The organism is Marinobacter sp. CH_CUG1437-1 (assembly GCF_037029655.1).
In the GTDB taxonomy this organism is placed as follows: Bacteria; Pseudomonadota; Gammaproteobacteria; order Pseudomonadales; family Oleiphilaceae; genus Marinobacter; species Marinobacter salsuginis.
The window spans coordinates 57,672-113,242 of sequence record NZ_JAYMEW010000008.1 but is presented as its reverse complement, the minus strand read 5'-3'; the positions used below and the strand labels follow the sequence as shown (position 1 = coordinate 113,242).

Below are 55,571 nucleotides of genomic sequence, written 5' to 3'. Positions count from 1 at the left end.
AATGAAGCATTCAAATGCAGACCGATTGATCGCTTGAGTTCGATTGAGGGCTTTCGGGAGGTTCTACGCTACCTCGAGTTCTTTTCTCAATAACCAAAGGGAAGGGATTGATTGAATTTCGTAGCCTTCAGCGGCCTGGACGATGGCATCCTGCACTTTTTGCTGCGGCACAGGAGCAACAGCATCGTGACGAGCCTTACGACCGCCTTCAGGCGCCTAATCATAGGGGCAGTCTGGGCTCCCCCATTCCAGACCAACTGGCCCACCTACAGCGCCTTGGAGCTTTCGGTACTTTATCCATTTGATCGCGATTTCATCCAGCGCTTCGGATGGGATCTCCACAGTTAGGCGTTCGATGATTTGTTCCTTGAACGTCTCCTTTGAAACCTCATAAGAGGCAGGCTTCTCGAGCGCCAGGAACACTGAACGAGGTACCGCCGACAGAAGCTCTTCGTTGTAAAGATGAAAATTATCGCCTGAAGCGATCGACGCCTTGGTACTCATTTGCCCTCTCCCAGTGTCGACTTATTGATTGTCGGTTTGAACACTCCCAAAACATCGAGTAGATTCCAGCTGTCGTTTAGCACCTACTCGGCATTCACCCGATCGCTCCTCAGGAAAGGCGTCGAATAATAGCCTCGGGATTGGCACGCCAAATCAGAACACCTGTCGCGCTCAATGTTCGACGTTTTTTCTGCCGGCTGAAGCCGAGTTCAATCAGGTCTGGGTGATCTACTTCCCCATTCCAAATAGCATCTGGATCGTCGCAGGCCAAGAATCTTAACCCGCTTTCAAACGCCATCCTGGCCAAGAAAATGAAGACACCAGTAAGCCGCCCTTGCTGTGCAACCATCCGACCGATTACCAAAGAATCTTCCAACCAGGAACAGTCGCCTCTGCTTGCCTTCTCTTCGCGAAGTTCAAGATGTGATAGAAATCCCTCCCCCGTGTATTTCAGGAGGTTCTCCCAGACGGCAATTTCGCCCGCGCAGCCCAAATTTTCCAAAAAGAATTTTAGTCGTTCAGCCGTTCGTTGGATTGAGGTTTCTCGTAGGTCGATAGCCTCGCAGATCGATATTGAAATAATTGCCTCCAATCCACACTGTGGCGCTGAACTGGCTGAAACAGGCTCAGTGTTCGTTATGAACCACTTTAATTTAGAGGATTATATCTGTCGAGCAATCTAAGCATGGTCTACTTCGTCAATTCTGATAAATGATATTTGAAGAGCTTGACCTCGACTTAAATATATTATCTTTCAACCAAAGACCACTTTTAAAATTTTAATCGTTTAAATTACCGAAGCAGGTTAAAATACGTTAAAGATCTCCGACCACATAACTTGAGGAATGAAATGAATTACATAAATGAGACAATCATGGAGTGTTACAGAGATAGGTTTCCTGAAAGCTCAACGTACCTGCAGGAGAAGAGAGAAAAGCTGTCGCAAGCGAAATCGATCTGGGACAGCATCGGCCATCTTGAGAGCCTTGATGCCAGTAGCCGACGACACTTCAGCCACCTGACAGATATCCGACTCGAAGACATTGAGGCGTTAATCAGAGTTTACCAAACGCTCTACCTTAAAGTTTGAAAGCTCTACTGATCTTATTTGGGAGCATCGGAAATTACACTATGAAACCCGATGACTTGGAGGACATTAAAAGAACATACTTCGAGAACGATGACTCGATTTTTGAGGAGTGGTTAGACCGCCCAGTGAAAGCCCTGGAACATAAAACGCCAAGAGAACTCCTTGCTACGGTTGACGGATGCAAGAAAGTTAAATTATATCTTTCGCAAGTCAAGTACGGTGACTATTCTTAACGAGCAAATTTGTTTTTCGTTAGATTTCGAAGCATCTTCCCCGTTGTTCAAACCCGCTGGCGCAAGATTGACCTGGAATTTTTGGGTAGTTCCGACATCGTTTCCGGATGGGTCCTTTAACTCCCCACTCGCTATCCCTCAGCAACGACCCATTCCAAAGTCTTGAGGTCTCGGTTTTTGGTCCAAAAACAGTAAGCCGAGAGCGTGCGGCTTGAATCACGGCCCTTGGTAATTTGAGGCTCCACCATTAAGCACCACTGACGTTCTTATAGAGATGTGGTGATTTTCTATGTCTATATATGAGCAGATCAAAAAAAATCAAATTGTTCAAGCAGTTAGTGAGTTTTCGAGACTATTTATGAGCTAAGCAGGGTGGCTTTTTGAGATACATGGTGAAAAGCTAAGTCTATATGTGAGCAGATGTAACTTAGCTCCCCGACCGGATAAAGGGTGGAAACCAGGTCGTGAATTTTTGCGTCTGTATATGAGCAGGTTAAAAACTTTATTTTACAGTCGCTTACAAAACCTCACTATGGATTTTGCTTGCTGCTGCGCCCTAAAAATGCACGAGTTGGTTACCAGGAAGGAAGTGTGCTCATCCTTCTGCTTACACCACAGAACCCCCTGAAAACAGAGGCTTCTGGGATATGTTGGCGGGTAAATCGGTCTGCTTACACCATTCTGAGCAGGGCTCGACGATGCTTGCACCACGCTCAGGTAGGTAATCTACGCTGATTACTCTGTGAATGCTTTGGTCGTCTCGGAGCTGTAAGCGCCAAATGCAAGCCATTGAGCTATCGTGATCAGCTTACAAGTCGTTAATTTGATTGCCTTCCGAAGGTCAAGGTGGTCAAACAGGACAAGAGACCGCTTACGTCATTTCCGAGCTAATTTTCTGCAGCTATTGGTGACCAATACTGGCCATTTAACGCAACCACTACTCGTGTCGACCTCCACGCAGAAGGAGTCCAGTATGTGCTCGATCAAATGTCAATTACCTTAACGCATTCGGGCGCAAGAACTGAATGCGAACGACAACATGCGTAAAGTAAAGTCACTGTACGAACGATTGAATTCATTTGCGGGTGTCGCATGCGATTGACTGGCATTGATCCAACACCGTTCCACTCCCTTCCTTACTGGACAAGTGCCCCCAGCAGAATGCCATGTAAGAGAGAGCTGCCATTTTTCCATGCCAAAGCTGAATGGCTTCCAAACGACATTGGATGTTTGGTTTTGATGTCGGACCTTCAGGGCCGGGAATATCTATCCGATCGGTTAGAAGGCAACGAAAGGCTGCTCGGCGAAGCAGTTGCGGAAGAGCTTTCTCTGCTCGTGGGCCTCGGCGAAATCCCACCAATCAGTACGGTAATGATATGCGGAGATCTATACGAATATCCTGACTGCCGAAAACCCGGGGGTACAGGCCCAGTTGAAGCGGTATTTCTATCGCTCTCGCGGGTCTCTGAAGAAGTCATTGCCGTTCTTGGAAATCACGACTCTTTGGCTTCCACAACTAAACTCCCCGTGAAAATCGTAGTTTTGAACGGAAACGTGGTCAAAACTAACTTTGGACTCCGGGTCGGGGGGCTCGGTGGAATCATTGGTGATCCGAAACGCCACAACCGTTGGGACGAGGATGCATTTGTCCGCCACATGGAGCTGTGTATCCAAAAGCACCCCCATACTCTTATGCTACATGAGGGTCCCGAAGACACAGACGGAAGCCGGGAGGGCAATCCTGTTATTACCCAATCTCTGGAAAAGGGATTTTCAGGCCTCACATTATTCGGTCACAAGCACTGGCCTGACTCTCCATTGATCGATATCGGGAATGGCCAAGCACTTAATCTCGACGCTAGAGTGGTGGTCGTTGCTCCAAACGTTGATGCAAACAGTGCGACCATCAAATGTCCGCTATAAGAACCGAGCGGCCACTTTATGCTTTCAACACCAACAAATTTTTCATCAGATCCCTGTCGTTGGTGAGTGACTTTCATCGCCTGTCACTGATGGGCATTCTAGTGTCGGTTGCAGATCCAAAAAAGCGTTGTTGATTGGTGGGAATTCCCAAACAGAATCCCTAAGAAAATTGTTGCAGAAAAAATGTTTCCCACTGAGATTTCTAAACTTCTGTTTCTCATGTGCTGCTTCCTCATTTAGCAACGTAAATCGCATATTTCTTATTGGTATAAACCGGCTACGCCACCATGGAGCAATACCCGCTTAGCTGGATTTTCTACCTCACCTTCATTTTCCTCACAGCGTTTGTGTTCCTGAACATGATGATCGGGGCGATCCTGGAAGTTATGGGCGAGGAGCAGAACGCCAAGCAGGCCCAGAAGGCTCACGATGAGCGGGACGAGATTGCCCGCCAGCTCCAGGCAGTGCAGGTTCAGCTGGCGGAACTGACAAAGCAGGTCAGCGAAAAACGCTGACTCAGAATGGCTTGGTCATCGCCAGATGCAGAATGGCGCTCACCTGTCCCAGGGCAAGTACGGCGGCTGAAATTCGAACGGGCTTGCCTAGGGTGGTCTTCAGAGCGAATACGCCGGCAATGATGTAGCCGAACAGCAACACGATCTTGGCAATCAGCCACCCGGGCATGGCCGAGGCGTAGCCGGCGACAAAAACCAGGGAAATGGCCGCCACCAACAGAATCGTGTCGTTGATGTGGGGAATAAACCGCAGCGGGGTCTGGCGCCAGCCAGGCCGACCGACCGCGTCCAGCAGCAGCCGCAGGGCAAACAGCGTGATAGTCAGGTACGCAGTGGTCATGTGCAGGTGCTTCAGGATCATGTACGACGTCATGGAAGTTCCCTTGTAATTGAATGGGTTGCGCCTATTGTACGCAATCTACCTCCAAGCAGGTATGGTTAACAAAGTCGGCAGGGTTTAACATATACACAAAATACATGTATATGGGAGACATCTATGCGGGCCATTCCGACTTCCCCTGATCGGGCGTCTGCCAGCGTCGGTCAGTTATTTTCCTATCCATTCCGGATCTTCTTTCTGTCCATGACCGTTCTGGCTCTCGCCGCCATCCCCCTCTGGGTAATGCAGGTAAACGGAGTTATCAGCCTGCCTCTGGCGATGCCAGGATTATTTTGGCACCAACACGAAATGCTGTTCGGGTTCCTCTCGGCAGCTATCGCGGGGTTCCTGCTGACCGCCGTCTGCGTGTGGACCCAGACCGAGCGTACCCACGGATTCAGACTGGTGCTGCTCTGGGGCGTCTGGCTCGCCGGCCGCCTGTTGTTGGCAACCGGAGCAGACCTTCCATACTGGCTGGTACAGGGCGTGAACCTCGCTTTCCTGCCTCTGGTAATGGTGGATGCCGGCTGGCGAATCTGGCATGCCCGGCAAAAAAGACAATTGATGATCATGGTAGTGCTGGGCCTGCTCTGGCTGATGCAGATCGGGTTCGTTACACGTCTGGACATGACCTTCAGTTACGGCGCCCTGATCATGGCCATGGCACTGATCAGCATCATCGGAGGGCGCATCACGCCGGCATTTTCCAGCGGTTGGTTGCGCCAGCGCGGCTTCGACGGCAACGTGGTGAAAACAATTCCCGCCCTCGATATGGCAACGATTTTCAGCCTGATTCTGCTGATGGCTTCCCTTGTCACCGGCTGGGAGACCGTTACCGGTGCTCTGGCCCTGCTGTCCGGTACGCTGATGCTGGTGCGGCTGGCTGGCTGGAAAGGCTGGCTTGTGCGTCGGGAACCCCTGCTCTGGATTCTGCACCTGTCCATATTGTGGGTGCCGGTCGCCCTGTTTCTGCTGGCAGGCACATTGTTCGCCGGCTGGCCGTCCAACGCGTGGAGTCACGCTGCCGGAACCGGGGCGGTCGCATGCCTGATTCTGGGGGTTATTGCACGGGTGGCACTCGGCCACAGCGGCAGACCGCTGGTGTTACCAAGGGGGATGGTGCTTGCGTTCGTCGCGATTCATCTGGCCGCGCTGGTACGGGTGCTCACGGCCTTCGAAATTATCCCATGGCACCCCGGCATTGGCAGCAGCACCCTGCTCTGGCTGTTTGCTTTCGGTATGTTCCTTTACCGCTACACCGGCATCCTGGCCAGCCCCAGACCGGATGGCCGCGAAGGCTGAAACCGCTGGCTGGTCAGGCGGCTAACTCCTGCCTGACCAGCAACTCGAACCTTGCCCTCGCCTGGCGAAACCGGCTCGCCGGGAAGTGAATACTTATTCCTTCCAGGGCCGCCAATAGCATTTCAAGGTGCGCATCCCAGCCCGCGCACGCAATGGGCACCAGTTCATCATCGGGCAGCAGCAATATCAGTGACAGACGGGTTCCCTCGTCGATGGGCTCAAGCTCCCATACCAACGGCCGCTCGGCGGAATCGCCGGAACTCCAGGAATAGGCCAGGCGACGATTGGGCTGGCAATCCGTCACGCGGCAATCGATCGGCATACCGCTGTTACCGAAATCAAGCTGAACCCGACCGCCCGGCCGGGCGTCGAGTGTGCCCGGAGCCAACCACTCTGCCAGACACACCGAGTCGGTGAGCATTTCCCAGACGCGTTCCGGCAAATGCCCGGTCTCTCTTTCCAGACATACCATGACCCGGTCACCCTTGCGCCAGATCTTGCCTTCGATGGTTTCCTCATACCCGGACATACGATGTCCTCCTTGCCGGTTTCGACTCTCCGGATTTCGCAAAACGGACTCTGGATGATTGTATTCGCGGGCACGTGCATCCACCTTGATGACCATCAAACGGGTGGGAACAGAAGGAAGGCGGGAACTTCAAACGGGCAATCATCCACTAAAGGTCAATAGCTCCTCGTGAAATTCGAGCTAAAGTATGAGGAAATCATTTTGTAACAGAGACACTGGCACTATGAACCCGGATCATTTTGATAAAGAAGACCTGATCAAATGCGGCCATGGCGAGCTCTTCCCTGGCTCCATGCGTCTGCCCATCAACGAGATGCTGATGTTCGACCGCGTCACGCATATCGCAGACGACGACGGCCTCTACGGCAAAGGCAGCCTGGTAGCGGAGCTCGACATCAATCCGGACCTGTGGTTTTTCAAGGTACACTTCGTTGATGATCCTGTGATGCCCGGTTGTCTTGGCCTGGATGCCATGTGGCAGCTGGTTGGCTTCTTCCTGGCCTGGGGTGGCGGTGAAGGCAAGGGTCGCGCACTGGGCGCCGGCGAAGTGAAGTTTACCGGCCAGGTGCTGCCCACAGCCAAGAAGGTCACTTACCACCTGGATCTGAAGCGTGTGATCAGGCGCAAGCTGACCATGGCAATCGCTGACGGCCGGATGGAAGTAGACGGCCGGGAAATCTACACAGCCAAAGACCTGCGGGTTGGCATGTTCACTTCGACCGATGATTTTTAGGAGTTAACAGGATGCGTCGTGTTGTAATCACCGGTATGGGCATCGTTTCCAGCCTTGGTACCAACCAGAAGGAAGTCGCCCAGTCCCTCAAGGAATCCCGTTCCGGCATAGGCTTCAGCGAAGAAGCCCGGGATAACGGTCTGCGCAGCCACATCTGCGGCCAGATCAACCTGAACCTACCGGAATTGATTGACCGTAAACTGTGGCGCTTCATGTGCCCGGCTTCCGGCTATACCTACCTGGCCATGCGCGAGGCTATCGAACAGGCCGGGCTGACCGACGAACACATCAAGGCCGATACCACCGGCATTATCTTCGGTCAGGGTGGCGCGTCGACGGTTGAGTTGCTGGATTCCATAGACACACATCGCGACCGCGGCATCCGCCGTGTTGGCCCTTATCGCGTGCCGCGCACCATGGGCAGCGCGATCAACGCGTCACTGGCAACCGGGTTTGGTATTCGCGGCATTAACTACGGCATTACCTCCGCCTGCGCCACCAGCGCGCATTCCATCGGCCATGCCGCCGACCTGATTGCGCTCGGGCGCCAGGATGTGATGTTTGCCGGCGGCGGTGAAGATATCCATTGGACCCTGAGCCTGCTTTTCGATGCCATGGGTGCCCTGTCGACGAAATACAACGACACGCCGGAACTGGCTTCACGCACCTATGACGCAAACCGGGATGGCTTTGTCATCTCTGGAGGCGGCGGCGTGCTGGCACTTGAGGCCCTGGAACACGCCGAGGCCCGTGGCGCAAATATCCTGGCGGAACTGGTTGGCTTTGGCGCCACCTCAGACGGCGCGGATATGGTCGCCCCGAGTGGCGAAGGCGCAGTGCGGTGCATGAAGCAGGCCATGAAAAACCTGGATGGCGAGATCAGCTACATCAATACCCACGGCACCAGCACACCGGCCGGTGATGTAACCGAGCTGAAAGCGCTGAAGGAGACATTTGGCGACAAGATTCCGCCGCTGAGCTCCACCAAGCCCCTGTGTGGTCACGCCCTGGGTGCCGCCGGCGTGCACGAAGCCATTTACAGCCTGATCATGCAACGTGAAGGTTTCATTGCGCCGTCTGCCAACATCGAGACACTCGACGAAGGCGCAGAAGGTTATCCGATTGTCCGTGAGCGCATGGACAACCAGAACCTCGACCTGGTGATGAGCAACAGCTTCGGCTTTGGCGGTACCAACGCCACGCTGGTGTTCAAGAAAGTCTGAGCCTGATCAGGAAAGCCTGACAGAGCGGTATTCAGCCGGGGATGTCCCCATCCAGCGCTTGAAAGCCCGGCTGAATGCGCTCAACTCCGAAAACCCGAGCTGCTCGGCAATTTCCACCAGCGGCTTGGTCCTATCCTGCATATAAGTCAGCGCCTGCCGACGCCGAACATCTTCAAGCAGACGGGCGAATGTCAGCCCTTCACGCTTCAGTTTCTTGTGCAGCGTGTAACGGCTCATATGCAGCTGCGACGCCACGACTTCCACACCAACCTTGCCACGGGCAAGCTGAACACTGATCAGGGAACTGACCCTGACACTCAGCGAAGCCCGCGCCACCTCTGGCGTCAGAGGCTTTGATGCCATCTGGAACTCCTCCTTTGCAACGCATCGGCTCGAAATACCGGAACCGTGAGCGTACACATGTTAGCCGAAAACAATCAATACGACCTTTGAGCAGGATCAAGGGAACATCCGCCCGCATACGGCAAAATGCCCCGCTTTCAGAATCCCCCGGAGCCACTATGAACACCCCGGAACTGCTCGCCCCCGCTGGGACCCCCGAACACCTGGAAACGGCCTTTGCCTACGGCGCCGACGCTGTCTACGCCGGCCAGCCCCGCTACTCGCTGAGAGTAAGAAACAACAGTTTCAAAGACGTTGCAGCCCTCGGCGCCGGCATTGAACGGGCCCACCAGCTGGGCAAACAGTTCTACCTTGTTTCCAACATAGCACCTCACAACGACAAGGTACGCTCCTACCTCAGGGATCTGGAACCGGTACTGGAGCAAAAACCCGATGCCCTGATCATGTCGGATCCCGGCCTGATCATGCTGGTGCGGGCAAAATGGCCAGACCAGCCTATCCATCTCTCGGTACAGGCCAACGCGGTGAACTGGGCTACCGTAGAATTCTGGCGCCGACAGGGCATCAGCCGGGTCATCCTCTCCCGGGAACTGGCACTGAATGAGATTCGCGAGATCCGGGACCGGGTGCCGGACATGGAGCTGGAAGTCTTCGTACACGGCGCCCTGTGTATGGCCTACTCCGGTCGCTGCCTGCTCTCGGGCTACATGAACCACCGGGATGCCAACCAGGGCGCCTGCACCAACGCCTGCCGCTGGAACTACAAGCAGGTCCAGCACGGCCACGACCAGACCGGCGACCTGATCGCCACCTGCGGCGGCAGCGACGTACAGGAAATGACACCAAAAGAAATCCTGCTGGAAGAACCCAACCGGCCGGGCGGCTACATACCCGCCTACGAGGACGAGCACGGCACCTACATCATGAACTCAAAGGATTTGAGAGCCGTTCAGCACGTCGCCGAACTGGCAAAGATGGGCGTCCACTCCCTGAAAATCGAGGGCCGTACAAAAAGCACCTACTACGTGGCCCGCACCACCCAGGTCTACCGCCGCGCCATCGACGAGGCGATGCAGGACAAGCCCTTCGACATGAACCTGATGGACGAACTGGAAGCCCTCTCCAACCGCGGCTACACCGAAGGCTTCCTCCGCCGCCACATGCCCCGCGAGTACCAGACCTACGAACAGGGCTCCTCATTCCTCGGCACCCAGCAGGTGGTCGGAACCATCACCGATACCGACGACCAATGGCTGACCATCGATGTGAAAAACAAATTCGCCCCCGGCGACCAACTGGAACTGATCAGCCCGGCCGGCAACATTCGCTTCTCCGCCAGCACCATGGAAAACCGAAACGGCCAGTCCATGGACTATGCGCCAGGCAGCGGGCATATCGTTCGCATTCCGAAACCGGCTGATCTTCCAAAGACTCTGGAGCACAGCTACCTCACCAGAATCCTGGCTACCGGCGACTAGCAATTAGTCTGAGGCGGGGTGAGTGGGAAGCCTCCCCAGACTGTGTGTTGCCAGGGATGGCAACACCAAGCCCCCATGGATGGGTTCACGGCGTGTCTGGGGAGGCTTCCCGCTCACCCCGCCCTGCACTCACCTCAAAAACTTCAGTCCTACAAGAACCAGGCTATCAGCCTCATTACCACCCCCTTAGTGCCCCAAAGGCCGATTAAGGTATAATCACCCCACGCACAAATTAATACCTGACTATTTTACTCTGGTATTGTATAATCGCTCGCCAGAAGCGATGGATCCAGGCTGCTTTTTTTGCTCAGTTACCAGTGACAGCCTGGGCAATCCGTCATCCAAAAAGCGATTGCAGGGCGTACTCACAGGACGAGCGACCACTGCAACACACAAACTGATGATATCCGATCGGCAACCCATCCTTGAGGCTGCCGGCGACACCAAGGGCGAAAGCCCGCGATGAGAGAATACGGAGCGACGATCATGGCGACCACCGACCAAGAGGTGAACGAGCTGATCAAACGGGAATACGAGCACGGATTCGTAACAGACATCGAATCCGACACGTTCGAGCCCGGCCTGAATGAAGACGTTATCGCCCGCCTGTCCGGCATCAAGAAAGAGCCGGAGTGGATGCTGGAGTGGCGTCTGAAAGCCTACCGTCGCTGGCTCGAGATGGAAGAGCCGGACTGGGCCCACGTGGGCTACCCGAAAATCGACTACAACTCGATTTCCTACTATTCCGCGCCCAAGCGCAAGGAAGACATGCCCCAGAGTCTGGATGAAGTGGATCCGGAACTGCTGAAAACCTACGAGAAGCTGGGCATTCCCCTGCACGAGCGCGAAAAGCTCGCGGGCGTGGCGGTAGACGCGGTGTTCGATTCCGTCTCCGTGGCAACCACCTTCAAGGAACCGCTGGCCAAGGCCGGTGTGATTTTCTGCTCCATTTCCGAGGCGATTCGTGATTACCCGGAACTGGTGCAGAAATACCTCGGTTCGGTTGTCCCCCATGGCGACAACTTCTTCGCCGGGCTCAACTCAGCGGTCTTCTCTGACGGCACCTTCGTTTACGTGCCCAAAGGCGTTCGCTGCCCTATGGAACTGTCCACCTACTTCCGCATCAACGCGGCCAACACCGGTCAGTTCGAGCGCACCCTGATCATCGCCGACGAAGGCAGCTACGTCAGCTATCTTGAAGGCTGCACCGCGCCCATGCGGGATGAAAACCAGCTGCACGCAGCAGTTGTCGAGCTGGTGGCCCTGGACGACGCCCAGATCAAGTACTCAACCGTACAGAACTGGTACCCGGGCGACGAAGAAGGCAAAGGCGGCATCTTCAACTTCGTTACCAAGCGCGGCGCTGCCATCGGCAAGAATTCCAAGATTTCCTGGACTCAGGTCGAAACTGGCTCAGCGGTTACCTGGAAGTACCCCAGCTGCGTCCTGCGTGGCGAGAACAGTGTTGGCGAGTTCTACTCCGTGGCCCTGACCAACAACTTCCAGCAGGCCGACACCGGCACCAAGATGATTCACCTGGGCAAGAACACCTCCAGCACGATCATCTCCAAGGGGATTTCCGCCGGGAAGAGCTCCAACGCCTACCGTGGCCTGGTTAAATTCGGTCCCGGCGCGGAAGGCGCGCGTAACTTCACCCAGTGCGATTCGCTGCTGATCGGCGACCGCTGCGGCGCGCACACCTTCCCGTACATCGAGAGCAAGAACAAGTCGGCCATCGTCGAGCACGAGGCGACCACTTCGAAGGTGAGCGACGAGCAGATGTTCCTTTGCCGCCAGCGCGGCATCGACCCGGAGCAGGCGGTGTCCATGATCGTGAACGGCTTCTGCAAAGAAGTCTTCAAGGAGCTGCCCATGGAGTTCGCGGTCGAAGCCGGCAAGCTGCTTGAGGTCAGCCTCGAAGGGTCCGTCGGTTAAGGGCTCCGCTGGTTAACAGGACGGCAAACGCAAAAGCATAGCGGAAGCCGTCGGGCAGGCCCTTCCGGGATCGTCGAAATCAGGGATGATTTCAACGAGCGTACAGGGACGTATTTACAGCGTATCCCGGAAGGGCCTGCCCGATGGCTGACTCACCCGATTCAGCGGTCAGCAAGACCAGGGTGAACATCAGAATTCAACGGTTAAACGAGAGAGAAGCCACAAATGCTGAGCATCAAGAACCTGCACGCATCCGTTGAGGGCAAAGAAATCCTCAAGGGCATCAACCTGGAAATCAAGGCCGGGGAAGTTCACGCCATCATGGGCCCGAACGGTTCTGGCAAGAGTACCCTGTCGCAGGTGCTTGCAGGCAACGAGGCATTTGAAGTCACCGAGGGTGAGATCAGCCTGAACGGTGAAAACCTGCTTGAACTTGAAACCGAAGAGCGCGCCCGTGAAGGCATCTTTCTGGCATTCCAGTACCCGGTGGAAATCCCCGGGGTAAGCAACCTGCAGTTCCTGCGTACCGCCGTGAACGCCATGCGTCAGCACAAGGGCCAGGACGAGATGAACGCGGCCGAGTTCATGAAGCTCGCCAAAGAGATTTCCAAACAGGTGGATCTGGATCCCTCATTCCTCAAGCGGGGTGTCAACGAAGGCTTCTCTGGTGGCGAGAAGAAGCGTAACGAGATCCTTCAGGCTCTGCTGCTGCAGCCGAAGCTGGCAATTCTCGACGAGACCGATTCTGGCCTTGATATCGACGCCCTGAAGGTTGTTTCTGACGGCGTAAACGCTCTGCGCGCTGAAGACCGCGCCATCCTGATGGTGACCCACTACCAGCGTCTGCTGAACCACATCGTGCCGGATTACGTGCACGTGCTGGCCGGCGGCAAGATCATCAAATCCGGTGGCCGCGAGCTGGCCCTGGAGCTGGAAGAACGCGGCTACGGCTGGCTGGGCATCAAGGATGAAGAAACTGCCGACAGTTCAGCCAATTAAGGAGGTCGCGGAATGAAACCAGCACCCACGCTTTCCACCGCGTTCCTGCATCCGGCCGGTCAGTCACTGCCGGAGCCGCTGCTCGCCCTGCGCAAGCAACGGGGTACCGCGTTGGTCGACATGCCGTTGCCAACCCGGAAAACCGAAAACTGGAAGTACTCCAGCAAGTACCTGAAGCTGACCGACGAGATGGCTATTTCGCTGCCGGCGGAAGGCAAGACCGGCAGCAGTCTGGCAGTGCCCGGTTACAAGGTCGCGTTTCTCAATGGCGTGATGATGCCTGAGGCCTGTGAATACCCGGACTTGGACGGCATCAGCATCCAGAGTTTCGGTGATCTGAGCGACGAGGAGGCCAGTGATCTGGCGGACCGTCTGGACAGCACCCTGGACAACAAAGCCGTCCAGATGGCGCGGCTGAACTCCGCCCGTTTTGAAGACGGTCTGCTGATTCGCCTGAAGCCGGACGCTGTGCTCGACCAGCCGCTGTTCATCGTTCACGAAGTCACAGCTGAGGCCAGCGGTTCGGCCTTCCCGCGTATTTTCGTAGACGCCGGCCGTCACAGCCAGATTACGCTCGTAGAGGAATATATCTCCAGCGGCTCGGCCCCGGTCATGGTTAACACCGTTACCGAGTTCAACGTCGCAGAGGGCGCCAACATCACCAGCATTCGCCTCAACATGGAAGGCGAGAATGTCCAGCACATTGGCTCTACCGGTGTCCTGCAGCAACGCAGCTCCCGGTTCGAAAGCCACACTGTCGGGTTTGGCGGCCCGCTCCGCCGGCACGATCTGCAGGTTCGGCTGGAAGGCGAAGGCGCCGAGTGCAAGCTTAACGGCGTGGTTGTTACCCAGGGAAAACAGCATTACGACAACCACACCACCATTGAGCACGTGGCTGCCCACTGCAACAGCGAGGAAACCTATCGCAATATTGCAGCAGATCAGTCCCATGCCGTGTTCAATGGCCGGATTCATATCCATCAGGACGCCCAGAAGTCCAATGCGGATATGAACAACAAGAACCTGCTGCTGTCCAACGGGGCAGAAATCGATACCAAGCCGGAACTCGAAATCTACGCCGACGACGTAAAGTGTGCCCATGGCGCAACCATCGGCCAGCTGGATGAGACCTCTCTGTTCTACCTGGTTTCACGAGGCATCGGACGGCGTGAGGCGAACGTTCTGCTCACCATGGCCTTTATCAACGAGCTGGTGGAACAGATTCCGGTTGAAGCAGTGCGGGAAACGGTCCAGGGCCGGCTGAACCACTTCTTCGAACAGACATTCCAGGAGGCGTAAGCGGTTATGACCGATCTGTCCGTGGCAAGCACAGCCAAGCGCACCACCTTTGATGTGGACGCCGTTCGCCGGGATTTCCCGATCCTGTCTCAGCAGGTGAACGGCAAGCCCCTGGTGTATCTGGATAATGGTGCCTCGGCCCAGAAGCCTGAGGCCGTGCTGAACGCCATGGATCGGTATTACCGTGAGATGCACTCCAACGTCCATCGTGGCGCCCACACGCTCGGAGACCGGGCGACCGCTGCGTTCGAAGGGGCCCGTGAGACTGTCCGAAACTTCCTGAATGCGGAAAGTACCCGGGAGATCATCTGGACCCGTGGTACTACCGAGGCCATCAACCTCGTTGCCAACGGCCTGGCTCCTCGCCTGAAGGCCGGAGACGAGATTCTGGTGAGCCACATGGAGCACCACGCCAACATTGTGCCCTGGCAGATGATTGCCGAGCGCACGGGTGCAAAAGTGGTTCCTGTTCAGGTAACCCCGGACGGCGAGCTGGATCTCGAATTCTTCACCAGCCTGCTCAATGAAAAAACCCGGGTACTGGCAATCACCCATGTTTCCAACGTGCTTGGCACCGTAAACCCCGTGGCAGCCCTGATTGAACAGGCAAAGGCGCACTGCATCATTACCCTGGTGGACGGCGCCCAGGCAGTACCCCATTACCAGCCGGATGTGCAGGCACTGGGCTGCGACTTTTACGTGTTCTCATCGCACAAGCTGTTTGGCCCCACCGGTATTGGCGTGCTTTACGGCAAGGCCCAGTTGCTGGAGGAAATACCTCCCTACCAGGGCGGCGGCGAGATGATCGAGCGGGTGTCCTTCGAGCGGACCACCTGGAACACCCTGCCCTACAAATTCGAGGCCGGCACGCCGGCCATTGCCGAGGCGGTGGGCTTGGGCGCAGCCATCGACTACCTGAACGGTCTGGACCGTGCTGGCATGGAAGCGGCCGAGGCCTCCCTCCTTGAGCGGGCCAACCAGCTGGTGGAAACCGTACCCGGCATGGAGATCATCGGCACCGCCAAACAAAAAGTGCCGGTCATGTCCTTTAAAATTGCCGGTTTGCACCCCAGTGATATAGGCACGCTGCTGGATCAGCAGGGCATTGCGATCCGCACCGGCCACCATTGCGCCATGCCGCTGATGGATTTCTATGGAGTTCCCGGTACAGCCCGGGCCTCATTCGCGTTCTACAATACACTGGACGAGGTGGATACATTGTTTACCGCCCTGCAGAAAGTCCAGCGTCTGTTTGCCTGATGGAGGTGGAATCATGACAGCCGAAGTCTTCACCCCGACCGTTGCCGTCACCATGACGCCCAGTGCGGTCAAGCACGTGCGCAAGCAGCTGGAGAAGAAGCCGGAGGCCAAAGGCATCCGGCTGGCCATCAAAAAGAGTGGCTGCTCCGGCTTCAAATACGAAACCCAATGGGTGGATGACGCCGCCGCCGACGACAAGGTGTTTCACATTGATGGCGTTGATGTTTTCGTGAAAGAAGAACATCTGCCACTGGTGAACGGCATCGAGATCGATTTCGTGACGGAAGGCGTGAACTCCATGTTTCAGTTCCGCAATCCGAACGCCACCGCAGAGTGCGGTTGCGGCGAGAGCTTTACCGTCGCGTAATACGACACCCAAGATTGAATCAAGCGAGGCCAGAACAGGCATGCAAGAAAGGGAAGTGGTCCTGACCAAACGCGAGGTGGAAGCCCGCCTTGTTCCTTCCGGAACCGAAATCATGATTCCGTCGGACACCTTTGTGACCATCACACAGTCACTGGGCGGTACCTTTACCGTTGCCGTGAATGGCAATCTCGCCCGCATTGAAGGCCACAATGCCGATGCCCTCGGCAAAAAGCCCCTGGAAAGCAGCTTCGAAACTCCCGAAGACGGCACCGTCAACGAAAACCAGGTCTGGGAAGCCATGCGAAACTGCTACGATCCGGAAATTCCGGTAAACGTGGTGGATCTTGGCTTGATTTACGAGTGCAAGATTGAAAATGGCACCGAAGACGGCAACCACGTCTACGTCCTGATGACTCTGACGGCCGCCGGTTGCGGCATGGGCCCGGTGATTACCGAGGATGTGAAAACCAAGCTCGAGCACGTGCCCAACGTGGACAAAGTCACCGTTGAGCTGACTTTCGATCCGCCCTGGAGCAACGACATGCTCACCGACGAAGCCAAACTCGAACTGGGAATGCTGTAAATGACTGCCAGTGAACAGGACTTTCTGAACAACCCCCTTGGCAAAGACACCACCCTGGAAGACGTTCTGGATGGCTTCGAGCTGCTGGACGACTGGGAAGAGCGCTACGCTTTCATCATCGATCTGGGCAAACAGCTTCCTGCCTTCCCGGAGGAATCCCGGGTTGAGGAAAACTATGTTCACGGCTGCCAGAGCCAGGTCTGGCTGATCCACCACTTCGACGAAGACAGCGGCCGGCTTTACCTCTTGATTGATTCAGACGCCATGATTGTACGCGGGCTGGCCGCCATCATTCTGGTTGCCCTGAACGGCAAAACCCCGAGGGACCTGCTGGCAACCGACATCGATGAGTTGTTCGAGCAACTGGACCTGTTCCGCCATATTTCGCCGACCCGGGGCAACGGCCTTCGGGCCATGGTCGGGAAAATCCGGGATATTGCGGCTGCAGAGGCGGCCGGCGCCAGCAACTGATACCTACCCGCCTTACCAGATAATCGCGATATCATCTCTCTGGATGTTCAAGATGCCGCCGAGCTGCGGCATCGTGCCCCGACTGAAATGGGGCTGAACGCTATCAAGAGTGACGGTGACCTCGGTGTCATGTAGCTCCGGAGAATCTTCAGGAGCATCCAGATAGCGCTTGCTCCGGTAAAGCTTCAACTCGTCGCCCGGCCTGAGCCCGGCGGTAGCCCCCGATTCCAGCGTCACCCCGTGGCCGTCCACCCGCGCAATCCGGGTAATAAAGGGCTGACACGCCAACGCCTCGGTCACGGCGGCCGCCATTTCCCCGATTAAACCGTTCACTGCCTGTCCATAGGCGGTCTTCTGGAAGCCCGCTGAACCAAATCCGGCAGAACTTCCCGGACCAGCATCCCACTGGGCTGCTGTCGCAAACCTCTGCCGGTAGACAGGCGCACCGCTGAATCCGTCAAATATAATCAGATCAGCCGCGAACCGACGGCGTTGATCCACCATGCCAATGCCCCGTTGCATCCTGTCAAGCACAGAAGTACCCCAGGCCGACGGGTCTGCCACACCCAGATCCCGAATAACCCCGGTCACCACGAACTGCACACCCATTTCACGGGCCAGCTCGAGTACGTTGCTTAATCGATTGTCGTTCTGCTGAACCGTCGGTGCGTTCAGCAGGTCGGTAAACATTCTTGAAGTGGTCGCGCCGAAAACCTGCAGACCGCCCTGGGCCACCAAACGCTGTTGCAGCTGTTGCGGCAAGATCTCGCCGGCATCGTCAATTCGCCCTACCCTGGCCTGGTCCGGATACAGCATCGGGAAGCCGGTCACCGCGACCCGCTTTTTCAGCCGGCCGGCATCGCCCGCGCCGCACTGGCTGCGACTCTCGCTGATATCTCCACGAACAATTACCCGTAACAGGTTACCACTCTGGTACTCATCAATTATCCGCACGTTCCGGGCTCTGGCGCTTGAGGCCAGATCCATACGGGATTCGGTGATAACGCCGTTTTTCATGGTGTCGTGCGTGCTTACCCTGGCCTCGTACTGGAGCGAGAGGTCCCGGATCGCCGCCTTGCGGGCTTCGGCCCGGGCGGCTTCCAGATTTCCGTTGTGGATATTGGCGTGGCCAACACCTTCAAGGACAACAGCCTGGGCACCCGAAACCTGAACAAGGGCGAGCATCCCGAATGCAGCCAGTAACAGCAAGCGTTTCATAGCTTTCAGTACTCTCGATCAATCAAGGTAATACAGGGAATCCACGCCCTTGCTCTGCACATCGCCCACGCTGTCATTCTCCTGAGGCATGGGGATCGGGCAGAGATCCTGCACCTGATCATCAGCCACCTCGGCGACACAGGCCCGGAAACGGGGCTCAAGTTTCAGTTCCATCACGGTCTCGAACACGCCGTCGCTGTGCTCGTTCACGGCGACCAGCTTCGCGCCCCGTATGTAACTGTCGACGTAGGTTCTGAACATATCATTGCGCAAGACAAAATCGTTCACGGTGGAACTGCCGTATACGACGGTACCGTATACGCGTTCCACGAGATTGCGGTAAGCATCCAGCTGGGACGCTCGCCGGGCCATCAGACGTTTGCGGGTATCCGAACGGTCGGCCGCAACATCCTCATAGGTCCCCAGACCGCTCACCCGCACCGTTATCGGCTCAAGCATCGTATCCTGGCGGGGCTGGCTGCCGTTATCCCCCTGGTGGCTGCCAATCGGCGCACAGGCTGCAACCGTTGTCGCCAACAGAAGCATGAGTATCCAGCGAAGATTCATTGCGTGTCTCCAGAAAACATCATTTCCGCTTGCCCATGAAAAAATTACGCCAGTTTTTCTAAACCACTGATATTTCGATTAACAACGTCCATTCCTCTCATTCTGCAATCCCCAAGCGGCAAAAAACTGCCTCCGTTTACACATCAAAAACAAACCGTTACCCCATGCGTCATGCGCTGGAAAACGTTCTGCATTAACCTTTCTAGTACGTCATATCTATTTTGCTTTTTTACACTACAGGATTCTTCATGACCGGACATCGTCTGACCAAACTCTCTGTGGCCATCGGCCTATCCATTGCCACCTCATCAACACTGGCCAGCCCCCAGTCTTTTATGTCTGCACGCTCATTCGCCATGGGCGGCACAGGGGTGGCGGTTGCAACACCTTCTACAGCGCCCTCGGACAACCCGGCAATGATGGCTGCGGATCACCATAGCTGGCACGATGATTTCGGGCTGATGCTGCCCTCGGTGAACGCCCGGGCAGCCGATGAAGAAGAAACAGTTGATCAGGTAGACGATATTCAGGATGTAATCACGGATCTGGAATCGCTCGTTTCCGGCTTTGATCCGAATACAGACGACGAACAGGTAATTAAGGATGGTGCGGCAGATCTGAGCAATCGCCTGACCGAATTCGACAGGGACACCATGAGAGTGAACGCAGGTCTTGGATTGGCTCTGGCTGTGCCCGGACAATCCCTTTCTGTTGGCATATTCACCAATGGTAATCTGACGGCGACGGTTCGTGGTGATGTCTCTGACCAGGATATTAGCGCCCTCGACAACATTGCCAATGCCGCATCGGCCCAGGACGTGCAAATTGCCGTCGACCAGATCAGCACGAATGGCAACCTGGATCTGACATCGCAGGGACAGATACTTGCATCCGCCGTCGGGGAAGTGGGCATCAGCTTTGCCCGCTCCTTTGAGCTGCAGAATGGCAACAGCTTCCAGCTGGGCCTTTCACCGAAATACGTTGAACTGCGCACGTTCCAGTACACCGAGTCGGTTTCCGGTTTCGAAGATGACGAATTCGATGACGACCAGTATCAGACCGAAAAGAGTGGGTTCAACGTGGACGTTGGTGCAGCCTACAGCTTCGGTGACTCCAATCAGTGGAACACAGGTATTGTTGTTAAAAACCTGATCCCCATGGAACTGGACTCCGCCGCCAGCCGGCCGCTGCTGGGAGAGGAAGTTCGTACACTGAAGCTCGACCCGATGGTTACAGCTGGCATTGCTCACAAGAGCGAATACCATGTAGTTACTGCAGAAATTGACCTGACCAAGAAGGAAGCCTTTGGCTTCGAGGACGACACCCAGTGGGCAGCCCTCGGCGCCGAATTCGATGCCTTCCGTTACGCGCAGCTTCGGTTTGGCGTTCGCCACAACATGGCCAGCAACGATGACAACGACGGCATTGAAGAGAAAACCCAGTTCACCGCCGGTCTTGGCCTGAACATTGTTGGCGTCCGCCTTGATCTCGGCGCCCTCTACAGCGATGCGGATGTGGGCGCAGCCCTGGAGCTTGGCACCGCGTTCTGATCAAAAACTGAAAGAGGAAGCAGATGAAGGTTTGATCTGCCTCCAACTTCCGATTAAAGCCCGCCCATGGCTATCACGGGCGGGCTTTTTTATGGCCTGTCGTGTTACAGGTTTGCCTGCCCTGCCCTGGAACCGGATAATCCACCGACACACTCCCCCGAAAGGAATCAGACATTCCATGCAGGCCTATCTGGTTGGCGGTGCCGTTCGTGACGAATTACTCGGCCTTGAGGTCAAGGACCGGGACTGGGTGGTGGTCGGCGCGACACCAAAGGAAATGCTTGCCAAGGGGTTCAAACAGGTGGGCGCGGACTTTCCGGTCTTTCTGCACCCCCGCACCCGGGAAGAATATGCCCTGGCTCGCACCGAGCGCAAAGAGGGGCGCGGCTACCACGGTTTTACTGTTTATAGCGCACCGGATGTCACCCTCGAGCAGGACTTGCGGCGACGGGATCTGACCATCAATGCGATAGCCAAAACCGAAGACGGCGCCTTGGTGGACCCCTTCAAGGGCCGAAGCGATATAAAAGATCGCAAGCTCCGCCATGTCTCGGAAGCCTTCGCCGAAGACCCCCTGAGAATTCTTCGCACCGCCCGGTTCGCAGCCCGCTTTCAGCCACTTGGATTCAGCGTGTGCGATCAGACCATGGGCCTGATGAAGCAAATGGTGGCTAGCGGAGAAGTGGATCACCTGGTTCCGGAACGGGTCTGGCAGGAATTTCAGCGGGCACTGCATGAAAAGGCGCCCCGGGCCTTTTTCGACGTTCTCCGGGACTGCGGGGCCCTGGAGGTACTCATTCCGGAACTGGCACCCGAAAAGGTGTTTCAACTTGCGATCGCGGCGCTTGGCTGTGTCCAGAACCAATCTGACGCCCAGACGGAAGAACGCTTTGCCGCCCTGCTTTCCCCCCTGGATGACTCTGCAGCCGTGGCACGAGCCAAGGCACTGAAAGCCCCCAATGATTGCCAGAACCTGGCGCGACTGGTTACAGCCTTCAAGCCACAAATCAGGAACATCGATGCTCAGCACCCTGAAGCCGAAGCCTTGCTGGACCTGCTGGACCAGGCGGACTTCTGGCGCCGCCCGGAACGTTTTTCGCAACTGATGAACGTGCTCGAATGCGCTCTTTCCGACAGGCCGGGCCCACTGAACCTGCTTCGAACCGCCTCTGGGGCCGCTACCGGTGTTGACCCAAAAACTCTCCTCGCCCGGGGCTACAAAGGCAAGGAGCTGGGCAGCGCAATCCGGACTGAGCGCCTGAAACGTATCGGCGATGCCATCGCCCCGACCAACCACTGAGGAGTCACCATGCCGTCCACAACACCCGTTGCCCTGGTCACCGGCGCAGCCCACCGTCTTGGCGCACAGACGGCCCGGACACTTCACGAAAGAGGCTGGAACCTGGTGATTCACTATCGGAGCCGTGAAGAGCAGGCGAACTCACTGATTGCGCAGATGAACCGCCAGAGGCCAGACTCCGCCTGTGCTCTTCAGGCGGATCTGAGCCAGACAGCCGAGATAGCCCGGTTGGCCCGTGATGCCGTCGAACACTGGGGCCGACTGGACGCGTTGGTGAACAATGCATCGGTGTTCTACCCCACCCCGACCGGGGACGCCACCGAAGACGACTGGGACACCATCCTGAATACCAATCTCAGAGCCCCTTTCTTTCTGGTGCAGGCGTGTCTTGCTGAACTGCGTCAAAATCGAGGCTGTGTGGTGAACATGATCGATATCTACAGCGAAAGACCTATCGACGACCACCCGTTGTACTGCGCCAGCAAAGCCGGCCTAGCCGCCCTGACACGTTCCTGGGCAAAGGACCTTGCACCCGATGTGCGCGTCAACGGGGTTTCCCCCGGGGCAATCCTCTGGCCCGAGGGCGAGGCCGAAATGGACGAGACCGCGCAGCAGGCGATTCTCGAGAAGACCCCACTGGCCCGCACCGGGAATCCTGATGATATTGCCCATACCATCGCATTCCTGGTCTGCGATGCGCCTTTCATCACCGGTCAGGTGATCGCCGTGGATGGTGGCCGAAGCCTGAACATGTAATCCAGACAGTGGCCTCCAAGGCTGCCTACTTTGGCCGGGCGCCGCTTTCCGGATACAATGCCGTCAATTTTCAATCCTGCACGCGCCGGGCCTGCTTCCCCGCGTGCCTCTGATCCGGAGAATTCCCATGCGTGATGTCGTAATCGTTGCCGCCCGCCGAACTGCTATCGGAACCTTTGGCGGAGGTCTCTCCAGCCTGAGCGCAGACCAGCTGGGAACCGCTGTGATCAAGGCAATCCTTGAAGAAACCGGCGTCGCCGGCGACCAGATCAACGAAGTGGTGCTCGGCCAGGTGCTTACCGCCGGTTGCGGCCAGAACCCGGCTCGCCAGTCTGCCATCAACGCGGGCATTCCTGCCTCTGTACCCGCAATGACCATCAACAAGGTCTGCGGTTCCGGCCTGAAGGCCGTGCACATGGCTGTACAGGCGATTCGTTGCGGCGACGCCGAACTGATGATTGCCGGCGGCCAGGAAAGCATGAGCCAGGCGCCGCATGTACTACCCAACAGCCGCAACGGTCAGCGCATGGGCAACTGGTCCATGGTGGATACCATGATCAAGGACGGCCTTTGGGATGCCTTCAACGATTACCACATGGGCATTACCGCCGAGAACATCGTCGAGAAATACGGTATCAGCCGTGACGAACAGGACGAGTTTGCTGCGGCGTCCCAGCAGAAAGCCGCCGCCGCCCGCAGTGCCGGCTACTTCGATGGCCAGATTGTTCCGGTCTCCATCCCCCAGCGCAAAGGTGACCCGATCGTGGTAGACCGCGATGAAGGGCCGCGCGATGGCGTGACCGCCGAGAGCCTGGGTAACCTGCGTGCAGCGTTCAAGAAGGACGGCACCGTGACCGCCGGCAACGCCTCCTCCCTGAACGATGGCGCCGCCGCCGTGATGGTCTGCAGTGCCGAGAAGGCAAAAGAGCTGGGACTGACTCCGATTGCCACCATCAAGGCCCATGCCAACGCCGGCGTGGACCCGACCATCATGGGCACCGGCCCGATTCCCGCCAGCCAGCGCTGCCTGAAACTCGCAGGCTGGAGCGTGGATGACCTGGACCTGGTGGAAGCCAACGAAGCCTTTGCCGCCCAGGCCATTTCCGTCAATCGCGACATGGGCTGGGACACCAGCAAGGTAAACGTGAACGGCGGTGCCATTGCCCTGGGCCATCCCATCGGCGCCTCCGGCTGTCGTATCCTGGTCTCCCTGCTGCATGAAATGGTTCGCCGCGACGCTCACAAAGGTCTGGCCACACTGTGCATCGGTGGCGGCATGGGCGTTGCCCTGGCTGTCGAGCGCTAAGCTTCATGCTCCACGTGGTGCTGTACGAGCCGGAGATACCGCCGAATACCGGCAATATTATCCGGCTGTGCGCCAACACCGGTTGTCAGCTGCATCTGATTGAACCGCTGGGTTTTAACCTGGAAGACAAGCAGATGCGGCGGGCCGGGCTGGATTACAGCGAGTACGCGTCGGTCAGGATTCACCGGAATTACCGGGACTTTCTCGCCAGCGAGCAACCGCAACGCCTGTTCGGCCTGACCACCAAAGGCAGCACTCACTACCATCAGGTGCAGTATCAGGATGGCGACTACCTGATGTTCGGCCCGGAGACCCGTGGCCTCCCTGCGGAAGTTCGCGAAGGCCTGCAGCCCGAGCATCGCCTGCGGGTTCCCATGCAGCCGGAGAGCCGCAGCCTGAACCTTTCCAACACCGCGGCCCTGGTGGTTTACGAGGCCTGGCGGCAACTGGGATTCCAGGGCGCGGTGTAGGTGCCCGAGAGCCCGCTGCGCCGTGGCACCACCATCGGGTAGCCCTCCTCAAGCTCCACAACCCGTGCGGCAAAGCCGTAAACCGTTTCAAGCAGGTCAGGCGTGAGCACTTCCCGCGCAGCCCCTTCCTGAACAAGATGGCCCGCCTTCATCAACAAAAGGCGATCTGCAAACTGGGCCGCCAGATTCAGATCGTGGACAACCGCCAGAACCGCCACACCCTCTTCTTTGGCCAGACGTCGGACCAGATCCAGCACCAATTGCTGATGGGCCGGGTCCAGGGCGGAGGTGCATTCGTCCAGCAACAACAACCGGTCGCCCGGGCTGTCGATGATCTGGGCCAGCACCCGTGCCAGCTGCAACCGCTGCTGCTCACCTCCGGACAGGCCCGGGACGAGCCGATGCTTCAGGTGAGCAATATCCAGTTCGTTCAGCAACCTCTCCACCGCCGGATCACTGCCACGCCGGGCCGCTCCGGGGCGACCCAGATGCACCACCTCCTCGACCGTTAGCGGGAAATTCACCTCCACCCGCTGGGGCATGACGGCGCGTTGACGGGCCAACCGCTCCGGGCGCCAATACCCGAGTTCCCGCCCGGAAAGCATCACGTTGCCGATGTAGGGCAGATCGCCGCTGATGGCCTTGAGCAAGGTCGACTTGCCGGCGCCGTTCGGGCCCAGGAGCATCAACAGCTCCCCTGCAGCCAACTGGCAATCCATGCCGTGGACAATCCTTGATCGCTCAACGGATATTTGGACATTGTTTACGCAGAGAACCATCAGATAACCTTTGTCCTCAACAGAAGCGCCAGGAAGAAGGGGCCGCCGATCAGCGCCATCATCAGGCCAATGGGAAGTTCCGCCGGCGCTACAACCACCCTTGCCAGGGAATCCGCCGCCACCAGAAGTGTGCCGCCCACAAGGGCACTGAGGGGTAACACCACCCGATGACTGGCACCAAGTAACTGGCGAACCAGGTGGGGCACCACCAGCCCGACAAACCCGATAAGCCCACTGAACGCAACGGCCGCTCCAACACCCAGACCGACCACCAGAATGGCGACTTTCTTGACGGTATCGGTGCGATAGCCCAGGTGCCCGACCACTGATTCGCCAAGCAAAAACGCATCCAATGGACGGGCCAGCAACGGAGCAGCCAATAACGCCAACAGCATGAACGGAGCCCCAACCAGCAAGTCATCCCAGCCGGCATGGCCGAGACTGCCCATGGTCCAGAACGTCAGCGAACGCAGCTCCTCGTCATTGGCATAGAAAGTCAGCAATCCGGTGGCGGCGCCCGCTACGGCGTTGATTGCAATCCCCGCCAGCAGCAGAGTTGCCACGGCGGTCTGGCCCGAGCGGTTGGCAATGCGCCAGGCCAGCAACACCGTACCGCTGCCCCCAAGAAACGCGGCGATGGGTAAGGCCCATTCACCGGTCATGGCCAGCCAACCGCCAAGCCAGGTATTACCCAGCACGATCACCGCAATGGCCGCCAGGGAGGCGCCGGCGGAGACCCCGATCAGACCCGGGTCGGCCAGAGGGTTGCGAAACAGTCCCTGCAGCAGGGCGCCAGAGACTGCCAGCACCGCTCCAACCAGAAAGCCGAGCAGGAATCTCGGCATCCGTACTTCCAGCAGCACCATCGAAGCCACCGGATCGCTCGCTTCCCGACCGGTGATCACACTCAGGATATCGGTGAATGCCAGCGGATAGGCGCCACTGGTAACGGACACCAGGGCAACGAGCACGGCGGCCAGTAACCCGACCACCAGTGACGGCGTAAAACCGAACCGGCCCGCGGCGTCACGAATCATTGGCTGACACGTTCGAGGATGCCGGCAATACTTCGTTTACCGCAGCCATGGCATCGGGCAGCCTCGGGCCAAACCCCAGCAACAGCATCCCGTCTGCTACCAGCCGGTGCCCGCTCTGCCAGGCGTCGAGACGCTCTACCTCCGGCCAGGAACCGATGGCAAACTGGCCGGGCGTAGACTCGGCAATCACGATGGCATCCGGTTGGGAAGCCAGGATGGCCTCCCTATTGACCGGCTTGTAGCCCTTCAGGCCGGACACCGCATTGTCCGCGCCAACGGTATTCAGCAGTGCTGAAGCAGCGGTTTCTTCGCCCGCCAGCATCACCGAGTGATTGCCAGCTGCAAGAATGAACAGCACCTTCGGCCGGCTTCCCCGGGATTGCGATGCCTGCTGGATACGGTTGATCTGCAACCGGAGCTCGGAGGCCAGGGTCTGTGCCCGCTCCTGTTGGCCCAGCAATTCACCCACGGTAACAATGCGCTCCAACGCAGCATCCGGTGTTCTTGCCGACGACAGTTTCTCGACCTGAACACCCGCCCTGGCCAGTCGCTCCAGGTTTTCTTCCGGAGCGGCCTGCTCGGAGGTAATCAGCAGATCGGGCTTGAGTGCGAGCACCCCTTCAAAAGGTAACGCCCGCAGGTAGCCAATTTTGGGCAGCGAGTCGGTCTGTTCCGGATAACCGCTGGTGGTGTCCACGCCTACCAGCAATGACTCCAGGCCCAGTCGGTACACAATCTCGGTAATTGCTCCGTCAGCCGTCACAACCCGCGGCGAATCCCCCGCCTGGGCGGAAGACGCGATTGCAGTAGCCAATAGGAGCCACCCAAGAACCCTCGATATCATGACAAAGCCTCCAGGGTCGCCGCCTGCTCCCGCCAGAGCTCGGATTCCGGAATGCCGGGTTTGCGCTCACCAAACACGGTCAACACCAGCTCACCGTCGGCGTTAAAGGCCTCTACTGAGGTGATAATCCCGTCTGCAGAGGGGCGGCGGACCAGCCACCAGCGCCGGATTGCTTCGGTGTTGGCATGGAGGTTGAAGCCGCTGTCCAGAACGTTCATCCAGGGCCCAGTACGGCGCAGATTGGCCACCTTGCCCGTGAATATCTGCACGATGCCGGGATTGCCGACGAAGAACATCGCCGAGCACTGATTATCCCGAAGCAGCTCCAGTAGCCGGTCCAGCACGTCGCCATCGGTACGCTCAAGCTCGGTCGCCCATTCGCCTCTCAGGAGTTCCAGCGCCGTCAAACGATCGGTACCCGCCCGTTTCAAAAGCGCACCAAAATGATGGACATCCTTGAGTTCCCGCCAGCCCTCTCGGAGAACCTCTGTGTTGACGGCTTCTGGTGCTACCCGTTGAGGAACCGGGCGCGTGCCCCGAGACTTGAACGGCCTCAGCTCTTGATCGGCGAAAGAATGGACCAGACGCTCCCATGCCTCGCCATCCGTATCGGCAACCCGGTAGATCTTGTGGACCGCAGCGCCGTAATGATCAAAGAACTGCAGACTCTCCCTTGACCCGGAACGAACCTGTTCCTGCACCTGGTAGCCATAGGCCCAGTGTTTAAAAAAGACCCGGATATCGATCTCGCCGACGGCCAGCCCCATGGCCCCGGACCTGCCACTGGTGAAATCCTTGAAGGTGCCGGTAACCTCATGAACCACCTCGTTGTTACGGCTCAGAATCATGACCGGCCCGACGCTCTCAAGGGCCTTTAGAAGTTCCCCGAAGTTGTCCTTGAGAGGAATCAGTGCATCGCCGCCACGCAGCCGAACCAGCTCCATCTCGCTGACGCCCAGCTTGTCCGCCATCTGGCGGATCCTCATGTTTGGCTCTGCTTCTTGCAGTGTCCGCCAGCGCGCTGCGAGCGACCCGGTTGCCGTGCCTGTTGCCATCGCTGTCTGTTGCATGGGGTTACTCCTGCGCCTGCTGAAGTTCAACCGGCAGCCAGCGCACGGTCGGCTGGCCGCTGGTTCCGTTCTGGTCGTAGTAACCGACAATCTGCAGCGCCCAGACCATGGACTCCGAATCATCGATATCCGCCTTGATCAGGAAGGTCCGGAAGTTTGGCCAGATCTTGTGCTGATCGGTCAGGTTGTAGGCGTACCAGGTGTTATCAGCGAATACCCCGCCGGTTGAGTCCGTGTTGTAAAGCTGGGGAACCCCTGGATCGCTGTCATTGGCTGCAAGCTCGGTCCAGGTCATCGGATCAGAGGCGCCGCCACTGCCGTTGCCGGACACGCCGCTGTTGGATTTCAGGTACCAGTCGCGTCCGGAGAAACCGATCTGGACATCCCAGAGGTCGCTGGTCGCGCAATCAACAACAGTTGCCGAATCAAAATCGAAGCACGCATCGCCGCCGTCGTAGCCTGTGGGCGGCGTGAATGTGACAGGTGTGGCACTGAATTGCGACGCGCCGGAGGCCTGCACATCAAACTCCAATGTGAAATCCTCAATGCCCTGCCCCTCGCGGGTCGGGAAGTTGAAGTCGACAACCCGCATCCGGGCGAAGCTGTCGCCCTCGGCGGATCGCACCAGATAGCCAACGTCCGACTGTTCGGAGATGACCCCGGTGGCGAAATCGTACTGGGACCAGGCGTCGGACGCCCCGAACGCGCTGGCGAAGGCATCCTGTTGCCAGTTTGCCGGTTCCTCGAGAATGCCCAGCAAATGCTCCTGCTCGGAGTTGGCGGTGGCGTTGGTAAATACGTTCGCGTCGGGATCCCCGTTACCGTCGTAGAAATCGTCCTGGGCGATGGCCAGGGCACCACCAACACGGCCGGTTCCCGACGCACCGCTGTTTACTTTGAAGCTCAACCGGCTGGCAGCGATGTGCCAGTTATCGCCTTCTTCCACCATCGCTCCGGTTTCCAGATTCAGATAGACCGTCTCCGTAGCTGCGGGCATCAACTGCTCGGAAAAACTGCTGACATCATCCGCGTCGTCCTGTGCAATGGAGTTGTCACTGCCTCCGCCACAGGCCGTCAAAGCCAGGGCGGCCAGCACAATGGCCGGGGGTCTGGTATCGAAAAGATCCATGGATATCTCCTTCCTATCGTTTTTTGGTGGTCAGGCATTATTCGCCAAAGGAAACCGTCAGCCCGGCGTAGAGGAACCGCCCGGCAACCGGTCTGAAATCTTCACTGGCATTGGAAAAGTCGCGCTGCTCGTCGGTGATGTTGTCGGCACCGGCAAACAGCCGAAACTGGTTGGAAATCTGGTAATTCAGTTTCAGGTCGGCTGTGGTATAGCCCGGGGATTCGGTTCCCGCAGCAGCATCCACAAACTCCTCGCTCTGGTACTTAAGCCGCGCACTCCAGGACAGGCCGGTTACCCCGAGCGGACCATCCAGTCCGAGACGCGCCTGATGCCTTGGCCGGCGATTAAGCTCATTGCCTGTCGCCAAATCCTCGGTTCGGGTCAGGGTGTAGCCAGCGGTGAGCCGCCAGTGCTCGGAAGGCTCCCAGCCGGCAGTGGTCTCGAACCCCCAGGTCCTTGCCTCGGCAAGGTTTTCATAGGAGAAAACCTGAACGCCGTCGTTCCGCGCCTGGGTGGCCTCAGTATCCGGTGAGGTCTGGATCAGTTGCTCGATGTCGTTCAAGAAGGCGTTCGCTTCCAGCCATGCAGACCGGTTCCAGGACAGCCCTCCCCCAAACTGATAGCTGATGGATTCCTCCGGTTGCAGCCCTGGAGTCCCCTGCACGACGTAGCCAAGCTGGCTGTGATCAAAGGTGAAGTACCTTTCCTTCAGATTCGGCACACGGTATCCGGCGCCAACACCACCACGCAGGAAGCCCGTCAGTGAATCGGTTCGGACCAAGTCGTAGCGTGCATTAATCTTGGGTGCTGTGTGAGTTCCGAAGTCGGAGTCATTCTGGAACCGGACGCCAGGCACTAGCTCAAGATGTTCATTGGGCATCCAGGTGTCCTGCACCCAGGCTTCCTGGCTTTCACGCTGTCGGCGAGGTTCTGCACCGAGCTCGGAAGCACCGTCCTTGGTCTGATCGAGCGTTTCACGGTTGAAATCGACGCCACCCTGCAGGTGATGACTGAGCCCCACTGGCTTGCCCAGATGGGCCGAAAAACGGGATAACGTAGATTCGGCACGACGGTCATCAAAGACTCCGCTGCCGGTGTACTTCAAGGTATCGTCGTTGAGGATCTCCTGGACGGCGGACCAGCCCGCTCTCAGATCAGAGTTGCGGCCATGATCTCCGGAGAGGGTATAGCGCGTACGGGTAACCGTTTCATCCTTACCCTGATTGATAACAAAAGGCGGGTTCTGTTCGGTGAAACGGGATCCGGACTCCTCCTCGAATCGTGCCACTGCGGCGCTGAGGCGATGATCTTCGTTCGGAGACCAGTCGGTGCGGAAACTGAGATCGGTACGATCGTATTCATCGCCGGGCCTTGCCCAGGTATCCGGCTCCGGGTCGATGCCATCGGAATGTTGGTGTGACGCGGACAACCGCAGGGCGAATTCTTCGCTCCCCCCCTGGACCGTGGCTCGGGCCGAATATCGGGCGGGGTCGGCTTCATCGCCCGAGGGATTCTGGTCACCATAGGTGCCTGCATCGGTGGTGAACTGACCGGAGAGCCCCGGCGCTGGCGGCCGAGTGATAACATTCACCACGCCACCGATACCAGAACTGCCATACTGGGCAGAGACGGCGCCCTTGACCACTTCCACCCGCTCGATATCGAGCACGGACAACTGGCTGACATCGACAGTCGACCCGGTTGTGGCCGTCATCGGCAAACCGTCAATCAGAACCAGCACCCGATCGGATTCAACGCCCTGGAGCCAGACCTCATAACCGGGCTTGCCGTGGATTTCCCGAAGCTGCAAACCCGGAACGTTCTCCAGAGCCTCTTTCAGATTGCGAGCGTGGGTTTTCTCAATCTCTTCTGCAGTAACCACCTCGGTTCGAACCGGAGTATCCAGCAACTGACGCTCCGTGCGGGTTCCGGTAACAACAAGCTCATTCAGGTAACCGGCCGACCGGTTGTCGGCAAGCGTTGCCGTAGAGACCATGGCAACCAGGGAAAGGCAGGACAGAGAGAGATATGATTTTCGAAAATGCATAGATCAACCAAACGACTCACAATTTAATGCGAACGATTATCGTTTGATTTTAGATTTATATCAATGCCTGGGCTGGAATTTTTGTATGGGCACAAAAAAACCGGCCGGAGCCGGTTTTTCTATTTCTGCTTCATCTGCCGCAGATCAGTGAGTCTGCTGCTCTTCGTTTGCCTCGCCCGCAGCTTCTTCCTGCTTGCGCTTGAGCGCCTGGGCATAGATGGCATCGAAATTCACCGGCGCCAACATCAGGGCCGGGAAGCTGCCCTTGTTCACAATGCCGTCGATCGCTTCGCGAGCGTAGGGGAACAGGATAGTCGGGCAGTAGGCGCCCAGCATCTGGCCCAGCTGCTGGCCTTCGATGCCCTGAACCAGGAACACACCGCCCTGCTGGATCTCGACGATGTAAGCCACCTTCTCACCCACTTTCGCGGTAACGGTCAGGGAAAGCACAACCTCGTACTGGTTGTCGCTGACTTTGTTGTGGGAGGTATTCAGATCCAGGTTAACCTGCGGCTTCCACTGCTCCTGAAACACAGTTGGAGAGTTGGGCGACTCAAAAGACAGGTCCTTCACATAGATGCGCTGAAGGGCAAACTGGGGTTGGTTCTGGTTGTCACTGCCTGCTGCGGCTTGCTGATTCTCAGCCATTTTCAGTCCTTTCGTTCTCAATCGTGGGCTCGGGGCCCGTTGTTATGGGATGCTCTAGGGCTTGCTGCCGGGACATTTTACGTTCCGGCCGGGCCGGCTAATGTGAAACAGTGCGGCAGAATGATCTTCAGATCAAGGGCCAACCTATTTCTTCACGAGCGGAAGGTTGCTTGCCTTCCAGTCCGCCACACCACCATTCAGGCGGACCACATTGCTGAAGCCTTCCGCGTTCAGCTGCTTGACCGCCATGGCGGAATGCTGGCCCATCTTGTCAGCAACGATAATTTGCTTGTCCTTGAACTTGCTCAGCTCGCCAACGCGACTCTTGAGACTGTTCAGGGGAATGTTGATCGAGCCGGTAATACGCCCCTCACCAAACTCCTTGCGGTCCCGGATGTCCACTACAACGGCTTCATCCTTGTTGATCAGATTGACCGCGCCCTGGGCCGAGATCTTGGCACCGCCACGACGGGACTCCAGAATAAGAATGGCGACCAGAAATGCCACGAACAGCGACACAAGAATGTAGTGGTTAACGACAAATTCAAACAACCGGTCCATGAATTTACCCTGATGATGAGTTTGGCGCGATTATACACAGCCTGCTCCCCGGACAGAAGGTGACGAAACTGGCCAGTAAATGCGAAAATAGATAGACTCGATTTTCGTTTTAGTAAATTTACTAACATTTCACTTCCGGACTGAATGATGACTGCAATGCGCAAGCCGACTGCACTGATTATCCTGGACGGCTGGGGCCACCGTGACCCGGCTGAAGACAATGCCATCAGCAACGCCAGCACCCCGTTCTGGGATCAACTCTGGCAGAGCCAGCCCAAAACCCTCATCAACACGTCAGGGATGTTTGTCGGGCTGCCGCAGGGGCAAATGGGTAACTCGGAAGTTGGCCATATGAACCTGGGCGCAGGGCGCGTGGTCTATCAAAGCCTGACTCGTATCGACAAGGACCTGGAGGAAGGCACTTTCCAGAAGAATGAGGTTCTCTGCTCCGCCATCGACAAGGCCGTTCAGAGCGGCCGCGCCGTCCATCTCATGGGGCTGATGTCTCCCGGTGGTGTGCACAGCCACGAGGACCACATTATTGCGGCCGCGGAGCTGGCTGCTGCACGCGGCGCGAAGGAAGTCTACATCCATGCCTTCCTCGATGGCCGCGATATGCCACCTCGCAGCGCCAAACCGTCACTGGAGAAAGCGGCCGCGAAACTCAAGAGCCTGGGTGTTGGCCGGGTTGCGTCGATTGTCGGTCGTTACTATGCCATGGACCGCGATAACCGCTGGGACCGGGTGGAAGCCGCCTATAACCTGATGACCCAGGGCACTGCAGAGTTCATCGCAGCCGATCCGGTTTCCGGGCTGGAACAGGCCTACGAGCGCGGGGAGAACGACGAGTTCGTGGCACCCACGCGCATCCACGCCGCGGGCGAGCCGGAAGGCACCATCAACGATGGCGACACGGTACTGTTCATGAACTTCCGCGCCGACCGCGCCCGGGAGATGACGCGCACCTTCGTGGAAAAGGACTTTGACGGTTTCGAACGCAAGAAGCACCCGGAACTGGCCGATTTTGTCATGTTGACCGAGTACGCGGCCGACATCAAAACGTCCTGCGCCTACCCGCCGGAGCAGCTTACCAATGGCCTTGGCGAGTATATGGCGAAGCAGGGAAAGACCCAGCTGCGAATTGCCGAAACCGAAAAATACGCCCACGTAACCTTCTTCTTCAATGGTGGCCTGGAAACGCCGTTCGAAGGTGAGGACCGGATCCTGGTGCCGTCCCCCAAAGTAGCCACCTACGACCTGCAGCCGGAAATGAGCGCGCCGGAAGTTACGGACAAGCTGGTAGAGGCCATCAAAAGCGGCAAATACGATCTGGTGGTCTGCAACTACGCCAATGGCGACATGGTTGGCCACACCGGCAAGCTGGATGCGGCGATCAAGGCAGCCGAATGCCTGGACGAGTGCGTGAAGCGTGTTGTCGAAGCTCTGGATGAAGTTGGCGGCGAAGCACTGATTACCGCCGACCACGGCAACTGCGAGCAGATGACCGACCCCAACTCCGGTCAGGTCCACACCGCCCATACAATCGGGCCAGTGCCACTGGTATACACCGGCCATCGCAAGGTTGAGCTGAAGAACGACGGAAGCCTGAGCGATGTGGCACCTTCGCTGCTCACCCTGATGGGGCTGGAGCAACCAGAGGAGATGACCGGGCACAGCCTGGTTGAGATCGGCTGATCCAGGAACGGAACCAACCTTTGCGACTGACCGCAACTCTGGCGCTCACCCTTTTTCTGGGTGCAGCGCCGGCACTCGCCCAACAGGATGTTACCCCGGCCCAGATCGAGGAACTCAAGGAACGCATTGAGGACATCGACGATTGGCTGGAGGACGCCGAAGAAGACCGCTCCTCCCTGGAGCGGCAGCTTGCCGCGACCGAAAAGAACATCAGCCGCCTGACCCGCGAGCGGCGATCCCTGCGCCAGCAGGCAGATCAGCAGCAGCAAAGACTCAGGGAACTGGAGAATGAGGCGCAGGAGCTCACACAAACCCTCGACCGCCAGCGGGAGAGCCTCAAGAAGCAGATCCGCGCAGCCTGGATGGAAGGGGACGCGCCAGCGGTAAAAGTCCTGCTCAATGAGATAGATCCGGACAAGATCGCCCGGACCATGACCTATTACGAATACCTCAGCAAGGACACCGTCAACCGCCTGGAAGCGTTCAGGCAAAGCCTGCAAGAACTCAGAAACACTCAGGCTGCCGTGCAATCGACACGGGTCGAACTGGCCAGAACCGAGGAAAACGTCGCCAAACGCCAGCAGGAACTGACCGAATCCAGACAGAAACGCCAGCAGACCCTGGCAGCACTCAAAGCCGACATCCAGAACCGCCTGAGCGAACGGGAAGAGCTGGAATCAGATCGCAAACGGCTGGAAAACCTGCTTGAAGAAGTCCAGCAGGCAATCAACAACATCCCCTCACCCAATGAATCCCAGCCCTTCGCTTCACTGCGCAACAAGCTGCCATGGCCAGTAGAGGGTAAGGTATTGAGCCGCTACGGTGAACGCTATGCCGATGGCAAACTCCGACGCAACGGCCTGCTTATCGGCACCGGGGATGAAGCGGAAATTCGTGCAATACACTACGGTCGGGTGGTGTTCGCCAACTGGCTTCGGGGTTTTGGCCTGATTACCATCATTGATCACGGCGACGGCTACATGACACTGTACGGCCACAGCAGTAGCCTGTTCACCAGTCCCGGGGACTGGGTGGTTGCAGGTGAGCCGATCGCCCAGGCAGGCCGTACCGGTGGCACCGATTCCCCGGCCCTGTATTTTGAGGTTCGCCACAATGGCAAACCCGACAATCCGGGCCGGTGGCTGGCGAACTGAGGCACTCGTCGAGGGCTGACAAACGCCGCGGGTAACGCCATACTGTCCGGAGTCAGGGAATCCAGTCCAACTATCGGAATAAAAACAGGATATGTGAATGAAACGGGTCAGAAGTACACTTAACGCCTTTCCATTACGCAGCATTGCGCTCGCTACCTGTTTCGCAACCGCCTCCGGACTGGTCTGGGCCCAGGATGAAGACACCACCACCGAACAGCTTCTCGAAGGCATCCAGAATGGCGAACGGGTGGAAATCAGCCTGCCGGATCCCGAGAAACAGCTGCCGTTGGAAGATCTTCGGAAGTTCACCGAGGTATTCAGCCGCATCAAAGACGCCTATGTCGAGGAAGTAAGCGATCGCAAACTCCTCGAAAGCGCCATCAAAGGCATGCTGTCGGACCTTGACCCACACTCCACCTACCTGGCACCGAAGGACTACGAGGAACTGGAAGAAAGCACCTCCGGCGAATTCGGCGGGCTGGGCATTGAAGTGGGCATGGAGAACGGCTTCGTAAAAGTGATTGCGCCCATCGACGACACGCCGGCCCAGAAAGCGGGCGTCCAGGCCGGGGACCTGATCATCAAGCTTGATGAAAAGCCGGTCAAAGGCATGAGCCTGGAAGAAGCCGTCAAACTGATGAGGGGCAAACCCGGCTCTGTGCTGACACTGACGATCATGAGGGAAGGCGAGACAGGCCCCATTGAAATCGAAGTGGAGCGCGACATCATCAAGGTCACCAGCGTGAAATCCCGCATGCTGGAGAATGGCTATGGCTATGTTCGCATTACCCAGTTCCAGGCGGATACCGGTTCACAGTTCAGGGATGCCCTCAACGGCCTTGAAGACGAGCTGGGCCGTGATCTTGACGGGCTTATCATAGACTTGCGCAACAATCCGGGTGGCGTGTTGCAGGCGGCTGTAGAGTCTGCGGATGCCTTGCTCGATGAAGGGCTTATCGTCTACACCGAAGGCCGTATCCAGAGCTCGCGCCTGCGTTTCAGCGCAAGGGCAGGCGACATCATGGCAGGCACGCCCATTGTGGTGCTGATCAACGGTGGCTCTGCCTCGGCATCGGAAATCCTGGCCGGTGCACTCCAGGACCATGAACGGGCCGTGGTGATGGGCACCCAATCCTTCGGCAAAGGCAGTGTCCAGACGGTGATTCCACTGGATGAGACCCATGCCATCAAGATGACCACCGCCCGCTATTACACGCCCGATGGCCGTTCCATCCAGGCGACGGGAATCAAGCCGGACATCGTAGTACGCCCGGCGGAGCTGAAGGAACTCGACAGCAAACCCTTCTTTACCGAAGCAGACCTGAGCGGTCACCTTGAAGGCCAGAACGAAGGCCAGGAGAAGGACGGCGAAAGCGAAGCAAACGCCGATTCAGGCTCCCTCGCAGACCGGGATTACCAGCTGCGTTCGGCACTGAACCTTCTTAAAGGCATCCGGATTCTGAACCCTAACAAGAAGGACAAGGCAGAAGGAAGCGATCAGTGACAGTAGCGCGTACCCTGCTGGCATTGGCATTCTGCATTACGGCCGGCGCGGTGTCGGCAGAGCCGACACGAACGGCCCTACCCCCGACCATTGCCATCATCATCGATGACATGGGCCACAGCCTTGCTGAAGGTAAGCGACTGGCAAACCTGGATCAGCCGCTTACGCTGGCCTTCCTGCCCTACCGGCGCCACACCGACAGCCTTGCCCGGCTCGCCCACAAGCAGCACAAGGAAATCATGCTGCACGCGCCCATGGCCAACACCCGCAATTACGGCCTCGGCCCGGGCGGCCTGACCCCGGATATGGATGAACAAAGCATGGTAACCACGCTTCGCCGTGCGTTGCAGTCGATTCCCCATGTGCAGGGTGTCAACAACCACATGGGCAGCCTGCTGACCCAGCAGCTGCAGCCCATGGACTGGGTGATGAAGGAGTTGTTCCGCTACCCGGTGTACTTTATCGATAGCCGCACCATCGCCTCATCTGTAGCCGGCGATGTCGCCGCCGCCTACCGGATTCCAACCATGACCCGGGACGTGTTTCTCGACCATGAGCAAACAGAAGAGTTTGTAGACCGCCAGTTCAAACTGCTGATCAAGCGCGCCCGGGAAAACGGCAGTGCCATCGGCATTGGCCATCCTCACAAGGTCACTGTGGATTATCTGGAGAAGCACCTGCCAAAACTGGATGAGCAGGGTATCGCCATAGCCACAGTCAGCGGACTTTGGGCCATGCGCAACGGTAATCGTGAGATGTTTGCGGAGGGAGAAAAGCAGGCCATTCGACCTGCTTTCGCAAAGAAGGATTAATCGCGGACTTCTATACCCTGGGCCTTCATAAAGGCCTTTGCTTCCGGAATGGTGTGCTGCCCAAAGTGGAAGATAGATGCCGCCAGTACCGCATCGGCCCCACCCTGGGTAACGCCATCAGCAAGGTGCTGGAGCTCTCCGACACCGCCTGAGGCAATCACCGGCACAATTACCGCATCGCTGATGGCCTTGGTCAGGCCCAGATCAAAGCCGATCTTGGTGCCGTCCCGGTCCATGCTGGTAAGCAGTAACTCACCAGCGCCCATATCTACCATCTTGCGCGCCCATTCAACGGCATCCAGCCCCGTGGGCTTGCGACCACCGTGGGTAAAGATCTCCCAGCGGGGTTCCTCACCCTCCTCACTGACGCGCTTGGCATCAATGGCCACCACAATGCACTGGCTACCAAAGCGCTCGGCCGCTTCCCGCACAAACTCGGGGTTGAACACAGCGGCAGTGTTGATCGACACCTTGTCTGCACCGGCATTCAGCAGCTTACGGATGTCATCCACCGTGCGCACACCGCCGCCCACCGTCAGCGGAATGAAGACTTCCGCTGCCATTCGCTCGACAGTCTCGTAGGTGGTGTCACGGCTTTCATGACTGGCCGTGATGTCGAGGAAGGTGATCTCGTCGGCGCCCTGCTCGTTGTAGCGACGGGCTACCTCCACCGGGTCGCCGGCATCACGGATATCAACGAAGTTGACGCCTTTCACCACGCGGCCTTTGTCGACATCGAGGCAGGGAATGATGCGTTTTGCCAGAGCCATAAGCCGTCCTTACCCCTTCAGGCCGTCGCAGAAGGCCTGGGCTTCAGCCACGTCCAGCGTGCCTTCATAAATGGCACGCCCCGTGATGGCACCCAGGATACCTTTGTCGGCCACGGTCGCCAGGCGCTTGAGGTCGTCCATGTTGGTGACACCGCCAGAGGCAATCACAGGTATTCCGCCCTCTTCCGCCAGCGCAGCAGTGGCCTCAACATTGACGCCCTGCATCATGCCATCGCGGCTGATGTCGGTATACACGATGGCGTCCACGCCGTCGTTGGCAAAACGCTTGGCCAGATCGGTGGCCATCACTTCCGAAACTTCCGCCCAGCCATCGGTGGCCACACGGCCGTCTTTGGCGTCCAGGCCCACGATGATGTGGCCGGGGAATTTCTTGCACATCTCGGTGACAAATTCCGGCTCTTTAACGGCCTTGGTTCCGATGATGACCCACTGCACGCCTGCCTTCAGATAGGCCTCGATGGTTTCAGCCGAGCGGATGCCGCCACCGATCTGTATCGGCAGATCCGGATATTTGCGGGCAATGGCCTGGACGATTTCACCGTTGACCGGCTCGCCGGCGAAGGCGCCGTTAAGGTCAACCAGGTGTAGGCGGCGGGCACCGGCTTCCAACCAGCGGGTGGCCATATCGACAGGGTCGTCACCAAACACCGTGGAGTCGTCCATGCGGCCCTGGCGAAGGCGCACGCATTTGCCGTCTTTAAGATCGATCGCGGGAATTATCAGCATTTTCCAGTCCAGTTTGTAAAATTCTCAAGCAGCTGCAGTCCCGCTCGGGCACTTTTCTCCGGATGGAATTGCACTGCAAAAATATTGTCTCGCGCGACGGCTGCCGCAAGATCCACCCCATAGTGGGTGCGGCCTGCCATATCAGCGTTGCCCTCGGCTTCTGCGTAGAAGCTGTGCACGAAGTAGAAACGGTCACCCTCGGGAATGTTTTGCCAAAGGGGATGATCCATGGTCTGCTGCACCTGGTTCCAGCCCATGTGGGGCACTTTCAGACGCTCGCCGTTTTCCGTGAGGTGGTCACCGAAATAACGCACTTCCGAAGGGAACAGGCCGATGCAGTCAACGCCGCCGTTCTCTTCACTGCGGGACATCAGGGCCTGCATGCCAACACAGATGCCGAGAAACGGGCGATCTTGAGAGACTTCACGAACCAGATCCACCACCCCAAGGCGATGCATTTCCGCCATGCAGTCGCGAATGGCACCGACGCCTGGGAGGATGACACGGTCGGCTTCACGGATTTTCTGGGCGTTGTCGGTGACCAGTACGGTGGTATCCGGGGCAACGTGCTCTACCGCTTTTTTGGCAGAGTGAAGGTTACCCATGCCGTAGTCGATTATGGCAACGGTTTTCATGATTGTTGCGGTGTCCTTGATTGACCGGCCACAACTGACCGGTTAAAGCGAGCCGTCTGGTGACGAGCCTTTTACAACGAGCCTTTGGTGGACGGCGTAATGCCAGCCATGCGCTCGTCCATTTCAATCGCCATACGCAGGGCACGACCGAAGGCCTTGAACACGGTTTCAATCTGGTGGTGGGTGTTTTTGCCCTTCAGATTGTCGATGTGCAGGGTCACCATGGAGTGGTTCACAAAGCCGTGGAAGAATTCCTCGAACAGGTCAACGTCAAAACCGCCCACGGCGCCACGGGTATAGGGCACATCCATCATCAGGCCCGGCCGACCGGAAAGATCGATAACCACACGGGAAAGAGCCTCGTCCAACGGCACATAGGCGTGGCCATAACGGCGGATACCCTTTTTGTCGCCAACGGCCTGCTTGAAGGCCTGGCCAAGGGTGATACCGATGTCTTCAACGGTGTGGTGGTCATCGATGTGCAGATCGCCCCTGGAAACGATATTCAGATCAACCAGGCCATGACGGGCAATCTGGTCCATCATGTGCTCCAGAAAGGGCACGCCGGTGTCGAAACTGGATTTACCGGTACCGTCGAGATCAATCTCAACGGTGATCTGGGTTTCAAGGGTATTTCTTTCTACCCGAGCCTTGCGTTCGGCCATGGGGACTCCGTGACAATTGAGCGGCATAACGCCGGAAAAATTCTATCCGACGATTATACCTTTTATGTCCGCCGGAGTCCCACAACCGGTTTAATCGCTGCAATAGCGAAACGCGGTTATTCAGCAGACCGGGTCTTGTCAGAAAGCCTTTTTGAGGTTGTTCATGTAGGTGTCCACAAGACTGTTGAACTCGTGTTTGATAACCGGGCTGATTGCCAGTTTGAGCAGGCTTGGCAGGGGCACCGTCAGCTCTGCACTGGTCTGGAATTTCACGGCCGTGGCATTGTCGCCCTTGGGTTTAATGGTCCAGGAACCGCTTACAACGCCGTTGCCTTCGCCTTTTACCGGCTCCCAGGTAATCCTTCCGGCGTCTTTGTCCGAATGGTATTTGCAGGCGTAAACGGACTGGATGGCGTGCTTGTCGACACCAACTTTTTCCATTTCCCAGCGGTAGGTGTTGTCGCCGAGGTCGGTCAGTTTGTGAACCTTGGGAAAGTGACTGGCTGAACGTGGCACATCGGCCAGCAGATCAAACACTTCATCATAGCCTCCGGGAATCTCAAGCTCCCGGTTCAGCTCAATAGAGACGGTAATAGCCACGGCCAACTCCTTCTTGTGTTTATAGGTATCAATGTAGTCGGTAAATCAAGGACGTGTATTTTGGCCCAACACTACCGCATTGTCATACTCCTGCGCTGTTAATTTGTTAACCCTGCGTTATCCTTTGGGTCATTGGCGTCGGTATTCGCCGCGAATACTGCAAGCTCCCAACATTAGGAAGGAAGCCTGAATCATGAAAGCCGTCCGTTATGTGCTGATTGGTATCGTTGCACTCATCGTTCTTGCTGTGGCTGCCGTTGCCATCGCCATGGCCGTGATCAACCCCAACGACTATAAGCCTCAGATTGAACAAGCCGTTGAAGATGCAACGAACCTGGACCTCATCCTTGAGGGCGACATTGGCTGGTCTTTTATTCCACTCGGTCTGGAGCTGAATTCCGTAGAAGCCACACTGGAGGGTGATCGCTTTGTGGCCCTGGAGCAGTTGGTTGCCCAGATCGATTTCTGGTCGCTTATTGCCATGTCGCCACGGGTAAACACCTTCGTGCTGGACGGGTTGGACGCCCGGCTGGAAGTGGACGAACAGGGCAACGGCAACTGGACCAGAATCATGCCCGAGGAGTCAGCCGGAGCGGCAACGGAAGAATCAGCCGGCACCCAGGATGAGCAGGCTCAGGAAGGTGAAGGAGCCGGCGGCGAGCCCTTGAACTTCAACGTTGAGAACGTTCAGATCAGTAATGCCCAGGTGCACTACATTGACAAGAGCACCGGCCAATCGGTCACTCTCGAGAACTTCACCGTTAACGCCAGCAATATCACCCTGGGTTCCGAGTTCCCGCTGGAAATCGGATTCCGGGTTGCCACTACCCAGCCCACGTTTGAAGTGGATGGCAGCATAAGCGCCCGCCTCGCTGCCAACGAAGCTCTCAACGAATTCGCCGTATCCAGCCTGAATGCTGTGTTTGACATGACCGGCGAGCCGTTCGGCGGCAAAGAGGTCACTGCTGAACTTGGCGGCTCTGCCCGGGCGAATCTGGAAAACGAAACCGCCACCCTGAGCGGCTTTACCGCCAGCCTGGCCAACCTGAACCTGTCTACCGATCTGGATGTCTCAGGATTCGGCAACAAGCCAACCCTGAGCGGCAAGATCTCCATCGCTGAGTTCTCGCTGAAGGACCTTCTGAACAACCTCGGCCAGCCTGCAGTGGAAACCAGCGATGCGGACGTGCTTGAAGCCATCGCATTCTCCACCGGAATTGGCGGTCCGGCGGGCAAGGTGGAACTCACCAATCTGACCATCAAACTGGATGACACCACGTTCAATGGCTCTGGCAGTTACAACCTGGCCGATTCGGGCATCGTCTTCAACCTTCAGGGTGACCAGTTGAATGCCGACCGCTACCTGCCACCCAAGGCAGAGGGGGAAGCCGAGGAAGCACCTACTAACCAGGAAACCGCGGCAACTGGACCGGAGGGCGACCTGCTGCCCCTGGAGACCCTTCGCAGCCTGTTGCTGGATATTGATCTGGGTCTCGGACAGCTGATCGTCAGCAACCTGACCATCAACGAAATCAAGGCGAGCACTACCGCGAAAAACGGCCTGCTCAAGATTGATGAGTTCAGCGGCAAACTTTACAAAGGCAGCTTTGGCGCCAATGTGACCATCGACGCCCGCAGCGACAACCCGAAATGGACCGTGGCTTCAGACGTTACCAACGTTCAGACCCTGCCCCTGCTCACCGATCTTGCGGAGGTAGACATACTCGGCGGCGGTGCGAACCTCAAAGTGAACGCCACCACCACCGGTAACCGAATCTCGTCACTGCGCAGCAATGCTGACGGCCAAATCAGCTTCAACCTGGCAGAGGGCGAGTTCCGTCGCATGAACCTGACCCGCATGGCCTGCCAGGGCATCGCACTGGTCAACCAGGAAGATCTGACAACCACAGACTGGGGCACCAGCACGCCGTTCAACGACATGCGTGGCACCCTGGACATCAACGGCAACACTCTGAATAACACCGATCTGGTCGCCGCACTGGCCGGCATGCGCCTTGAGGGCAACGGTACCGTGGATATGGCCCAGAGCCAGCTGGATTACGAAGTGGGCCTGAGAATCGTCGGTGAGATCCACAGGGACGAGGCCTGCCGTGTCACCGAATACGTGGAAAACGCGGTTATTCCTGTAGAGTGCCGGGGCAACTTCGCCGAGGACCCGGCCGGCCTGTGTTCTTTCGACGGATCCCGCTTCCGGGACACTCTGAAAACCATTGCGGAAAACGCTGCCAAGGCAAAAGCCCGAGAGGAAGTCGACAAGGCAAAAGCCAAGGCGGAGGAAAAGGTGAAAGAAAAGGTTCAGGAGCAACTCGGCGACAAACTGAAAGGTCTGTTCAACTGATGCACGACCGTTTCGCCGACAAGCTGCTGCGATGGTACGACAGCCACGGCCGGCATGACCTGCCGTGGCATCACAACCGGAACGCCTACCGGGTGTGGGTCTCGGAAATCATGTTGCAGCAAACCCAGGTAACCACCGTTATCCCCTACTTCGAGGCGTTTATGAAACGCTTCCCGGACGTCCATGCCCTGGCCGAAGCCCCCGTGGATGATGTGCTCAGCCACTGGTCCGGCCTGGGATACTACGCCCGGGCCCGTAACCTGCAAAAAGCCGCGCAGACTGTTGTTCAGGACTTTGCTGGTGAGTTTCCACAAACCCAGGAAGAGCTCGAATCCCTGACCGGCATCGGCCGCTCCACAGCCGCCGCCATCCTGGCCCAGGCTTTCGGCATTCGCGCCGCCATCCTGGATGGCAATGTCAAACGGGTGCTGGCGCGCTACCATGCGATCCCCGGTTGGCCAGGACAGACCGCCGTCCTCAATCAACTCTGGCAACGGGCGGAAGAGCATACTCCCGAACAGCGGGTGCGTGACTACACCCAGGGCATCATGGATCTGGGCGCAATGGTTTGTACCCGGAGCCGTCCAGCATGCGAGAGCTGCCCGCTGCAAGAAGGCTGCACAGCCTACGCTCAGAATAAAACCTCACTCTATCCCGGCTCCAAACCGAAAAAGGCCAAGCCGGAGAAGACCACCTGGATGGTTATCATCGAGGACGCCGAGGGGCGCATCCTGCTGGAGCGCCGCCCGCCCAGCGGCATCTGGGGCGGCCTCTGGAGCCTGCCGGAACTGGACCCGGCCTACGGGGCTGACGAACTTCAGGAAGCCTGCGAGCAGAGCCTGGGGCTGGATTGCGGAGAACCGGAGCTGATCAGCGGCTTTCGCCATACCTTCTCCCATTACCACCTGCACATTCAGCCGGCCCGCCTGAACGTCACTGGCCTAGCCAACACCATTGCAGACAGCGATCATCTGAAATGGCTGCACCGCCATGAAGCCCTCAATCTCGGTCTGCCTGCTCCGATCCGGTCGCTACTTACCGAACCGGAGCAAGCTGCCTTGCTTTGATCTGACCGCCCAGCGCCCTCACCCGCAACGATCTGTTATCATCACCGCCAGCAACATTTGCCAACAGGAGCCACCATGAGCCGTACCGTTTTCTGCCGCAAATACCAGAAAGAACTGGAAGGCCTGGACTTCCCGCCCATGCCCGGCGCCAAGGGCCAGGATATCTTCGAGAATATTTCCAAGCAGGCCTGGGAAGAATGGCAGGCCCAGCAGACCATGCTGATCAATGAGAAACATCTGAGCCTGATGGACCCGAACACCCGCAAGTACCTGCAGGCGCAGATGGAACATTTCTTCAATAACGAACCGTTCGACAAGGCCGAGGGCTACGTTCCACCGGAACAATAACCCCGGATTGATCAAAGCCTGAGCATGCCTGAAAAGATTCGGAAATTTTTCCGGCTCAGCCTTGACTCAATACATCGAAACCGGTTTAATAGCGCCCCGTTGCACAGCAGTAGCGCAACATGCCCGGATAGCTCAGTTGGTAGAGCAGGGGATTGAAAATCCCCGTGTCGGTGGTTCGATTCCGCCTCCGGGCACCATTAAGAATTCAGACAAAACCCGCCTCGTGCGGGTTTTGTCGTTTTTGAAGCCTGAGAAAGATGACTCACGCGACTCTTTGGGCATGACTCGCCCCGGGATCAATGCGCTCTTCCATCAGCCGTCGCTCACTCATGGCTCTTTTCAGTTCCGTGTAATTGGTGGGGCTCGGATCCTCTTCGTAACGCTCCTGGGCCAGTCTCGCCAGGTCACATTTATCGAGCCATTTCTCAATCAGCTCTGTCGTCTTCATAGCCACCTCGTTTCGTTGAATTCACTCGGTCAGCATAAAGACCTGGCTGCGCCCTATCTCGGTTGTTTTTCGCATGAATTGTGGCGAATCGTGGAGGGCGCGGGGATCAGGAACGAAAAAGCCCGCATGATGCGGGCTTTGGAGTGTTTACCGAGCTTTGCCGTTTATTCACTAACAACTGTCACTGGTCTATGAGCATGCCTCACGACTTTTTCACTGACACTACCAAGAGTGAGACTTCTCAGCATTGAGTCGCCGCGCCGACCGAGGAACATGTGGGAACCGGGATTTTCATCGAGATACTCGACGATTTCCTTAGCTGGGTCCCCTTTGAGCAGAACCTCCTCAGCCGGCTCAACAATCCCGCTTACCGCCTGCTTCGCGGCATCAAATGCCTTGCGTCCGTATTCGCTGGCTTCTTCGTCTATGTCGCTCTGTGGAATACCACTTACGATCATTCTTTCGACCTTGGTGCCGGGGAAGACGGCAAGCAGTTTGAGTGGCTGGCTGGTCGCTTTGGCAAGCTCCGCTGCCATTTTGGCGGCGTGTGACGAATGCTCTGAACCGTCGCATGCGACTACGATGTTCTCAGTTCCTTGTGCCATGTTTCCCCCTCCTTTTCTGATCAATGTTTGACCAACGTAACATTCCTGGGCACGCCCGGGGGTTGACTGAAATCAATTACCTTGAGATCAAGTGATGGAAGGCAGGGCATTTATACCTATTGCAGGAACCTGTGGCACCATCGATTCTTGCGCTGCCGAGAAGGCAATTGATTACAAGGAGTGACTGAAATGCTGATGGCCATTGGGGCGATCATTGCAGGTCTGATTCTGCTGGTGTGGAGTGCAGACAAATTCGTGGAAGGCTCGGCTACCACAGCCAGCCACTTCGGGATGCCACCACTGCTGATTGGCATGGTTGTGGTGGGCTTTGGCACATCGGCGCCGGAGATGGCCGTCTCTGCGCTGGCCGCGTCCCAGGGCAACCCTGGGTTGGCGCTGGGCAATGCTTATGGTTCGAATATCACCAACATAGCCCTGATTCTCGGCATCACGGCGCTACTGGCGCCAATCGCGGTGCATTCCCAGGTCATGCGCAAGGAACTGCCCATCCTGATTCTGGTAACCGCCTTTGCCGGCTGGCAGCTTTGGGACGGCAACCTGAGCCGAATGGATGCAATCGGCCTCATGCTGGTTTTCGTGGTACTGATCGGGTGGAGCATTTACCAAAGCTTCCGGCAACCGGACGATGCCCTGGCGAAAGAGATGACCGAAGAAGTTCACGCCATGCCGTTGCGAAAAGCGCTTTTATGGCTCGTGGTCGGACTACTGCTCTTGATTGTCAGCTCCCGCATTCTGGTATGGGGCGCCGTTGACCTGGCCACCATGTTCGGCATCAGCGATCTGGTTATTGGCCTCACCATCGTGGCCGTTGGCACCTCACTTCCGGAGTTGGCGTCATCCATTATTGCTGCTCGCAAGGGTGAACACGACCTGGCACTGGGCAACATTCTGGGTTCCAACCTGTTCAACACCCTGGCCGTTGTGGGCATTGCAGGGCTGATTGCGCCCATGTCGGTGGCACCTGAGGTGCTTGCCCGGGACTTCCCGGTCATGGGTGCACTCACCCTGGTTCTGTTTGCAATGTGCTATGGCTTTCGTGGGGCCGGACGCATCAACCGTTTTGAGGGCGGCGCCCTGTTGCTTGCCTTCGTGGCCTATACGGTGTATCTCTTGGCTTTTTCAGGAGCGTAAATCATGTCACTTGCAGCCTGGCTGACCTTCCTTGTTGCGGCCGTACTGATCAGTGTTTCCCCGGGCGCCGGGGCGATCAATACCATGAGCAATGGTATGCGTTACGGTGTCCGCCGTTCGCTGCCAGCCATCATGGGGCTGCAGCTGGGTTTCGGGATCCAGATTCTGCTGGTGGGTGCGGGGCTGGGGGCCATCATTGCCTCCTCGAACATCGCTTTGTCGGTCATCAAGTGGCTGGGTGTTGTCTACCTGATCTGGCTGGGCATCTCGAAATGGCGCGAACCGGTCATGGAGTCCATGGACGATGACCGCCAGCCCGTGAGCGGCCACAAACGTTTCTGGAATGCAGTGTTCGTGAACCTGACCAACCCCAAGGCCACGGTCTTTCTCGTGGCCCTGTTCCCGCAGTTTCTGGTTGCAGGTGCACCCCATGGCCCGCAGCTGATCACCATGGGTGTTACCCTGATTCTGGTGGATTGCCTGGTGATGCTGGGCTATGCCCTACTCGCCAGCCAACTGTTCCGATTCATGACCACCGCCCGCCGCCAGCGGCAAATGAACCGGGTGTTTGGCGGGCTGTTCGTTACCGCCGCGGTTGCCCTGGCCAGCTTCAAACGCGCCTGATATCAGACTCAATCAGCGCAGGATGCACTCGCGGCTCAGCTTCTGGCTGAGCGTCCTGCGCTGCTGCCGGAGACTGTTCCCCCGGTCGTTGCTATAGCCCGCCCGCAGTTTGGACTGGATCCGCTCCAGTTTGCTTCTGTAGGTTGCGCAGGTTTTCTCCAGCTCGGCATCGGCCTTTTCTTTTGCCGTTGCTCCGGAGCCCGTCGGGCGACCTGAGGCAAGCAGGCCTTCAACCTCTTTGCGGATTCCTGAAACGCGTTTGCCTTGCCCGAGGTTCTCGGACATCGGCACCGTGACAGGCGCCTGCACGTCAAGCTGCTTATGGGGAATTTCTCCAGGCGGGTAATCGGAAAAGTGCGCTACACCCCGACTGTCTATCCAGGTGTAGACCTCGGCACTGACTGCTGAAGTGAGAAAAAAAGACAAAACGAGACCAGCCATCATCCTTGGCATACGGTTCCACTCCCTGTGGTTCGGTAATTTGGTGGGGCAGTATAGCGGAAAAAGCCGCGAACCTGGGGGCAAAAGAAAACGGGGTCAGATGAAAAGCTCATTTGACCCCGGATTCAAGCTACTGATCCAGAAGCTCAACCCAGTGCTGTACTGGCACCGGCGACTTGGTCTCCAGGTGCATCTGGCAACCGATGTTGGCGGTTACGATGCGATCCGGATTGTCGACAGTCAGAGCCTTCAGCTTGTTGCCCAGCAGCTTCTGGCTCATCTCCGGCTGGGTCATCGAATAGGTGCCAGCAGAGCCGCAGCAGAGATGCTTGTCTTTGGTGGCAGCCAGGTTGACACCGGCCCGGGTCAGAACCTGTTCCACCACGCCATTCTGCTTCATGGCGTGCTGTAGGGTGCAGGGGCAATGGAACGCCACCTTGCCTGGGTCCTGGCGAACCTTCAGCTTTTCCAGATCCTGCTTCAACAGGAAGGCGCCAAGATCGGTGCACAGCTCACTGACCTTCTGCGCCTTGGCTGCATAGACCGGGTCGTCTTTCAGCAGGTGGCCGTAGTCCTGAACCATGGCACCGCAGCCGGACGCCGTCATGATGATGGCTTCTGCACCTGCTTCAATAGCAGGCCACCAGGCATCAATATTCTGGCGCATTCTTTCCAGGCCTTTCTCGTGCTCGGATAGATGGTAGTTTACGGCGCCACAGCAGCCGGCCTCGGGCGCTTCCACCATGGTAATACCAAGGCGATCCAGAACCCGGGCTGCTGCCGCATTAGTGTTGGGCGTCGCAGAAGGCTGCACGCAGCCAGCCAGTGCCAGAACGATCCGGCTGTGACTGGCCGCCGGCCATGGGCTGGCCTGCTTTCTCGGAGGGACCTTGGTGCGAAGCTTCTCCGGCAACACCGGCCGGAAGATCTGCCCCATCCGCAGCAGCACGCCGAACAGCTGGCGATTCGGAATCACCCGGGCCAGGGCCCAGCGTAGCCATTTGTCTTTCGGTTTCCGGGGCAGCTCCTTTTCCATCAGGCCTCGGCTGATATCCACCAGGCGGCCATACTGAACCCCAGAGGGGCATGTAGTCTCGCAGCTCCGACAGGTCAGGCAGCGATCCAGATGCTCCTGGGTTCTCTCGGTGACTTCCGCTCCTTCCAGGAACATTTTCATCAGGTAGATCCGACCCCGAGGGCCATCCCGCTCGTCGTTAAGCTCCTGATAGGTCGGGCAGGTAGCGGTGCAGAAGCCACAATGCACACAGGCCCGCAGGATGGACTCGGCTTCCTGGCCTTCCTTGGTGTTGGCAAATTGTTGAACCAGATTCGTCTGCATAATTACAACCAGCTGTATAAACGTCCGGGATTGAAGATATTGTCCGGATCGAAGGCGTTCTTGATACGGCGCTGAATGCCCTTCAGGGCCTCCGGCTGATGGTGCATCACCTCACCGCTGCGGTCGCCACCACGGAACAGGCTCACCTGGCCACCGGCAGCACGGGCGGCAGGTTCCAGGTCCTTCAGTTCACCGGCGCCCCGGAACCAGCGCTGGGAACCAGCCCAGTCGATAAACCAGTTACCTTCAAGCTTCGGTGTTTCGGCAGTCGAGCCCACCGAAAAACGCCAGAGCGGCACGTCATTACCGGCAAAAAACTCATGGTGCATGTCCTGCACCTGGCGCCAGAACTGGTCGCCCTGCTCCACCACCTCGCCGGTCCATTTTTCAGCCGTGGCTTCCACTCCGGATTTGGCACCGGCCAGGCGCAGGTATACCTTCCCGTCTACCCAGCAGGCGGCCGTGATCGGCTTGGGCTCGGCGGCGCGGCTGTTCATATAGTGAATCACCTCGTCCATGCCCATGTCCTGAACCAGGGTCAGAGAGGCCGCCGGTTTCGGCATCACTTTCATACTGATTTCGGTGATCACGCCCAGAGTGCCAAGGGCGCCGGCCTGGAGCCTGGATACGTCATAACCCGCCACGTTTTTCATCACCTGGCCACCAAAGCGAAGGTGTTCGCCCTTGCCATTCAGCAGCCGGATACCCAGCACCTGGTCCCTCACCGAGCCCGCCCAGGGGCGTCCCGGGCCAGAGAGGTTACAGGCCAGGGTGCCGCCGATGGTGGAGGCCTCGCCGAAATGCGGCGGCTCAAAGTGCAGGCACTGGCCTTCTTCGGCCAGAGTGGCTTCGATCTCGCTCAGCGGCGTGCCGGCGCGAACCGTTAGCACCAGCTCTACCGGGTGGTAATCCACGATGCCGGTATGCTCGCCCACGTTGAGGATTCCGGCATCGGCGTCGGCTTCCCGGCCCATGAAGGCCTTGGTGCCACCGCCGACAATGTTGAGTTTGTGCCCGCTGTCCCGGGCCTGGAGCACCTGCTCCTTCAGTTGTTGGGAAATATCAGCCATGGGCGGCTTCCGTATGCTCGTGCGTGTGTTGTTTGTGCTCGAGTGAGCGGTATTCCTGGCAGAACCGCAAGGCGGGAACACCCTTGCCCGGGTTCAGGATACCGGCAGGGTCAAACGCAGCCTTCACGTCGTGGAACTGTTGCAGCTCCTCGTCGTTGAATTGCACCGCCATCTGGCGGATTTTCTCCACGCCCACACCGTGCTCGCCGGTTATGCAGCCCCCCACTTCCACACACATTTCCAGAATGCGGGAGCCAAAGGCTTCGGTGCGCTCAAATTCGCCAGGTACGTTGGCATCAAACAGGATCAGGGGATGCAGGTTGCCATCACCGGCGTGGAACACGTTGGCGACACGCAGACCAAACTCTTCGGACATCTTCTCCATTTCCGTGAGAACGTAGGCGATCTCGCGGCGGGGAATTGTACCGTCCATGCAGTAGTAGTCCGGAGAGATCCGGCCCACCGCCGGGAACGCCGACTTGCGGCCTTTCCACAACAGGGCACGTTCTTCCTCACTCTGCGAGGTTCGTACCGACGTGGCACCCAGTTTGCGGAACACTTCCTCGGCTTCGGCAATATGCTCGTGGACCTCTTCCTCGGTACCATCCACTTCACACAGCAACAGCGCCTTGGCATCCCTCGGGTAGCCGGCCTGGGCAAAGTCGTCCGCTGCGATAATAGCGTGGCCATCCATCATTTCCAGACCACCGGGGATGATACCGTGGGCGATGATCCCACCCACGGCGTCACCGCCTTTCTGCACGTCATCAAACCCGGCCATGACAACCTGAGCCACTTCCGGCTTCGGCAGCAGCTTCACCTTCACTTCGGTAACTACACCCAGAAGACCTTCCGAGCCGGTCATCAAAGCCAGCAGGTCCATGCCGCAGCTGTCCAGACCATCACTGCCCACAGTCACCACATCACCCTCGGCAGTGACCATTTCCACACTGAGGATATTGTGCACGGTCAAACCGTACTTGAGGCAATGCACGCCGCCGGAGTTCTCCGCCACATTACCGCCAATGGTGCAGGCAATCTGTGAAGAAGGATCCGGGCCATAGTACAAGCCATACTGGGCCGCCTCCTCGCTGATTGCGAGGTTTCGAACCCCCGGCTGCAGCCTTGCCGTTCGTGCCAGCGGATCGATCTCCACGATGCGATTGAACTTGGCCAGCGACAGCACCACGCCCTCCTTGTTGGGCATGGCACCTGCACTGAGCCCGGTTCCGGCACCGCGGGCCACGACCGGCACTGAGTGTTCGTTACAGATGCGCATCACTCGCTGCACCTGCTCTACGGTCTCCGGCAGCACCACCAGCAACGGCATCTCGCAATACATCGACATGCCGTCGCATTCGTAGGGCTTCATGGTCTCGTCATCGGTGATGACGTAGTCCGGGTCGATAAACGCCCGGAACTGCTCCGCCAGCTCGGCTTTGCTGGCTTTCGGCTTGGTAGTCATAGCATTCTCTGGGTATGAATTACGTCTGTGTGACAGTCATCAACCGCGTTTTGTTTCAAAGTGGTCGAGACCGGCCTGGGCACAGTCCATATCCTGCTGGGGAGTACCGGAACTGATGCCGATACCACCCACCACATCGCCGTCGACGATCACCGGCAGGCCACCGCCGACAGAACTGATACGCCCGCCCACTTCGGTATGGATACCGAAGGCCAGACTGCCGGGCACGTTCACCTTGTTGTAGTCATGAGTGGCCTTCTTGGCCGCAGCCGCGGTAAAGGCCTTGTCCTGGGCAATGGTCACACTGGTGATCTTGCCGCCGTCCATACGCTCGAAGGCCACCAGATTGCCGGATTCGTCCACCACAGCGATGCACATGGGCACACCGATCTCGCGGGCTTTTTCGGCCGCGCCCTCGATCAGGATCCGCGCGTCGGCAAGGTCCAGTCGTTTGATCGTCAACATAAAGCATTACTCCTTGATTTGATTAGCCGTAAACCAGCCCTGGCAGCCAGGTCACGATGCCGGGAATCAGAACACACATGAACAGCCCGAACGCCTGAATCGCCAGGAACACCAGGGATGACTTAAAGATGGTACCCATGGAGATTTCCGGGGGACAAACGCCACGGATGTAGAACAGTGCGTAACCAAACGGCGGACTCAGGAAAGACATCTGCATGTTCACCAGGTACAACACACCGAACCAGAGCACCACGTCGTCACCGGCAACCGGCGGGAAGCCGAACAGGCCGGGGAACTCCAGCGCTTTCACGATCGGAATAAAGATGGGTACCGCGAGCAACAGGATACCAACCCAGTCAAGGAACATACCCAGTACAACCAGCAGCACCATCAACAGGAACAGGATGCCGTAGGCAGACATACCGGTGCCAAGAATCGCGTCCGTTACGAACTGCTGACCACCCTGGAGGATGTAGAAGCCCACGAACACCGAGGCACCGAACATGATCCAGAGAACCATGGCGGATGCTTTTGCGGTGGTCACAGATGCTTCACGCAGACCCGCGATCGAGAATTTCTTGTGCATCATCGCAACGATGATGGCACCGAACGAGCCGATACCTGCGGCTTCAACCGGCGTGGCAATACCGCCGAACAGCAAACCAAGAACCAGACCAACCAGCGCGAGAGGCGCGATCAGGTTGCCGAGCAGCTTAACCTTCTCTTTCAGACTGATCCGGTCTTCCGGCGGAATCGGCGGCCCAAGCTTCGGGTTTATCCAGCTGCGAACCAGCACGTAGGTCAGGTACAGGCCTGAGAGCAGCAAGCCCGGCAGCAGCGAACCCAGGTAAAGCTCGCCCACCGACTGCTGCGCCACTACTGCGTACAGGATAGCGAGAATCGAAGGCGGAATGAGGATACCCAGGGTGCCGCCTGCCATGATGGAGCCGATGGCAATCTTGTGATCGTAATGCCGCTTCAGCATGGCCGGCAGGGCAATAATGCCCATGGTGACAACGGCAGCGCCGATAACACCCACCATCGCCGCCAGAATCGTTGACGCGACAATTGTTGCAGCGGCAAGACCGCCACTGATGCCACCCATCCACTTGTATACCACGCTGAACATCTCTTCGATCAGGCCCGCGCGCTCAAGCATGGATGCCATGAAGATGAACAGGGGAATCGCCGCGATGTCTGGGTTGGCCATCAGCGGGAAGATCCGGCCGGGGACGATATTCAGCATCATGGCGTCACCCACCAGATAGATGAACATGACACCCAGGCCACCGGTCACGAAAGCCAAGGGCAAACCCATCATCAGCGCGACGGCAAGGGAGCCGAACATCAGATAGGTCAACGGACCGATTTCTACGCCGGAAAGGCTACCCGAGAGCTTGAAGAGAAATTTCTCGTCACTCCACGGGTCGTAAAACAGAATGTTGATCAACTCAACACAGATGACAAACGCCAGCACAACGGTGGCGATGATCATTAACCAAGTGCCCAGCTTCCCGGCCAAGCCGTTGTTGGGCGCTGCAGTAATAGAACTCATGATGTGCGCTCCTGACCGAGACGAATGAACAGAACGATGTCTTTAAGCAGTTTGGAAAAACCGGCAAGCAGCAACAGGATTGCGCCCACAAACATCACACCTTTCACGGGGTAGTACTGAATGCCCCAGGTCTCGACAGTGGTCTCCTGCATCATCAGAGAATCCTGGAAGAAGGTCCAGGAGGTGATGGCCAGAACCGCCGCGAAAATAAAGAAAAACATGGAAGTGAAAATATCCATGCCCACTCGCCCGCGAACCGGCAGGAAGTTGTAGACAACATCCACCCGCACGTGAGCGCCATGCAACAGCGCGAAAGCGCCGGCAAGAATGTACTGCATACCGAAAATCAGGAAGCTGGCTTCGTGCACCCAGATCGTCGGCATGTTGAAGAGGTAACGCATTACCACTTCAAAGAAATAGAACAGCACTGCGTTGATGGTCCAGAACGCAACGAAAAGGCCTGACTTCTCGCACATCCAGTCAACGATTTTCGTAAACCAGTTACCCTCATATTCAAACTGAGCAAGCGGATCATCTTCTTCAGACTGTAACTCGGAAACCGTTTTCTCGGGCTCGGCCTCATCCCCGCCATGCTTGCTGCTCCACTTGTCCCAAGCCATCATGAGCAGTGGCATTACGGCAAGCCAGCCCCAGTAGAACCAGTGCGGCATGACAAAGCCAAATGCACTCAGATCAGACATGTTGTTACCACCTAGATCAAAGAGCGGGGAAGGGAGAGTTAATCCAGAATCGGCTAACCCTGCCTTCCCCGTTTATCGTTATTGTTGAATGGTCAGACTTTACTGATAGTCCGCAACGTCTTCTTCCGTGATGTAACCCACCGTCTCGTTCATCATGTAGTCAAGCTGGATATCGAGGATGGCACGTGCGTCCTCGTTCTTGTTCGCCCAGTTAAACCAGATGGGAATCGCGGCCTTCCGCCAGGTTTCCAGATCTTCCTGGCTCAGGCGGGTAACCGTGTCACCCTCTGCCTTGAACTTCTCCATGGCCGCGATGTTGCGCTCCTGGATGGCCAGATAGTGTTTCTGGGAGTAGATGCGTACTTCGTCTTCAACCAGCTGCTGAAGCTCCGGGGAAATCGAGTTCCAGGCGCGCAGGCTGACCGTCAGGTCCATCAGGTCTACCGGCTGGTAGATAGACATGACCCCGGGAGGTCCGAAGATGATGTAGTCGGTCACCTGGGAGAAGCCCAGTTCGTAGTTAACCGCGGGGCCTACGTAGTCCGCGGCGTCAATGGTGCCCTTCTCCAGTGCCGGGAAGATATCCGAGCCCGGAAGGCTGACCGTAGAAACGCCGAACTGCTGGAACACCTCGGCCACCATGCCACCCGGCACACGGATCTTCATACCCTTGAGATCTTCAAGGCTGTTAACCGGCTGCTTGGAGTGGATGATGTTGGCGTCGTGCTGGATAGGACCAACGTAGAACAGGCCGAATTTCTTGTAGATTTCCCGGGTCTTTTCGAGCATGCCCATGGAGTAGAACATGGTGTCCCACTGGTGGGGCTGGTCGGGACCTGCAGGGTAGGAGGACAGGAACACGGAAGCAGGAATCTTTCCTGA

Annotated in this window: 59 protein-coding genes and 1 tRNA gene (2 of these 60 cut by a window edge); 30 read left to right on the top strand and 30 right to left on the bottom strand. The window is 57.6% G+C overall.

Annotated elements, in window-relative coordinates; translation table 11 throughout:
- On the top strand, positions 1-93 hold the end of the coding sequence (locus tag WA411_RS17575; protein ID WP_336064787.1) for an MbcA/ParS/Xre antitoxin family protein. The gene continues 198 nt to the left of window position 1, outside the view; 93 of the gene's 291 nt are visible here — the last part of the coding sequence; the start codon falls outside the window, past its left edge; the stop codon is at positions 91-93.
- A 123-nt stretch (positions 94-216) separates the two neighbouring features.
- On the opposite strand, the gene WA411_RS17570 is transcribed toward WA411_RS17575, so the two are convergent.
- Positions 217-504, bottom strand: coding sequence for a hypothetical protein (locus tag WA411_RS17570; protein ID WP_291908429.1), 288 nt, complete (start codon positions 502-504; stop codon positions 217-219).
- A 109-nt stretch (positions 505-613) separates the two neighbouring features.
- Positions 614-1,096 (bottom strand): hypothetical protein, encoded by a 483-nt coding sequence (locus WA411_RS17565; RefSeq protein WP_291908427.1) that lies wholly within the window; start codon positions 1,094-1,096, stop codon positions 614-616.
- 539 nt (positions 1,097-1,635) lie between these two features.
- Between WA411_RS17565 and WA411_RS19105 the strand changes: the two genes are divergently transcribed.
- The 3 genes from WA411_RS19105 to WA411_RS17555 all read left to right on the top strand — a co-directional run bounded on the left by WA411_RS19105 (position 1,636) and on the right by WA411_RS17555 (position 4,265).
- Positions 1,636-1,827, top strand: coding sequence for an MbcA/ParS/Xre antitoxin family protein (locus WA411_RS19105; protein WP_366674071.1), 192 nt, complete (start codon positions 1,636-1,638; stop codon positions 1,825-1,827).
- Positions 1,828-3,066: 1,239 nt separating this feature from the next.
- Positions 3,067-3,750, top strand: a complete 684-nt coding sequence (locus WA411_RS17560) for a metallophosphoesterase family protein (protein WP_291908425.1) — start codon at positions 3,067-3,069, stop codon at positions 3,748-3,750.
- Between the two features lie 287 nt (positions 3,751-4,037).
- Positions 4,038-4,265, top strand: a complete 228-nt coding sequence (locus WA411_RS17555; protein ID WP_291908424.1) for a hypothetical protein — start codon at positions 4,038-4,040, stop codon at positions 4,263-4,265.
- Position 4,266: 1 nt separating this feature from the next.
- Here WA411_RS17555 and WA411_RS17550 read toward each other — a convergent pair whose 3' ends face one another.
- The gene (locus tag WA411_RS17550; protein ID WP_291908422.1) at positions 4,267-4,638 is read right to left on the bottom strand and encodes a SirB2 family protein; all 372 of its coding nucleotides are present in this window, start codon (positions 4,636-4,638) and stop codon (positions 4,267-4,269) included.
- A gap of 123 nt (positions 4,639-4,761) precedes the next feature.
- Here WA411_RS17550 and WA411_RS17545 point away from each other — a divergent pair, with 123 nt between their 5' ends.
- A complete protein-coding gene (locus WA411_RS17545) occupies positions 4,762-5,946 on the top strand; it encodes an NnrS family protein (protein WP_291908420.1) in 1,185 nt (394 codons plus the stop codon).
- Positions 5,947-5,959: 13 nt separating this feature from the next.
- Here WA411_RS17545 and WA411_RS17540 read toward each other — a convergent pair whose 3' ends face one another.
- Positions 5,960-6,475, bottom strand: a complete 516-nt coding sequence (locus WA411_RS17540) for an SRPBCC family protein (RefSeq protein WP_291908418.1) — start codon at positions 6,473-6,475, stop codon at positions 5,960-5,962.
- A 223-nt stretch (positions 6,476-6,698) separates the two neighbouring features.
- Between WA411_RS17540 and fabA the strand changes: the two genes are divergently transcribed.
- Positions 6,699-7,208: a bifunctional 3-hydroxydecanoyl-ACP dehydratase/trans-2-decenoyl-ACP isomerase gene (fabA, locus tag WA411_RS17535; protein WP_069181834.1), complete on the top strand. Its 510-nt coding sequence runs from the start codon at positions 6,699-6,701 to the stop codon at positions 7,206-7,208.
- Between the two features lie 11 nt (positions 7,209-7,219).
- Positions 7,220-8,431: a beta-ketoacyl-ACP synthase I gene (gene fabB / locus WA411_RS17530; RefSeq protein WP_291908416.1), complete on the top strand. Its 1,212-nt coding sequence runs from the start codon at positions 7,220-7,222 to the stop codon at positions 8,429-8,431.
- A 6-nt stretch (positions 8,432-8,437) separates the two neighbouring features.
- Here fabB and WA411_RS17525 read toward each other — a convergent pair whose 3' ends face one another.
- Positions 8,438-8,794, bottom strand: a complete 357-nt coding sequence (locus WA411_RS17525; protein WP_014578227.1) for a helix-turn-helix transcriptional regulator — start codon at positions 8,792-8,794, stop codon at positions 8,438-8,440.
- 158 nt (positions 8,795-8,952) lie between these two features.
- On the opposite strand from WA411_RS17525, the gene trhP reads away from it, so the two are divergent.
- From trhP to WA411_RS17485, 8 genes are all read left to right on the top strand, one after another.
- Positions 8,953-10,272, top strand: coding sequence for a prephenate-dependent tRNA uridine(34) hydroxylase TrhP (gene trhP / locus WA411_RS17520; protein ID WP_291908413.1), 1,320 nt, complete (start codon positions 8,953-8,955; stop codon positions 10,270-10,272).
- Positions 10,273-10,758: 486 nt separating this feature from the next.
- Positions 10,759-12,207, top strand: a complete 1,449-nt coding sequence (sufB, locus tag WA411_RS17515; RefSeq protein WP_069181837.1) for a Fe-S cluster assembly protein SufB — start codon at positions 10,759-10,761, stop codon at positions 12,205-12,207.
- A gap of 225 nt (positions 12,208-12,432) precedes the next feature.
- Positions 12,433-13,206 (top strand): Fe-S cluster assembly ATPase SufC, encoded by a 774-nt coding sequence (sufC, locus tag WA411_RS17510; protein ID WP_069181838.1) that lies wholly within the window; start codon positions 12,433-12,435, stop codon positions 13,204-13,206.
- Positions 13,207-13,218: 12 nt separating this feature from the next.
- Entirely contained in the window at positions 13,219-14,505 is a 1,287-nt protein-coding gene (sufD, locus tag WA411_RS17505) for a Fe-S cluster assembly protein SufD (RefSeq protein ID WP_136631293.1), read from the top strand.
- Between the two features lie 6 nt (positions 14,506-14,511).
- Positions 14,512-15,765 carry an aminotransferase class V-fold PLP-dependent enzyme gene (locus tag WA411_RS17500; protein WP_291908410.1) on the top strand — a complete coding sequence of 418 codons (1,254 nt, stop codon included), beginning with the start codon at positions 14,512-14,514 and terminating at the stop codon, positions 15,763-15,765.
- Positions 15,766-15,778: 13 nt separating this feature from the next.
- Positions 15,779-16,132 (top strand): HesB/IscA family protein, encoded by a 354-nt coding sequence (locus tag WA411_RS17495; RefSeq protein ID WP_291908408.1) that lies wholly within the window; start codon positions 15,779-15,781, stop codon positions 16,130-16,132.
- 40 nt (positions 16,133-16,172) lie between these two features.
- The gene (gene sufT, locus WA411_RS17490; RefSeq protein ID WP_069181842.1) at positions 16,173-16,715 is read left to right on the top strand and encodes a putative Fe-S cluster assembly protein SufT; all 543 of its coding nucleotides are present in this window, start codon (positions 16,173-16,175) and stop codon (positions 16,713-16,715) included.
- Entirely contained in the window at positions 16,716-17,186 is a 471-nt protein-coding gene (locus tag WA411_RS17485; protein WP_069181843.1) for a SufE family protein, read from the top strand.
- A gap of 12 nt (positions 17,187-17,198) precedes the next feature.
- Here the strand turns inward: WA411_RS17485 and WA411_RS17480 are convergent, their stop codons facing one another.
- Complete coding sequence (locus WA411_RS17480) at positions 17,199-18,404, bottom strand: flagellar assembly protein T N-terminal domain-containing protein (protein WP_291908405.1); 1,206 nt, start codon at positions 18,402-18,404, stop codon at positions 17,199-17,201.
- Between the two features lie 18 nt (positions 18,405-18,422).
- Positions 18,423-18,971: an LPP20 family lipoprotein gene (locus WA411_RS17475; protein WP_069181845.1), complete on the bottom strand. Its 549-nt coding sequence runs from the start codon at positions 18,969-18,971 to the stop codon at positions 18,423-18,425.
- Between the two features lie 248 nt (positions 18,972-19,219).
- Between WA411_RS17475 and traF the strand changes: the two genes are divergently transcribed.
- The 5 genes from traF (at position 19,220) to trmL (ending at position 24,353) form a co-directional block, all read left to right on the top strand.
- Entirely contained in the window at positions 19,220-20,521 is a 1,302-nt protein-coding gene (gene traF / locus WA411_RS17470; RefSeq protein ID WP_291908402.1) for a conjugal transfer protein TraF, read from the top strand.
- 178 nt (positions 20,522-20,699) lie between these two features.
- On the top strand, positions 20,700-21,821 hold the full coding sequence (locus tag WA411_RS17465; RefSeq protein ID WP_291908400.1) for a multifunctional CCA tRNA nucleotidyl transferase/2'3'-cyclic phosphodiesterase/2'nucleotidase/phosphatase: 1,122 nt from the start codon (positions 20,700-20,702) through the stop codon (positions 21,819-21,821).
- Between the two features lie 9 nt (positions 21,822-21,830).
- Positions 21,831-22,577 carry a pteridine reductase gene (locus tag WA411_RS17460; RefSeq protein WP_291908398.1) on the top strand — a complete coding sequence of 249 codons (747 nt, stop codon included), beginning with the start codon at positions 21,831-21,833 and terminating at the stop codon, positions 22,575-22,577.
- A 127-nt stretch (positions 22,578-22,704) separates the two neighbouring features.
- Positions 22,705-23,883, top strand: a complete 1,179-nt coding sequence (locus WA411_RS17455) for an acetyl-CoA C-acetyltransferase (RefSeq protein WP_291908396.1) — start codon at positions 22,705-22,707, stop codon at positions 23,881-23,883.
- A gap of 5 nt (positions 23,884-23,888) precedes the next feature.
- Positions 23,889-24,353, top strand: a complete 465-nt coding sequence (gene trmL, locus WA411_RS17450; protein WP_209400174.1) for a tRNA (uridine(34)/cytosine(34)/5-carboxymethylaminomethyluridine(34)-2'-O)-methyltransferase TrmL — start codon at positions 23,889-23,891, stop codon at positions 24,351-24,353.
- On the opposite strand, the gene WA411_RS17445 is transcribed toward trmL, so the two are convergent.
- The 8 genes from WA411_RS17445 to WA411_RS17410 form a co-directional block, all read right to left on the bottom strand.
- On the bottom strand, positions 24,311-25,132 hold the full coding sequence (locus tag WA411_RS17445; protein WP_291908393.1) for a heme ABC transporter ATP-binding protein: 822 nt from the start codon (positions 25,130-25,132) through the stop codon (positions 24,311-24,313). The two genes, trmL and WA411_RS17445, sit on opposite strands and share 43 nt — an antisense overlap.
- Complete coding sequence (locus WA411_RS17440) at positions 25,132-26,169, bottom strand: FecCD family ABC transporter permease (protein WP_291908391.1); 1,038 nt, start codon at positions 26,167-26,169, stop codon at positions 25,132-25,134. Before WA411_RS17440 ends, WA411_RS17445 begins: the two co-directional genes overlap by 1 nt.
- Entirely contained in the window at positions 26,159-27,013 is an 855-nt protein-coding gene (locus tag WA411_RS17435; protein ID WP_336119298.1) for a heme/hemin ABC transporter substrate-binding protein, read from the bottom strand. Before WA411_RS17435 ends, WA411_RS17440 begins: the two co-directional genes overlap by 11 nt.
- Positions 27,010-28,083 (bottom strand): hemin-degrading factor, encoded by a 1,074-nt coding sequence (locus WA411_RS17430; protein ID WP_291908387.1) that lies wholly within the window; start codon positions 28,081-28,083, stop codon positions 27,010-27,012. The genes WA411_RS17435 and WA411_RS17430 overlap by 4 nt, the downstream gene beginning before the upstream one ends.
- A gap of 4 nt (positions 28,084-28,087) precedes the next feature.
- Entirely contained in the window at positions 28,088-29,212 is a 1,125-nt protein-coding gene (locus WA411_RS17425; RefSeq protein WP_291908384.1) for an HmuY family protein, read from the bottom strand.
- A 37-nt stretch (positions 29,213-29,249) separates the two neighbouring features.
- A complete protein-coding gene (locus WA411_RS17420) occupies positions 29,250-31,259 on the bottom strand; it encodes a TonB-dependent receptor plug domain-containing protein (RefSeq protein ID WP_291908382.1) in 2,010 nt (669 codons plus the stop codon).
- Between the two features lie 144 nt (positions 31,260-31,403).
- Positions 31,404-31,907, bottom strand: a complete 504-nt coding sequence (secB, locus tag WA411_RS17415; protein WP_064227537.1) for a protein-export chaperone SecB — start codon at positions 31,905-31,907, stop codon at positions 31,404-31,406.
- Positions 31,908-32,051: 144 nt separating this feature from the next.
- Complete coding sequence (locus tag WA411_RS17410) at positions 32,052-32,468, bottom strand: rhodanese-like domain-containing protein (protein ID WP_008169323.1); 417 nt, start codon at positions 32,466-32,468, stop codon at positions 32,052-32,054.
- 147 nt (positions 32,469-32,615) lie between these two features.
- Between WA411_RS17410 and gpmM the strand changes: the two genes are divergently transcribed.
- The 4 genes from gpmM (at position 32,616) to WA411_RS17390 (ending at position 37,633) form a co-directional block, all read left to right on the top strand.
- Positions 32,616-34,163, top strand: a complete 1,548-nt coding sequence (gpmM, locus tag WA411_RS17405; protein ID WP_069181856.1) for a 2,3-bisphosphoglycerate-independent phosphoglycerate mutase — start codon at positions 32,616-32,618, stop codon at positions 34,161-34,163.
- Positions 34,164-34,183: 20 nt separating this feature from the next.
- A complete protein-coding gene (locus tag WA411_RS17400) occupies positions 34,184-35,317 on the top strand; it encodes a murein hydrolase activator EnvC family protein (RefSeq protein ID WP_291908378.1) in 1,134 nt (377 codons plus the stop codon).
- 97 nt (positions 35,318-35,414) lie between these two features.
- On the top strand, positions 35,415-36,821 hold the full coding sequence (locus WA411_RS17395) for a S41 family peptidase (protein ID WP_136631227.1): 1,407 nt from the start codon (positions 35,415-35,417) through the stop codon (positions 36,819-36,821).
- Complete coding sequence (locus WA411_RS17390) at positions 36,818-37,633, top strand: divergent polysaccharide deacetylase family protein (protein ID WP_418766814.1); 816 nt, start codon at positions 36,818-36,820, stop codon at positions 37,631-37,633. The genes WA411_RS17395 and WA411_RS17390 overlap by 4 nt, the downstream gene beginning before the upstream one ends.
- Here the strand turns inward: WA411_RS17390 and hisF are convergent.
- The 5 genes from hisF to WA411_RS17365 form a co-directional block, all read right to left on the bottom strand.
- Positions 37,630-38,403 (bottom strand): imidazole glycerol phosphate synthase subunit HisF, encoded by a 774-nt coding sequence (hisF, locus tag WA411_RS17385; protein ID WP_069181860.1) that lies wholly within the window; start codon positions 38,401-38,403, stop codon positions 37,630-37,632. The genes WA411_RS17390 and hisF overlap by 4 nt on opposite strands.
- 9 nt (positions 38,404-38,412) lie before the next feature.
- A complete protein-coding gene (hisA, locus tag WA411_RS17380) occupies positions 38,413-39,150 on the bottom strand; it encodes a 1-(5-phosphoribosyl)-5-[(5-phosphoribosylamino)methylideneamino]imidazole-4-carboxamide isomerase (RefSeq protein WP_291908376.1) in 738 nt (245 codons plus the stop codon).
- Positions 39,144-39,785, bottom strand: coding sequence for an imidazole glycerol phosphate synthase subunit HisH (gene hisH, locus WA411_RS17375; RefSeq protein ID WP_136631230.1), 642 nt, complete (start codon positions 39,783-39,785; stop codon positions 39,144-39,146). The genes hisA and hisH overlap by 7 nt, the downstream gene beginning before the upstream one ends.
- Positions 39,786-39,856: 71 nt before the next feature.
- Complete coding sequence (gene hisB / locus WA411_RS17370) at positions 39,857-40,450, bottom strand: imidazoleglycerol-phosphate dehydratase HisB (RefSeq protein WP_014578250.1); 594 nt, start codon at positions 40,448-40,450, stop codon at positions 39,857-39,859.
- Positions 40,451-40,588: 138 nt separating this feature from the next.
- Positions 40,589-41,050, bottom strand: coding sequence for an SRPBCC family protein (locus WA411_RS17365; RefSeq protein WP_069181862.1), 462 nt, complete (start codon positions 41,048-41,050; stop codon positions 40,589-40,591).
- Between the two features lie 193 nt (positions 41,051-41,243).
- Here WA411_RS17365 and WA411_RS17360 point away from each other — a divergent pair, with 193 nt between their 5' ends.
- The 4 genes from WA411_RS17360 (at position 41,244) to WA411_RS17345 (ending at position 45,021) form a co-directional block, all read left to right on the top strand.
- Positions 41,244-43,409, top strand: a complete 2,166-nt coding sequence (locus WA411_RS17360) for an AsmA family protein (RefSeq protein ID WP_291908372.1) — start codon at positions 41,244-41,246, stop codon at positions 43,407-43,409.
- Positions 43,409-44,476, top strand: coding sequence for an A/G-specific adenine glycosylase (gene mutY, locus WA411_RS17355; RefSeq protein ID WP_291908370.1), 1,068 nt, complete (start codon positions 43,409-43,411; stop codon positions 44,474-44,476). The genes WA411_RS17360 and mutY overlap by 1 nt, the downstream gene beginning before the upstream one ends.
- Positions 44,477-44,551: 75 nt before the next feature.
- Complete coding sequence (locus WA411_RS17350) at positions 44,552-44,824, top strand: oxidative damage protection protein (protein ID WP_008169302.1); 273 nt, start codon at positions 44,552-44,554, stop codon at positions 44,822-44,824.
- Positions 44,825-44,945: 121 nt separating this feature from the next.
- A tRNA-Phe gene (locus WA411_RS17345) sits at positions 44,946-45,021 on the top strand.
- A 65-nt stretch (positions 45,022-45,086) separates the two neighbouring features.
- Here WA411_RS17345 and WA411_RS17340 read toward each other — a convergent pair.
- Positions 45,087-45,272: a hypothetical protein gene (locus WA411_RS17340; RefSeq protein WP_222465355.1), complete on the bottom strand. Its 186-nt coding sequence runs from the start codon at positions 45,270-45,272 to the stop codon at positions 45,087-45,089.
- Between the two features lie 164 nt (positions 45,273-45,436).
- Positions 45,437-45,877 (bottom strand): universal stress protein, encoded by a 441-nt coding sequence (locus tag WA411_RS17335; protein ID WP_069181866.1) that lies wholly within the window; start codon positions 45,875-45,877, stop codon positions 45,437-45,439.
- A 189-nt stretch (positions 45,878-46,066) separates the two neighbouring features.
- Here WA411_RS17335 and WA411_RS17330 point away from each other — a divergent pair, with 189 nt between their 5' ends.
- Together WA411_RS17330 and rhtB are read left to right on the top strand one after the other, a co-directional pair.
- A complete protein-coding gene (locus tag WA411_RS17330) occupies positions 46,067-47,029 on the top strand; it encodes a calcium/sodium antiporter (RefSeq protein WP_291908365.1) in 963 nt (320 codons plus the stop codon).
- Between the two features lie 3 nt (positions 47,030-47,032).
- Positions 47,033-47,653, top strand: coding sequence for a homoserine/homoserine lactone efflux protein (gene rhtB, locus WA411_RS17325; RefSeq protein ID WP_291908363.1), 621 nt, complete (start codon positions 47,033-47,035; stop codon positions 47,651-47,653).
- A 12-nt stretch (positions 47,654-47,665) separates the two neighbouring features.
- On the opposite strand, the gene WA411_RS17320 is transcribed toward rhtB, so the two are convergent.
- The 8 genes from WA411_RS17320 to dctP all read right to left on the bottom strand — a co-directional run.
- Positions 47,666-48,106 carry a DUF4124 domain-containing protein gene (locus tag WA411_RS17320; RefSeq protein ID WP_069181869.1) on the bottom strand — a complete coding sequence of 147 codons (441 nt, stop codon included), beginning with the start codon at positions 48,104-48,106 and terminating at the stop codon, positions 47,666-47,668.
- Between the two features lie 118 nt (positions 48,107-48,224).
- Positions 48,225-49,433: a glycolate oxidase subunit GlcF gene (gene glcF, locus WA411_RS17315; RefSeq protein WP_291908361.1), complete on the bottom strand. Its 1,209-nt coding sequence runs from the start codon at positions 49,431-49,433 to the stop codon at positions 48,225-48,227.
- A gap of 2 nt (positions 49,434-49,435) precedes the next feature.
- Positions 49,436-50,503, bottom strand: a complete 1,068-nt coding sequence (gene glcE, locus WA411_RS17310; protein WP_291908359.1) for a glycolate oxidase subunit GlcE — start codon at positions 50,501-50,503, stop codon at positions 49,436-49,438.
- Positions 50,496-51,968: an FAD-linked oxidase C-terminal domain-containing protein gene (locus WA411_RS17305; protein WP_291908357.1), complete on the bottom strand. Its 1,473-nt coding sequence runs from the start codon at positions 51,966-51,968 to the stop codon at positions 50,496-50,498. The genes glcE and WA411_RS17305 overlap by 8 nt, the downstream gene beginning before the upstream one ends.
- A 39-nt stretch (positions 51,969-52,007) precedes the next feature.
- Positions 52,008-52,433, bottom strand: a complete 426-nt coding sequence (locus tag WA411_RS17300; RefSeq protein ID WP_069181873.1) for a GlcG/HbpS family heme-binding protein — start codon at positions 52,431-52,433, stop codon at positions 52,008-52,010.
- Positions 52,434-52,455: 22 nt separating this feature from the next.
- Entirely contained in the window at positions 52,456-53,988 is a 1,533-nt protein-coding gene (locus tag WA411_RS17295; protein WP_291908354.1) for a TRAP transporter large permease, read from the bottom strand.
- Positions 53,985-54,689 carry a TRAP transporter small permease subunit gene (locus WA411_RS17290; protein ID WP_136629968.1) on the bottom strand — a complete coding sequence of 235 codons (705 nt, stop codon included), beginning with the start codon at positions 54,687-54,689 and terminating at the stop codon, positions 53,985-53,987. The genes WA411_RS17295 and WA411_RS17290 overlap by 4 nt, the downstream gene beginning before the upstream one ends.
- Before the next feature lie 99 nt (positions 54,690-54,788).
- Positions 54,789-55,571, bottom strand: the 3' portion of a protein-coding gene (dctP, locus tag WA411_RS17285) for a TRAP transporter substrate-binding protein DctP (protein WP_209400938.1). The gene runs 267 nt beyond the window's last position; 783 of the gene's 1,050 nt are visible here — the last part of the coding sequence; the start codon falls outside the window, past its right edge — the gene reads right to left on this strand; it ends in the stop codon at positions 54,789-54,791.

Bases quoted from the DNA above. Each gene is read 5' to 3' on its own strand.
- WA411_RS17570 (WP_291908429.1), bottom strand. From the start codon at position 504: ATGAGTACCAAGGCGTCGATCGCTTCAGGCGATAATTTTCATCTTTAC.
- WA411_RS19105 (WP_366674071.1), top strand. From the start codon at position 1,636: ATGAAACCCGATGACTTGGAGGACATTAAAAGAACATACTTCGAGAAC.
- WA411_RS17560 (WP_291908425.1), top strand. From the start codon at position 3,067: ATGTCGGACCTTCAGGGCCGGGAATATCTATCCGATCGGTTAGAAGGC.
- WA411_RS17555 (WP_291908424.1), top strand. From the start codon at position 4,038: ATGGAGCAATACCCGCTTAGCTGGATTTTCTACCTCACCTTCATTTTC.
- WA411_RS17550 (WP_291908422.1), bottom strand. From the start codon at position 4,638: ATGACGTCGTACATGATCCTGAAGCACCTGCACATGACCACTGCGTAC.
- WA411_RS17545 (WP_291908420.1), top strand. From the start codon at position 4,762: ATGCGGGCCATTCCGACTTCCCCTGATCGGGCGTCTGCCAGCGTCGGT.
- WA411_RS17540 (WP_291908418.1), bottom strand. From the start codon at position 6,475: ATGTCCGGGTATGAGGAAACCATCGAAGGCAAGATCTGGCGCAAGGGT.
- fabA (WP_069181834.1), top strand. From the start codon at position 6,699: ATGAACCCGGATCATTTTGATAAAGAAGACCTGATCAAATGCGGCCAT.
- fabB (WP_291908416.1), top strand. From the start codon at position 7,220: ATGCGTCGTGTTGTAATCACCGGTATGGGCATCGTTTCCAGCCTTGGT.
- WA411_RS17525 (WP_014578227.1), bottom strand. From the start codon at position 8,794: ATGGCATCAAAGCCTCTGACGCCAGAGGTGGCGCGGGCTTCGCTGAGT.
- trhP (WP_291908413.1), top strand. From the start codon at position 8,953: ATGAACACCCCGGAACTGCTCGCCCCCGCTGGGACCCCCGAACACCTG.
- sufB (WP_069181837.1), top strand. From the start codon at position 10,759: ATGGCGACCACCGACCAAGAGGTGAACGAGCTGATCAAACGGGAATAC.
- sufC (WP_069181838.1), top strand. From the start codon at position 12,433: ATGCTGAGCATCAAGAACCTGCACGCATCCGTTGAGGGCAAAGAAATC.
- sufD (WP_136631293.1), top strand. From the start codon at position 13,219: ATGAAACCAGCACCCACGCTTTCCACCGCGTTCCTGCATCCGGCCGGT.
- WA411_RS17500 (WP_291908410.1), top strand. From the start codon at position 14,512: ATGACCGATCTGTCCGTGGCAAGCACAGCCAAGCGCACCACCTTTGAT.
- WA411_RS17495 (WP_291908408.1), top strand. From the start codon at position 15,779: ATGACAGCCGAAGTCTTCACCCCGACCGTTGCCGTCACCATGACGCCC.
- sufT (WP_069181842.1), top strand. From the start codon at position 16,173: ATGCAAGAAAGGGAAGTGGTCCTGACCAAACGCGAGGTGGAAGCCCGC.
- WA411_RS17485 (WP_069181843.1), top strand. From the start codon at position 16,716: ATGACTGCCAGTGAACAGGACTTTCTGAACAACCCCCTTGGCAAAGAC.
- WA411_RS17480 (WP_291908405.1), bottom strand. From the start codon at position 18,404: ATGAAACGCTTGCTGTTACTGGCTGCATTCGGGATGCTCGCCCTTGTT.
- WA411_RS17475 (WP_069181845.1), bottom strand. From the start codon at position 18,971: ATGAATCTTCGCTGGATACTCATGCTTCTGTTGGCGACAACGGTTGCA.
- traF (WP_291908402.1), top strand. From the start codon at position 19,220: ATGACCGGACATCGTCTGACCAAACTCTCTGTGGCCATCGGCCTATCC.
- WA411_RS17465 (WP_291908400.1), top strand. From the start codon at position 20,700: ATGCAGGCCTATCTGGTTGGCGGTGCCGTTCGTGACGAATTACTCGGC.
- WA411_RS17460 (WP_291908398.1), top strand. From the start codon at position 21,831: ATGCCGTCCACAACACCCGTTGCCCTGGTCACCGGCGCAGCCCACCGT.
- WA411_RS17455 (WP_291908396.1), top strand. From the start codon at position 22,705: ATGCGTGATGTCGTAATCGTTGCCGCCCGCCGAACTGCTATCGGAACC.
- trmL (WP_209400174.1), top strand. From the start codon at position 23,889: ATGCTCCACGTGGTGCTGTACGAGCCGGAGATACCGCCGAATACCGGC.
- WA411_RS17445 (WP_291908393.1), bottom strand. From the start codon at position 25,132: ATGGTTCTCTGCGTAAACAATGTCCAAATATCCGTTGAGCGATCAAGG.
- WA411_RS17440 (WP_291908391.1), bottom strand. From the start codon at position 26,169: ATGATTCGTGACGCCGCGGGCCGGTTCGGTTTTACGCCGTCACTGGTG.
- WA411_RS17435 (WP_336119298.1), bottom strand. From the start codon at position 27,013: ATGATATCGAGGGTTCTTGGGTGGCTCCTATTGGCTACTGCAATCGCG.
- WA411_RS17430 (WP_291908387.1), bottom strand. From the start codon at position 28,083: ATGCAACAGACAGCGATGGCAACAGGCACGGCAACCGGGTCGCTCGCA.
- WA411_RS17425 (WP_291908384.1), bottom strand. From the start codon at position 29,212: ATGGATCTTTTCGATACCAGACCCCCGGCCATTGTGCTGGCCGCCCTG.
- WA411_RS17420 (WP_291908382.1), bottom strand. From the start codon at position 31,259: ATGCATTTTCGAAAATCATATCTCTCTCTGTCCTGCCTTTCCCTGGTT.
- secB (WP_064227537.1), bottom strand. From the start codon at position 31,907: ATGGCTGAGAATCAGCAAGCCGCAGCAGGCAGTGACAACCAGAACCAA.
- WA411_RS17410 (WP_008169323.1), bottom strand. From the start codon at position 32,468: ATGGACCGGTTGTTTGAATTTGTCGTTAACCACTACATTCTTGTGTCG.
- gpmM (WP_069181856.1), top strand. From the start codon at position 32,616: ATGACTGCAATGCGCAAGCCGACTGCACTGATTATCCTGGACGGCTGG.
- WA411_RS17395 (WP_136631227.1), top strand. From the start codon at position 35,415: ATGAAACGGGTCAGAAGTACACTTAACGCCTTTCCATTACGCAGCATT.
- hisF (WP_069181860.1), bottom strand. From the start codon at position 38,403: ATGGCTCTGGCAAAACGCATCATTCCCTGCCTCGATGTCGACAAAGGC.
- hisA (WP_291908376.1), bottom strand. From the start codon at position 39,150: ATGCTGATAATTCCCGCGATCGATCTTAAAGACGGCAAATGCGTGCGC.
- hisH (WP_136631230.1), bottom strand. From the start codon at position 39,785: ATGAAAACCGTTGCCATAATCGACTACGGCATGGGTAACCTTCACTCT.
- hisB (WP_014578250.1), bottom strand. From the start codon at position 40,450: ATGGCCGAACGCAAGGCTCGGGTAGAAAGAAATACCCTTGAAACCCAG.
- WA411_RS17360 (WP_291908372.1), top strand. From the start codon at position 41,244: ATGAAAGCCGTCCGTTATGTGCTGATTGGTATCGTTGCACTCATCGTT.
- mutY (WP_291908370.1), top strand. From the start codon at position 43,409: ATGCACGACCGTTTCGCCGACAAGCTGCTGCGATGGTACGACAGCCAC.
- WA411_RS17350 (WP_008169302.1), top strand. From the start codon at position 44,552: ATGAGCCGTACCGTTTTCTGCCGCAAATACCAGAAAGAACTGGAAGGC.
- WA411_RS17340 (WP_222465355.1), bottom strand. From the start codon at position 45,272: ATGAAGACGACAGAGCTGATTGAGAAATGGCTCGATAAATGTGACCTG.
- WA411_RS17335 (WP_069181866.1), bottom strand. From the start codon at position 45,877: ATGGCACAAGGAACTGAGAACATCGTAGTCGCATGCGACGGTTCAGAG.
- WA411_RS17330 (WP_291908365.1), top strand. From the start codon at position 46,067: ATGCTGATGGCCATTGGGGCGATCATTGCAGGTCTGATTCTGCTGGTG.
- rhtB (WP_291908363.1), top strand. From the start codon at position 47,033: ATGTCACTTGCAGCCTGGCTGACCTTCCTTGTTGCGGCCGTACTGATC.
- WA411_RS17320 (WP_069181869.1), bottom strand. From the start codon at position 48,106: ATGCCAAGGATGATGGCTGGTCTCGTTTTGTCTTTTTTTCTCACTTCA.
- glcF (WP_291908361.1), bottom strand. From the start codon at position 49,433: ATGCAGACGAATCTGGTTCAACAATTTGCCAACACCAAGGAAGGCCAG.
- glcE (WP_291908359.1), bottom strand. From the start codon at position 50,503: ATGGCTGATATTTCCCAACAACTGAAGGAGCAGGTGCTCCAGGCCCGG.
- WA411_RS17305 (WP_291908357.1), bottom strand. From the start codon at position 51,968: ATGACTACCAAGCCGAAAGCCAGCAAAGCCGAGCTGGCGGAGCAGTTC.
- WA411_RS17300 (WP_069181873.1), bottom strand. From the start codon at position 52,433: ATGTTGACGATCAAACGACTGGACCTTGCCGACGCGCGGATCCTGATC.
- WA411_RS17295 (WP_291908354.1), bottom strand. From the start codon at position 53,988: ATGAGTTCTATTACTGCAGCGCCCAACAACGGCTTGGCCGGGAAGCTG.
- WA411_RS17290 (WP_136629968.1), bottom strand. From the start codon at position 54,689: ATGTCTGATCTGAGTGCATTTGGCTTTGTCATGCCGCACTGGTTCTAC.